Source organism: Acinetobacter sp. BWR-L5 (genome assembly GCF_039655985.1).
GTDB lineage: Bacteria > Pseudomonadota > Gammaproteobacteria > Pseudomonadales > Moraxellaceae > Acinetobacter > Acinetobacter johnsonii.
Map to the genome: position 1 here is coordinate 1 of NZ_JAGFEV010000014.1, position 50,868 is coordinate 50,868.

Below are 50,868 nucleotides of genomic sequence, written 5' to 3' on the forward strand. Positions count from 1 at the left end.
TTTGAGTGCTTGTGGTAGTTGACGCAGTGATTTAAGTTTAGCCTTGTAAGCTGTGAGCTGTGCTGCTGTGGGTAGTTCACCAAAGAAGATCAGGTAAGCGACTTCTTCAAACTGGCAGTTTTCTGCTAAGTCTTGAACATCATAACCGCGATAGGTGAGACCTGCTCCGCTTTTGCCTACGGTTGATAGTGCTGTCTTTCCTGCGACTTGTCCGCGCAATCCTGCGCCTGTGAGGACTTTTCCTTCAGCCATTTTTAATTCTCCTGTTTAAACAGCTTGTCTAATGTGTTTTCAAAGGTGTGATAATCCAGAAATTCGTAGAGTTCTTTGCGCTGTTGCATTTTGTCGAGCACATTAACTTGGGTTCCGTCGTTACGGATGGCATGCATGACTTCAAGTGCTGCCTTTTGCATGGCGCGGGTCGGTGACAGTGGGTACAGCACCATTGAGATGCCTTGTTCTGCCAGTTGTTCTTTGGTGTAGTATGGGGTATCGCCAAACTCGGTGATGTTGGCCAGTACTGGAACACCGACTGCATCACAGACGGTTTTGTACATGGTAATGTCAGTCATTGCTTCAGCAAAGATCGCATCAGCACCGGCTTCTACACAAGCACAGGCACGGTCAATCACCGCTTGTAGGCCTTCTTTTTGTAGAGCATCGGTACGTGCCATCACCACAAAGTTTGCATCGGTTTTAGCATCGACTGCAGCTTTTACGCGGTCAACCATTTCTTGTTGGGTGACGATTTCTTTGTTTGGACGGTGGCCACAACGTTTTTGGGCCACTTGGTCTTCGATGTGAACTGCGGCTGCCCCTGCGGCAATCATTTGTTTCACAGTGCGGGCAATGTTAAATGCCCCACCCCAACCGGTGTCGATATCGACCAGTAACGGGGTGTCTACACGTTCGGTAATGCGGCGTACATCTTCCAAAACATTATCCAGACTGGTCATGCCTAAGTCAGGCAATCCATAAGAGTAGTTGGCTACACCAGCACCCGAAAGGTAGATGGCCTTGTAGCCCACCTGTTTCGCCATCATTGCTGCATAAGCATTGACTGTACCGATAATTTGTAAGGGTTTTTCCACTTCTAGTGCTTGTCTAAATCTTAAGCCTGCAGATTTTTGTTCTGTCATCGTCCTTTCCTTGAAGCGTTATGAATGAATGTGAAGTGTTGTTTATTCCACTGCGAGTAAAATTGAGCCATAGGTCGCTCGTAAATCTTTTTTCAGGACTTTGCCTGTGCCGCCAACGGGAATACTATCCACAAAAACTACGCGATCGGGGATTTGCCATTTTGCAATTTTGCCCGTGTAATAATCCAGAAGTTCAGCTTCTGATACCTGACTGACTGCGGCCTTTTTAGCAATCAGAATAGGCCGTTCATCCCATTTTGGATGGGTCGCGGCAATCACCGCCACCATATCAATTTCAGGATGTGCGATGGCAATATTTTCCAGCTCGACTGAGGAAATCCACTCTCCGCCTGATTTGATCAAATCTTTAGAACGGTCACTGATGACCATATAGCCATCTTGGTTAATAGTTGCCATATCACCCGTATCGAACCAGCCATCTGCGGTGAGTGCATTGCTAAATTGATCGAAATAAGACTCTACGATCCAGTGCCCTTTAATTTGCAAATGTCCGGTAGTTTGTCCATCCGTAGCCAATTCGGTACTACCCTTTTCAGCATCACAAATTCGAATGCTGACCCCAAACGGTGGGCGACCTTGTGCATAACGCAAGCTCGATTGGGACGAGTCATCCAACTGCAAATGTTTGGCCTTGAGTTGATTCACAACACCCAAAGGGCTGGTTTCCGTCATACCCCATGCATGTATAGTTTCACACTGAAAATCATCTTTAAATGTTTTCAGCATTGACGGTGGGCAAGCTGCCCCGCCGACCACGTTGCGTTTTAAGCTGTCGAGTTTGCTGCCAGATTGCTTCGCTGCTGTAAGCAGTCCTTGCCAAATGGTCGGTACACCTAAAGCCGTCGTCACTTTGTATTGATCAATCAACTGAACCAAACTTGCTCCATCTAACATCGGCCCCGGTAGCACCATACTGCAACCGACCATGGCCGCGGCATAAGGCGTACCCCATGCGTTGACATGGAACATAGGAACAACAGGCAAAATGCAATCTTGTGCTGAAAAATTAAATGAATCGGGTAAACAGGTTGCGTAACTATGCAAAATAGTAGAACGATGACTGTATAAAACACCTTTAGGATTCCCGGTCGTACCCGAGGTATAACACAGTGAACTGGCTTTAGTTTCATCCAGTTCAGGCCACTCAAAATGTTCACTTTGTTGTGCGATTAACTCATCATAAAACAGCACTTCAGGTAAGGCTTTTTGAATGTCTTCATCATAAGCATCGAGGCAGATAAAATGCTCTACATAGGGAATGGATGGTTTAATAGACAACACTAGATTTAGAAACGTTTTATCAAAAATCAAAGCCTTATCATTTGCATCATTGATAATATAACTAAGCTGCTCAGGAAAAAGACGTGGGTTAATGGTATGGCAAACCAGCCCACTGCCTGATATGCCATACCACGTTTCTAAGTGACGATGATTATTCCATGCAATGGTGGCTACACGGTCACTGACAGCAAAACCAAATGTCTGCAATACATTGGCAAAGCGCTTTGAGTTTTTAGCAATTTGTCCCCAGTCTGTATGCAGCATCGACCCATCAGTATTTTTGGAGATAATGGCTGTATCTGCATGATAACGAGCAGCATGTTCAATCAGGCTGCTAATCAACAAAGGTTGAAACATCATATTTCCAATCATCAGAAACTTCCTTTTTAAAAATCTTTTTTAGACTTATTGTTTAAGATCCGCATATGATCGGTCTTGGTCATTTGTTTTTTTAAAATACTGTCTTTTTCCATCTTCATTTTGTCATTTGGTTGCGTTATTTAGTCATTTAGTCACTTATGCACAAAAAACTTAAATCTTCTAATTTATTGTTTTAAATCATTATTTATACAAATATTCAATATTATAAAAAGTGATAATTAACTCAAAACAAATCTGAGAGACATGCACCTGATTTCATATAATTTTTTAATAATTGAATAAAAAACACGTTGCGTAAGGTCAAGTTGGAATAGAGCTACACTCTAATGAATTCCAAAAAGACGTCCTATGAGGAATTTAAGGAGATAATGCAAATGTGGACAGATTGAATAATTTTAAGCACTGATCAAATGACAAAGACATGGTTTGAGATATACAGACGGAGTTTTATCTGCACACTTTAAGCATGCAGATTCATACGTCTCCAACGCCCTGGCGTGATGCCATACCAACGCTTAAATGCACGAGTGAAATTGGCTTGGTCGTCATAACCTACTTGATTGGCTACTTCTATAATCATGAGTTTTTTATTTTTAAGTAACTCCGCTGCAATTTTCTTGCGTGTCGCTTCAAGCAAGGCTTCAAAACTGGTCTGATGTTTATTTAAGTAACGGTACAGCGTAAAACGGTGAATCGAAAAATATTCAGCCACACGTTCGACATTACAACTTCGGTGCGGCAATAATTCCTCAATAATTTTACAAATCTGACCAATCATGTCGACACGATCGTGGCTTTGCAGTTCAGACAGATGCTGACGCAAAAATTGATCTAACTGACTGTCATGCCCTGCTCTTTTTTGATCCAGTTGTTCCTGCGGAAATAAAATTTCGTGCTGTGACTGACTAAACCACACAGGACAACCAAATGCTTTTTCGTACAGATGCGCACACTTCGGCTTTGGGTAAGAGATGCGCACTAATGCTGGACGCCAAGATTTCCCCAAAATCAGCTCGATAATAGACACCATCGCAACCAAATAAGCAGTTTGATATTGTTCTTTTCCGGGAATGTCACCATCGATATGCATGCAAATCCGTGCATAGCCATCATCTTCTTTCAAATCTAATTTTTGCCCTCTGTACCACATACTGCCGTACTGAAAGAGGCTCTGCATGGCATCCCGCATGGTCGCGGCATTCAGCACCAGAAAACGTAATGGCCCAATATTTGAAAATTGTGCTTTTTTCCCAATGACTAAACCCAAATGATCACAGCCTGTTAGTGCTTCAACGGCTTGAAAAATACTGCCCTGTGTTTGCAGAGAAATCGGCAATAAATTGTTTTTTAAGTCTTCGCGCTGAATCCCAAAATGTTCAAATACAGTACGTGCATCAAAACTATGTTCTTCTAAATAGTTGGCAATCAGGTTCAAAATACCAATGGGATTGGACTGTGGTTGTCGTGTTAAATCGATACTGTGCATAGTTCCCTCTATATATGTCGATATATTCAGCACATGACTGCCTGATATGCCTATTCATTTTGAATATTTAATACTTCGAATATGCTTTCAAAATTTGGATTGCACTTCAGTCCAGTTCAAATGCAACGAATCATGGTCTGTTTAAACCATGATTCAGATGAGCCGAATCTTCACTTGCAGACAAATATCCTAGCTCTTTTTAAAAATTAACTTTGAAAGCGAGCGAGGCAAAATCTCGGTCATCGATGGTACTGAAGTCATTTGAACCAAAGAAACTGGTATAAGCCATTTCTGCGGTATATCGTTGGCGGTATGTTGCAGATACTGCTGCGGCAACACTCATTTGACCTTCCTGAAAGTTTTGGCTAAAGCCATCGACATCATGGCGGAATAAAACACTCGGGGTAATCACAGTTGCAGGCAGCAAATCTTTATAGACTAAAGCACCGCGTAAACGGTATCCGTATGACCATTCTGTAAAAAAGCCTTCGGTATTACAGAAGCGTTCATTTAAACGGTCAATTTCATCATTGGACAGATGTGCCGTTCCATAAGGCGTACATTGGTTTGCTTTGGTTTCTGGATCATAAGCACCTGATGATAACTCACTACGTCCAAAAGCACCGACACGACCAAAACGGTTGTTGCCAATCTCACCGATATGATTCACCGCCAATTCGGCAGCCCAAGTAAAGGTATTGGCTCCAAGGACATTTGCTAGGCTATTCCCTGCACCGAATGAAAACTGGGTCACGGGTGCACGGGCATAACCTTGTAAATATTGCCCAAACTCTGCCGATGTTCCTGCATCTGTTAGTGGCGTATTTTTGTCTAAGACTTGTGCATAGACAATATCTGTCCCATTAAACTGCAAAGGCTGGTTGGGTTTATGGGTTAACTCACTAAACACAGAGGTCGTACCTACTTTGCCTGCCAAGCTAAGTCCATACATTTTGATGTCTTCAGGATAGATCGAGAAAAACTGTGCAGTACTAAAGTTTGCAGGTCCTGCCGCAGTTACGGCTGTCCCGTCAAAATTCGCAGTTCGATTGTGATAATTTGCAAAATACAGCCCGAGCTCAGCATTGTTCAACTTGGGCAACGTTTGCTTTAAGGAAAAACCATACTGTCCGCTGTCTTTGGCATAACGACTTTCACTACGCGGAATATAAGATTTGGCATCTAAAGCCGTGTCGGTAAGTTTATCGCCCGGCATCACAGTAATAACGATCGGCCCGCAGTTTTCTGGCACAAAGTCTGAAATGGCAAAGAATGTCCCACAGCCATCCACCACAGACGGTCTAAACTTAAACTGATAGAAACCTTCAAATTTCAAATGTTCATTGATTCCTGCTTCAAAGGAAAACATTTCAGTTGGAATCACACGCTCTCGTGCATCACCACCGGGACGATTCATTGCAGCATAATCAAAAGCGCTGACACTATTGAGTCCATTTTGGAAGAATTGTGATTTACCCCACTGCAAGGTATGTTTGCCCAGTTTAATATTGGCACTTTGCCCATTATCTAAAGCAAAATTTTTCCAAACATAGGCATCCCACAAGTCGATGCCCTTAAATTTCGCCAGTCGAGGCCACGCTGAATCATCAAAGGCTTTTAAATCGCCTTCACCTGTTTCATAAGCATGGTCATACCAATATTTCGCACTGACCACTGCACCCTGCTGCTTTCCTTTTAAATTCAGCTCGCTAAAACCTTTCACCACTTGTGAAATCACATCGCCTTCATTAAAGTTCACGCGACCGTCATCACCATTGATATCAATGCTATGGCCTTCTTTTCCAATATGATTTGCATCAGGTTTATAGACCAATGAACTAGACGCCTCTTGGGTACTCCAGTTTGTCCCAAAGCTAAGAACGGTTTTGGTTTCAAGCTTCCATTCCTCATTGAGATCAAAACTCGCTGCTGAAACTTCCGAGATCACTAAAGCAAGGCTTAAACAAAGAACCGTTTTTTTCATCAATGAAATATGATTATTTTGTCTGTTTAAAGACACAATTTGACCGACCATATCATCTCCATATCGATATGATTTATTTTTAAATACTGTGTTTTATTTCCATACAAACGCTAAAAATTACTGGCGATTACACCTAGATATGCCACAAATAACGTTTCACTAAATTCAACATCTTCTCTCCATATCTCTATTTATTCTGTAAAGCCATCCTTTGGCTCGGGATTTAAATTAACTGTTTTAAAATGTTCAAATTTGTCTTTTGGTCATGCAAATTTGTCTTTTGGTCATTTGCATGGATTGATTTTTCGAGATTGAAATTCAAAGGTAAAATCTGTGCCTTGACTAAGAAACTTGCTCTATGGACAAAGCATCCAACTGCAAGATCAATTGTTCCGCCTGCGGCCAATCGCCAAAACCTGCTGCTGGGTTCAAATGCCCTACAGCACCTGCATTGACCAACTGACTGCCCCATGTTTCTGCCATTGCTGCAACGGCTTGATACTGCGCTAAATGGTCATTGGTACTCGCCACCACAATGCTTGGAAATGGCAGTTTTTGAGTCGGTAATGGACTCCATCCTTCAGTTTTAAGAACCTCAGGACTTGGATAATGCTCAGGCCAGCTTTCTGCCAAGTCGGGCGGTGTAACCAGCAACGCCCCTTGGATATCATGCTGATGCAACGCAGCCCAATGCACAGTCATCAACACACCTGCGCTATGCGCCACCAAAATAACCGGCCCTTCAATTTTTTTCAGCTCGGCTTCAATGCGAGCAACGCGGTTTGCACAATTCAATTTATCCGTTTCTGCTGGCGGGACGGCGCGAACTTTTACAAGTTTCGCCTCAAGCAATGTTTGCCAATGTGCAGCAACATGATCACGCAAACCCGGAATAATGAGGACTGTTGTCTGTGTAAATATTTTTTCCATGGATACACCTATTTAAGCCTGATGCTTTTTAATCAATGCGATGCATTGTTGTATCCAACATAGAGGGATGGTCGCCAATTCGATATACATAGGGCGACATTTGCTTTTCATTTGATGACAAATCATCAAATCTATAACATTTTAGAATACACCTCATGAATATTTTAAATATTTGATTTTAATAATATAAGTAAAAATTTTAGTTTAATTTATGCAACACATTTCATGTTTTTCTTCAAATTTTGCCGATTGCTTAAAAAAATAACTGCCTCAATAATACGCTTGCGTTTCAGTAAGGATCCGCTGAAACCATAAAAAAAATAGCAAATGAAAAGGAAATTAAAATGAGTCAAATCTGTAAAATAGTCGTGCCTTTTGCATGCCTATTGTCAGTAAATTTTGCTTATGCGGATTCTACAAACTTTAAACGTTGGGCAGTTAGTGCAGGCTGGATGCATGTCATGCCTCAGGGGAAGGCGAACTCCACCCATGTCACAACGGCTGTTAAAGAAGGTGGCAGTTATGGTGTCGGGTCTTTATATGGTGCGGATCTGGGCAAATATGCATTAAATGGCGACACGCTGGATGACTCCTTGGGCAGATTGATGTTTAAATCTTTTGTCAGAAATAGTCAAAAAGATCCAAACTATAAAGTGCCTGACGGTTTTATGAAAGGTGCTAGAGCCGATATCACGGGCATTTCGGACTATACTGCTGATGGTGGTATGGAAATCGATGATACCGACACACTGGGTCTGACCTTGAGTTATTTTGTCAATGACAATGTCTCTTTAGAACTGGTGGGCGGAATTCCTCCTAAAGTCGATGTAAAAGGCGTAGGTGAAATTCGAGCAACCGCTTTGTCTACCTCGAATTCATCTCACCTGCCTCCGTTCTCGCCACCTACCTATTTTGATGGTTTAGAACTGCTCAAAGACACTTTAATTACAGACCTTGGTGCGCATGGCACGGTTGCTGAAGTGACTGCGTGGACACCAGCAGTCACAGCAAAATACCACTTCGGCACTTCGGGTAAAAATAAGTTCCGCCCATTTGTAGGCGCGGGTGTGGTGTATGGACATTTCAATAAATTAAAGCTCAACGGTGGTGTCGAAGAAGATCTGATCCAAGCGGGCTACATGATTGATAATATTTTGAATGACCGCGCAGGTGAAGCACTACATGGCGGCAAAGGTAGCTCTACGGCTACTCCTGAGGTGAAAGTCAAAACCAGTGATGCCTTCGCACCTGTACTGACCGCAGGCTTTACCTATGACTTTACCGACCGTTGGTTTAGTACAGGTTCACTCAGCTATATGCCTAACTTTAATAATGTCGCAACTGTGACTGTCACCGACACCTCTACAGGTCGACAATTAATTAAGTCCACCACCAAGATTGATCTTGACCCATTAGTGACTTATGTCGGGGTTGGCTATCGCTTCTAAGTGGTAGAAAATACTGAACCTCTCAAATGAAACATCGCATTCAGATTTTGATCATCTCAGGCAGGTCATTTTGCCCACCCAAATCAATCTCTGAAAATGCTCTCGTTTGAGACTCTAGCTATCGCATTTTATTTAAAGGCTAATTCTTATTCGGTATAGGAATTAGTCATTTTTAAATCTGAACAGTTTCTTGATAAAATAAAGCCTATTTTAATCAAAAATCCGCACAACTTAAGTACAGAAACTGATACTTTTATAGTACTGGATATTGCTTAAAAATAAGTTCAGTCAGGACGACTGAAGTAAAAATAGGGAGCTTAAAGTGATTCCACTTGCCCATACGGCTGTACTCAAAAATTATTTGAATGTTAGCCAACAGTTCAACTTCAATCCTTATTATTTGCTTTCTAATGCAGGGCTTAATCCTGCACAGCTCAATGACCCGAAACAACGTATCCCTGTCGACAAAGCCATTGCGCTGTTAGAACAATCTGCTGAAATGAGCGGCTGCGAAGTATTTGGGCTGCTTATGGCGGAACAGCGTCAAATTGCCGACTTTGGTGAATTGAGTCTATTATTAAGTTATCAGCACACTTTGCGAGATGCGCTACAAACCATTGTTATGTATAGAAACTTCATCAATAATGCGCTCGAGATGTATATTGAAGAAGCTGGAAATACGGTGATTATTCATTTGGAGGTGGTTGGCGCATCGACCGAATACAGCCGCCAAGCCATTGAATTGGCTTTGGGTGTCACCCATCGTTTTTGTGCCATGTTACTTTCGCAAAAATGGCGTCCTCTGGGCGTACATTTCACTCATAACGCACCACAAAACTTGGCTATTCACCAACGGGTTTTTGGTTGTGCTTTAGAGTTTGGTAGCGAGTTTAATGGCATTGTTTGTACGGTAGCAGAGCTCGATAAAGCCAACCCACAAGCCAATACCGCCATGGCTGATCATGCGAAGCGCTATCTTGATATTGATCTGCTGCAAAATGAAAATGAATCCTCCATTATTTTCGATATTCGAAAAAGTATTTATCTCCTTTTACCTATGGGACGTGCCACGATAGATCAAGTGGCACATTTACATGGGATCAATGTCCGGACCTTACAGCGCAGATTAGAGGCGTCTCAAACCAGTTTTAGTATTTTAACCAACGATGTGCGCCGGGCTTTAGTTTTCCGCTATCTGCAAAATATGAACTATTCTTTGGGACAAGTCTCAGACATTTTGGGCTATTCCATGCCAAGCTCTTTCACCCGTTGGTTTATTGGTCAGTTTGGCGTTTCACCCCTGGCTTGGAGAAATGACCATAAAAGCTCTACGCATTAATAAGCGCGTGAAAGAGATCCACTTGAAAATAAAGCTGATTCATCCTTTTTGAATGAATCATCTTTAATTATTTAAAAGTCCGTGTAATACATAGCATTTTGCCAGTCAGTGCGCTTCAATCACTGACTGGCAAATAAGTTACTGAGTAGCTCAATGTTGTAAAGTCATTAGAACATCCAATGCATCAGTAAAAGTACCAAGACCACAAGGAAAATACTCTCTCCCACCATCAATAAGATCGGTTTGATACCCACTGTCGCGAGTTCTTTAAACTGTGTTTTCATACCCAATGCACTGATGGAAATAATCAAACACCAACGCGATAGCTCATTCATACCACCTTGAACCACCACAGGCACCCAGCCGGTGCTGTTTACACAGGCCAAAATTAAAAAACCAACAGCAAACCATGGTAATAATGGCGGACGCGGCCCTGTGGACTCTACGCCTTGCATACGTGTAATCATGGCTGCGCAAATAATCACAGGCAATAACATCGCCACGCGCATGAGTTTGACCACCGTTGCGGTATCACCAGTTTCAGTCGACATGCTATAGCCCGCACCGACCACCTGAGCAACATCATGAATGGTTGCGCCCAAGAATACCCCTGCTTCAGTCGGCGATAAGGCCAACCATTCTGCAATCATCGGATACACAATCATGGCTATGGTCGACAGCGCCGAAACGCCAATCACCGTAAATAATGTCGCCTTTTCTTTTTGTGGATGGTTCGGTAAAGCAACCGATAAAGCCAGCGCAGCTGAAGCACCACAGATAGCCGTTGCACCGCCTGTCAGCATACCAAATAGTTTTTGAAAGCCTATTAACTTTGCAACGATAATTGAAACTGAAATCGTGACAATAATTAAGGTGATCACGAGTGCAATAGGCTGCCAACCCAATGCGGTGATTTGCGCTAAAGTAATCCGCATTCCGAGCAGTGCAATACCAATGCGCATTACCGTTCGTGCAGTGAATTCAATGCCTGCTTTACAACGGCCTTCAACCGACAAAAAACTCAGCCCCATACCCAGTAATAAGGCAAACAGCATGACAGGAGCACCATAGTGTTCCGATAAAAAACTTGCTGCTGCGGCTGCCACCAAGCTGATGCTAAAACCAGGTAGCAAAGTTTGGACTTTTTGACGAATATTGTCTGCATAGCTGAGGCTAAATTCGCTTGAACTATTCATACTGTTCTCCGCTATCTAGCATGATCAACACCTGATCACCAACCTTCTGTACAGGATAAGATGCTACACGGAGTTTCGTGGAGTTGAGTAGGTAGCCACTGGCCAAGTCAAAACGCAAACCGTGTGCACAACATTGAATGACTTTTCCTTCTAACTTGCCGCCACATAAGGACGCACCTTGGTGCGGGCAACTATCATCAATGGCATATAGCTGATGCGCAACGTTAAACAAAGCCAATGTCTTATCACCAACTTGCAAGAAGCAGCGCTCACCTAAAGCAGGGACTTTGGTTTGAGGGACTTCAAAATGTGTAGTCATGCTATTTCTCTCCGTTCGACCAGAGCATCGAGCATGGCTTGATAAAGTTCATCCGCAGGACGGGCACCGACCATGGCAAAGCTACGATCAAAAACAAAATACGGCACGCCTTTCCCTCCCGTATCACCATTAAAAAATGGCATATGCGGTTTCTGTAAAAGTGCATCAATCAGCTCGTCAGAAAAACCACAATACGTGGCAATTTTACGTAACACCTCAGTGTCACTAATATTTTCTGAATGGTGAAAATAGGCTGAATACAGCCCTTCGAGGAGTCGATCACTCTGGGCTGCATCACATATTTTGTTTGCGTTTGCATAAAAACTATGTGCTTTGGCTGTATTTGGCATACGTGGAATACGGTCAAAGTCGAGATCAATTGAAACCGCTTTAGCCGCCTCACGAACTTGTGCTTGGCGCATGCGGACAGCAGTCATACTGCCCAGTCTCTGTAAGTAAAATGCATTAAAAGGAATGCCATCCACAGGAATATGTGGCAAAAGCTGCACACCCCTCCACTGAAGTTTCACAATGACGTCGGGATGGCTATATCGTAATTTTTCTATTGCGACCTGTAACTGACGTTTCCCGATCATGCACCACGGGCAAATAAAATCAAAAAAAACTTCAATATTGATTTCACGAGTCATCACTTATCATCCGTATCTAATGCTGGGTTGTGTTGAATATTCAGCGGTATTGCCTGCGCATTAAAACGGGCAACATCGCGTACATAATGTTGTTTTGCGTAGAAAAATACAGTAGCAGCTGCAATGCTCATCAGCGGCATGAGTTGAAACGCACTATGTAGTCCAATCAGGTCTGAAACTTTGCCGACCACTAAAGGCCCCAAAGCTAGACCTAGGAAATTGTTGGCTAAGGTTAATGTCGCAAAAGCGGTACTATGAACCGAGTTATGTGTGAGGTTTGCGACCATGGCGCTCGATGGACCATTGGTACCCAATGCAATGAACATCCCAAGGCAGATCATCAGTAACTGTGCATTACCCGCAGGCATTGCAAATGCAATGGATAACAACACACAGCCAATCAAACAAAAAGCTATGGCTAACGTTACTTTGCGAACGGGACGATCTCGGCCTAAGCGGTCACATAACATGCCGCAAAGAATGGTGCCCACTGCGCTACTGAGTACGATAATGGCTGCAATTAACCCAGCTTTATCGGTGCTCATACCGTAGTAACGGTTGAGATAACTCGGGAACCAAACGATCACCGTACCACCCACAAACAACTGCAAACCACTGCCAATATAAGTTGCAATGACTGAGCGGCTTGAATAAATAGAACGTAATGGGTTGGTCGATTTATCGTGTTTTTGTTCTGCGCGAAGTTGACGGCAAGTCTTGCCAATTTTTGTTTCTTTCACAATGACTGGATATAAAAAGGCCAGAATCAGCCCAAATACAGCCATGCCTGCAAATGCCCAGCGCCAACCAAAATGCTCAGCCATCACACCACCTAGCGCCATGCCTAGAAATGAGCCGAACACGCCACCCGCCATAAAAGCACTGGCTAAAGTGGCACGCATATCGCGAGGGAAAACCGCAACCACGACAGCAATACCAACACTGCCATACGCTGCTTCACCCACGCCGACCATAAAACGAGCGATAAACATGTGTTCATAGTTTTCCGCGACAGAGCAACCTAAAGTGGCCAAACTCCAAAGCACGGCCATGAGTGTTAAGCTTTTCACCTTGCCAAATCGATCTGCCAAAATGGATAAAGGCAACGTCAATAAGCCCACCATTAAAGCCACAATGCCACTGAGTAAACCCAGCTGGCTATCGCTCAGCGTCCACTCACTTTTGATCAAAGGAAAGACCGCATTGAGCACTTGGCGTGACATGTAGTCAGAGATGAGCAAACCAAAAGTTAAAGCAAAAACCAACCACGCATACTTACGTGGTACGTCAATCGATGTATCCAAACCATCTGTAGAACTGGCATATTGATGCGCGCCCATACGACCTCCTTGTGTTTTTTATATGTTCTAATTCTCATTCTTCATAAAAATTGCACTTGATCCGCAGCACAATCATCTTTGTGACCAAGTCCGAGTCAACATTCCATTTGACTCGGCTTATGTTCATTTACTTGTTTTAATCGTAACTTAATTAACCGACTTTACGATTCATTTCATATGAGTTTTGCTCAGATGTCACATCATGAATACGTTGCGGAACACCTTTTTGACCCGCTTTACGGTTCGGTGCCATACCATTGGCCAGCAAGGTTTCTTCAATACTGTTGTACTGCACACCAATACGGTAGATCTCACGCGCTTCTTTGCCAGTCGCCACTTCACGACCAAGCTCATGGGCAATACGAACAGTTTGTTCAATTTGCTGCACTGAACCAAAACGCTGACCGCGGTGATCAATAATCGTATCTTCATTCCCCACACGTGCATGCAAGCCCATCGCCATAGACATGGTGTTGAACGGCAGTACATTTTTCAGTAATGATTCTGAGGTTAAAGTGCAGCCGTCTGGAACACGGTGAATAAAGTTAAAGAAGTTAAATGGATTTGGACCATCAAAACCACCACCAATACCAATCCATGTCAGGTTCAACGGCCCCATGTATAAGCCTTTACGCACCATACGTTCTAAGGTTTCTAAGCCGTGCATACCGGTTAGCTGAAAATGTGGCTGAATACCATTTTGAGTGAGACGCTTTAAGTGTTCCGTCAACCATGCTGGTCCTGCGGGTACTGTCATTTCTGCATAAGCTTCTTGAATAGCAGGATGCTCAAGTGATGTGCCTTTTAAATACTCTGGATACAGCAGCTCCATAATATTCATTTGCGTGGTGTTGACTGCAACCGTCACCTGATCAGGTTTTGGGGTCAGTTCCGCCAACATATGCCGAGTATCATCACTGAGCCAAAGCGCAGCTTCACCTTCGCTTTCAGGTGCAAATGAAATTGAACCACCAACCTGAATAATCATGTCAGGTACAGCTTCACGCACCCCTGCAATTAGCTCATTGAACTTAGACAAACGCTTTGAGCCTTTGCCATCCAGTTCACGTACATGCAAATGCAGTACAGTTGCACCCGCCTCATAGCACTCCACTGCTTTTTGAATTTGCTCGTCCATCGTGACAGGAATGTCTTCTGGAAAATCTTCTGGCATCCACTCTGGGCCATAAGGCGCAACCGTAATAACCACTTTATCCATGTTTTCTGGGTGCAAAGAATCGTCAAAGAATTGCATGTGCATCTTCCTTTATATTGTTCAAATTGTGAATTTCGTTAAATGTTTTACTTTTAAAACTTAATACGTCTGGTCGCCAATAATGCCTGCGCGTTCCATTTTGCGGTGGCATGCAGGATAGTCCATCACGGCATAATGCTGCGTACTACGGTTATCCCAAATGGCAATGCTGTTAGGCTTCCAGCGCCAACGAACTTGATACTCTGGAATAGAAGCTTGTGAAATGAGATAGCGTAGTAAATCAGCTGCGCCTGGATTGGCATCTTGCCCAAAACGAACGCGCTCTTTGGTGTGGTAGTTGGTAAAGTGAGTAGTAAATGCATTCACATACAGGATTTTTTCGCCTGTTTCTGGATGAGTACGTACCACAGGATGTTCGGCATCTGGGAACTGCGCTTTCAATGCTAAACGCTTTTCAATTGGCATTGCTGCACCAAAGCTCGCTTCGATACTATGACGTGCACGCAAACCATCAATTTTAGCTTTGATCTCTTCAGGTAAGTTTTCATAAGCCAAAATCATATTGGTCCACATGGTGTCTCCACCGACCTGTGGCGCTTCGACACAACGTAATACGCAACCCATTGGGGGGATTTCACGCCAGCTGGCATCGCTATGCCACGCATTTTCATAACGATCGATCGGACTATCTGGGCTTTTATAAATTTGTACTAAGCCCGGATGATCGGGATGACTACCGACAGCTGGATGATCTTCCAATTGCCCAAAACGCTCTGCAAATGCCACATGTTCAGCACGAGTTAAATCTTGATCTCGAAAAAACAACACTCGATGCTTAAGAAGGTTCGAGCGAATTTCACTAAATAAATCTTGATCGTGAATCGCATCTGCCAAATTTATACCGCTTAGCTCTGCGCCAATATTGCAGCTTAATTGTTCAATTTGCATAAGAAATCCTTTCTAATAACAAACTTAAATAACGAAAATAGATGAACCCGTTGTTTTACGTGCCTCTAAATCACGGTGTGCTTGTACGGCATCTTTAAGTTCATAACGCTGATTAATTTCAATTTTGATTCGGCCACTTGCGACATGGTCAAACAGCTCATTGGCCAAAGCTTGCTTTTCAGCAGGGTCAGCAATGTAATCTGCCAGTGCAGGGCGCGTGATATAAAGCGAGCCTTTCATTGCAAGAACCACTGGATTGAAATCTGGAATCGGCCCTGATGCTGTGCCCACACATACCATTAAACCGCGACGCTTTAACGAATCTAATGACGACATAAAAGTGTCTTTGCCCACACTATCAAAGACCACATTGACACCGATGCCATGGGTTAACTCGCGCACACGCTCTGCTACATTTTCATGGCTATAGTTAATGACATGGTCACAACCATAAGCTTTTGCAATCGCCGCTTTTTCGTCAGATGACGTTGTACCAATCACGGTTAAACCCAGCAACTTCGCCCACTGTGAAACGATTAAGCCCACACCACCTGCCGCAGCATGTAATAAGATCGTGTCACCTTTTTTAAAATCATAAATACGACGCATGAGATAGGCAGACGTCAAACCGCGCATGGTCATGGCAGCCGCAGTTTCACATGAGATACCTTCAGGAAGTTTGATCAGAACATTTGCGTCAATTAATCGTGATGTGCTGTAAGCACCCAAGGTATTTAAAAAGCCGGTATAAGTGACACGGTCGCCCACTTGAAAGTCGGTAACCCCCTCACCTACGACCTCAATCACACCAGAAGCCTCTACACCCATGCCATTTGGCAGTGGAATTTGGTATGTACCGTCACGGAAATAAGTGTCAGCATAATTTAGCCCTACTGCCACATGGCGAAGAAGAACTTGCCCTGCGGCTGGCTTTCCTACTTCGATATCTTCGTAACGCATTACTTCAGGAACACCCGATCCATAGAATCGTATTGCTTTATTCGACGTCATTTTTCTATCCATGCTATATTTTTATTCAGTGATTAATCACACATCAAAACTACAATACTCAATAGAGCAACACTTTACATAAGGCGACATTCACTTAGCATTTTACGACATCGCTATATAGCTAGGCGATCCAAACTGCTTAAAGTCTGTTACATATAAATTATTTAAAATCAATTACTTTTACTATAAAAATCGCTTATTTAAATACTTATATGGTTACATTTGAAATGAATGCTTTGTAGAAAAAATTTATTAATTCATGCTGCACTTTAAAGTATCCAGCAGTTCACCGAATTTGAGCAACAGTAAGTCACCACTGAACGTCCCGTGACTTTTTATTTTCAAACTATCTTAGAGCTCGATACTAAAAATAGAGATAAGAATTAGATGATTTAGCAGGTATGACTCTCTCGACAAAGCACGAGGTACAGATTCTCCCACGTGCTGTACTAATATTGATTAGACAAAAGCTCATGGGGTACGAAGACCGAATGTCTTAAACAATGAAACATCGAGCTGGAACTTACTGGTATTGAAACAGTTCCATTTTTAGTACCATTTCAACATGGTGCTTAAAGGAATGCTGATCTAAGCCCTTTAAACCGAGTTGATAGATCCCTTCTAAACCACAAACAAAAGCAATCAGCCGCCATGCAATGTCTTGACTAGAACTTGCTGTAGAAACTTTAAATTCTTGCTGAGTAATCCCCTGCTCAATGGTAGCCACTAAAGAGTTATGCCATTGTTCCATTGTTACGTTATAAGCTTTTTTAATTTCCTGATCCTGTTCAATTAAAATCTCAGCCTCATTCCATAAACGTAAATAAGGTTGTGTTTGTTCAATATTTTCAATGCCGAGCAATAAAAATAGGCGTTCAAGACTACTATTGGTTGTGATTTGATCTTCTACTTGATCGAGTTGATTCATCAACTCAATAAATACTTCAGCTTTTAAGTGCGAGCTTGATTCAAAATGATGATGCACTTGTCCAGTCGAAACTTGGGCTTCAGCGGCAATCCTACGCACAGTTAAACCATTAAGCCCTTCTAGTAGTGCTACGCGTTTTGCTGCATCTAAAATCATCGTACGACGCTGTTCACGGTTTAAATAGTTCATTGCATTAGTATTCAACAGAGTTTACAAAACAGATATTAAACAAAGTTGGACACTTGTTCAAGTGTGGATATAATAAGCAAACTTGAACAAGCGTCCAACTTTAATTAGGTGTTTTATGTCCCGCAAATGGGTGATTTTGGCAATCATCGTACTCATTTATTTACCTGTTTCAATTGATGCAACAGTACTCCATGTTGCGATCCCGACATTGAGTTCAACACTCTCTTTGTCAGCCAATGAAATGTTATGGGTCATCGATATTTATTCGCTGATTATGGCTGGGCTAATTCTGCCAATGGGCGCGTTGGGAGATCGTATTGGCTTTAAGCGCCTGATGTTAATTGGCGCAAGTATTTTTGGTGTGGCTTCATTGATGGCCGCATTTGCAAATTCAGCTTATATGTTGATTGCAGCCAGAGCCTTTTTAGGTGTCGGGGCAGCCATGATTTTACCGGCAACTTTGGCTGGTGTTCGAAACACCTTCTTAGATGAAAAACAGCGAAATTATGCTTTAGGAGTTTGGGGAACCGTTGGCGGCGGTGGTGCTGCTTTTGGTCCGCTTTTAGGTGGCTTTATATTGGAACACTTTTCATGGGGTGCGGTATTCCTCATTAATGTTCCCATTATTATTCTTGTACTCATTTTGACTATATGGCTGGTCCCTAAACAAACAGTGCAAACCAAACAGCCTTTGAACCTGTTACAAGCACTGATCTTAGTGATCGCAATTTTAATGCTGATCTATTCGATTAAAACCTCGATCTACGCTTTTAGTTTTTGGATAGTGTTGGTTTTTGCTGTTGGATTATGCTTATTGGTAGGCTTCGTTCGGCATCAACTCCGTGCAGTTCAACCGATGATTGACTTTAGCTTATTTAAGAATCCCGTCATCTCAACCAGTATTGTGATGGCAATGGTTGCCATGATTGCACTGGTAGGTTTTGAATTATTGCTTTCTCAAGAATTACAGTTTGTGTATGGCTATACACCGCTTGAAGCGGGTCTCTTTATTTTACCGTTTATGATTGCTATCAGTATTGGCGGGCCTTTCACCAGTGTTCTGATGAACCATTACGGTTTACGTCCTGTAGCGACAGTGGGCATGTTGATGTGTGCTGTATGTTTCTTTGGTTTAGCCATGACCGATTTTGGTACACATTATATTCAAGCTTGGGTATGGATGGTGTTGATGGGTATCAGTGTTGAAATTGCATTATTGTCTTCTACAGCAGCCATTATGTCTGCCGTTTCCCCTGAAAAAGCAACCGCAGCTGGAGCAATTGAGGGTATGGCTTATGAGCTCGGGGCTGGTTTGGGAGTTGCTATTTTTGGATTGTTACTTTCATTATTCTATGCCCAAGCCATTGTTTTACCAGAGATGCTACCTGCAAATATGCTTACTGAAGCAAGCTCTTCAATAGGTGAAGCGATCTCACTGCTTCGACATTTGGACCCAGCGTTGATGCAAGAGCTTAAACAAGCAGCTTCAGACGCTTTTATTCATTCACATAGTAAAGTGCTCACTATTTCAGGTGTGATTTTTTTAATTCTCTCTATCTTTGTTTGGCGAGCCTTACCAGATAAAGTTCAATCTATTGACTCATAAATTCTATATAATATTCAATCACTTATAATCAACAATAATGGAGCTTTATGCAATAGCTTGCATAAAGCTTTATTTAACTAATCAGCACGGCTTGATAACTTGAAATTTTAAACGATGAATAGTCACTAAAGTTTTAGACATGAGTTATTTATAGATCTTCAATTACATTTAGTATTATGACATTTTCAATATTTTTAGGGTCGTATTTGATTGTTACGCTTTTTCCAACGGCATATTTTGCAGTATCACTTTTTCTCATGATCACTTTAAATTTATCAGTGAGAATTTCATTTCCATCGATGTTGAGACGCAACTGCATAAAAAATAGCGGTTGATATTGAACTTTAATAAGAGAATCTAAGTAATAAACAATTTCAGCCTCTGTCTCTTTGCCTCTTATAGACCTACAGATCTTATAGTAAATATCTTTTAATAATATTTTCCAGAACACTAATATTACAAGCCCGCCAATTATAAACGAGAAAAAAATGAGTAACGGATTCACCAAATAAGCCCTCATAGTGACCAAACTTGCCTTAGCCAATCTCTATTTTAAAAAGACATTTAGGAAATATGAGATTGATTCAGATGGTCATACGTCAGAATTAAAACCTTCAAAATGAAATTCAATGACAAGACAACATTATAAGTATTTAAGCTTTCTGATTTTTTTATTGCTTACATAGTGCTTACAAGAAATTAACTATAAAAAAACCACTTAGGATTAATACACCTAAGTGGTTGATATATATGGTGGGCCCACACAGACTTGAACTGTGGACCAACGGATTATGAGTCCGCTGCTCTAACCAACTGAGCTATAGGCCCTAATATACTGAATTTGTTATATATCAACAAGTTCAGGCGAAATGAATACTAGCGAAGATTTTTTCAAAAGACAAGCTTTTTCATACATGGTTGTACACTATCCAAACAATCAGGAAAATTTAGATCATCAAACTGACACATCAGGTCTTCCACGATCTTTGAGTTACATAATAAGACTCAAAAGCACTTATAAATACTAGAATAATAAAATTTAATTAAATTGGATAAAAACTAAATACCGGCTTTTTCTTTTTTTCGTGACTCAATGAAAAACTCAACAATTGACCAAATAACCACCAAAACAAAGAGAACGATTGCACATAAAAAAGTCGAAAGATAAGCCATTTTAACAATCCTGAGCTTTGTTAAACCAAAGTTAAAGTGTGAAAATGCACACTTTAATCTTAGACCAAAGTCTAATCTGTCATTTAGATTATGAATAGTGGTATTTTCATTTTCAGCATATTTATTTTCTATTTGATTAGATTTAAAACATCTTAGTATTCAATTCTTGCCCTCTCCTTGTTCAACTGATGAGGATTCAAAACGATTCATAAAAGTGGCAAATGCAATCAAGTAGGACTTGACTCAAACCGCAAACAAGCAGACATTAGCCTCTTTAAAAAACACTTGTATTTTTATGCTCATGTTAAAAAAATTCATTGGTGAGTCTGCGTTTAAACTCGCAGGCTGGAAATATCATGTAGAACCAAACGTTTTGGAAGACAAGCAAGTCATTATTGGATTTGAACATACTTCTATGTTGGATGCTGTCTTGTCACTGGCGATTTTTCAAATCTATGATATGAAAATTCATACCCTGATTAAAAAAGAATTATTTAAAGGGCCAATGAAGCCCATACTCGAAGCCATTGGCGGTATCGCGGTCGATCGTAAGTCAAATAAAGACATTGTGTCTCAAATGGTTGAACACTTTACTCAAAATAAAAAATTCAATTTAGTCATTGCACCTGAAGCGACACGTGCCAAAACAAGTGAAGTACGTAAACCTATTCGTACTGGTTTTTGGCATATTGCTAAAGCAGCAAATGTCCCTATTGTGCTGATGTACGCGAACTCAAAAACCAAGCAAGGCGGTATTTTTGGAAAAATCTACCCAACAGATCTAGATCATGACTTAGCGCTTATTAAAGCACTTTATAAAGAGCATGTTGGTTTAGATATTGAGATTCCTGAAACTAAGACTGCTGCACAATAAGGTCGTTTAATTATCCTAAATGAATGAGAAGACGCTACTCTTTTAGGTCTCTGTGAGTGTTTCCCAACAGTTAATTTTTAAAGTGAACTGCCTCACAGGGTAAATTTTAAATAACTGGCTTTATTTCAAACAATTTTAATTCTTTTTTTGTTTGTTCAGGCACTTTTCAGAAAAACACCTACTTTCGCATAAAAAAGTGCTTATGGTAGAATTTGCACAATTTGATAGGCACAAAGCCAATCTACAAGGAGCATATTTCGCATGGCGGGTCATTCCAAGTGGGCCAATATTAAGCATCGTAAAGCAAAACAAGATGCTAGCCGTGGTAAACTTTTTACCAAATTTATTCGTGAATTAACAACTGCTGCAAAGCTTGGCGGTGGTGATGCTGCAAGCAACCCACGTCTTCGTGCGGTTGTAGAAAAAGCACTTTCTGTAAATATGACACGTGACGTCATCAACCGTGCAATCCAACGTGGTGCTGGTGGTGAAGATAACGATGATTTAAAAGAAATTACCTACGAAGGTTATGGTGTTGGTGGAGTTGCAGTTATTGTAGAAACTATGACTGACAACTTAAACCGTACTGTACCAGATGTCCGTCACTGTTTCTCAAAAACAGATGGTAACTTAGGCACAAATGGTTCAGTTGCTTTCTTGTTCACAAAACGTGGTGAGATCACTTTTGAAGATGTATCTTTAGAAGATCAAATCATGGACGTGGCACTTGAAGCAGGTGCTGAAGATATCGAAGTCGATGAAGATGAAATCTTAGTCATTACTACACCTGAATCTTTTGGTGATGTACAAGATGCTTTAACTGCTGCAGGTTTAAAATCGGACAATGCTGAAGTGGTCATGAGCCCTTCAACTAAAGCCGAAATCACCGATATCGACCAAGCGAAAAAGATTATGAAAATGATTGATATGCTTGAAGATTTAGATGATGTACAAAACGTATATACCAACGTTGAATTCTCTGACGCGGTATTGGCAGAATTAGACGCCTAATCTACTGCTTTATAAAAATGCGTTCTCAAACATAACTTTGAGAGCGCATTTTTTATGGCTGATTGAATACACTTTCAATAAATTTTGCTTTTTTAGATCGATATTCATCCATCGTTAAATGTTGGCTGTCTTGTTTTAATTGGTTATACGCCATCACTATTTTTTGATTTTCCAACAAGCGATCACGAAAGATCAGAAAACTTTACCACCGAGCGTTTTTCACGACCAATTGAATAGTAACATCATCCTGCTGTAGCGACTCTAGCATACACAGTTCATGCGTTCTTAAAGTATCAAGCTTTTCAACAAAACCTAAACTGGAAATACTAACGATGGCTGAGTCAAAATCTACAGCATCAACAGCCACATAAATATCCAAATCACCTTTAGAAACTGCATAAGGAATGGCAGATGAACCAATATGTTCAATCTGTGCTTTGGGTATGAGAGCTAAAAGTTGTCGCTGGTAGTATACAAATTTTTGATGTCAAGATGCTTGATATTCAGTAGCTGCATAGAACCTCAGCATACGCTAAACCTTACTCAACAAACCGCTACAGTTAAATACATTATATTCTTTAATCACAAAGCTTGAGTGCAGTGCCACCACATGTTCGATTTTACCAATGCGTTTGAGTAAAATATCACTATAGTTTTCCATATCTCTTGCCACAACTTCAACAATAAAGTCTGCCGACTGCCCCGTTACTAAAAAGGCATTGGTCACTTCAGGAATATTTTCTAGCTCTTCTAAAAACTTGGAAAAAGTGTCGGTATCGTGCTTGCTCAAAGATACTTGTAGCAAAACATGTAGACTAAAACCGAGCTTTTGATAGTTAATATCACGCTTAACTTTGGTCATAATGTCGTTATCAATGAGGTGCTTAATACGACGATGTACTGAACTGACCGATAGATTAATACGCTCTGATAATTCGTTTAGATTGATATCTTCATTACTTAAAATTTCTAAAATTTGCTTATCAAAACGATCTAATTCCATTATTTAACTCTCATGACAACTTATGTTTATAGGTGTTTATTTTATATTAAGCATTTCAAATGAAAGATAAAGCTTATTTGCATTTTTTTTCATATATTTTGAGATTGATAAAAAGATATCAGCTTTTTCAAACAAAGAGTGCCATGATCTTTTACAAAGTTGCAAATCAACTGAGAAAATTTCTATTCAGCTTCTATAAATCGTGATATTGAAAATACAAGAAAGGCAAAGGCTGTCTGTATCACACATCACCCTTGCCTTGTTTGGCTTAAGCTTATTTTAAACGCCGCGCCAGTCGACTCGAGCATTGCGCTCGGTTTGATAGACTCTTAAAACATACTGCCCCAAGGGTAAATTGGTTAAATAGGTTTTATAAGCACTAAATTCTTCAGATAGACTTTCCTCATGGTCTTTTTCCCAAGGTGTCCCTTTAATTTCCAGCACAGGCGCCAACATCGAACACACAGCAATATCGGCCAAACCTAAACGATCCCCGATAAAGTAACGTCCATGATTAGCAATTAACTTCTCATTCAATACTTCAATTAAACGCTGCATTTCAGCTTTGGAATGCTCTATTTTCTCTGCATTCAACTCATAGCCTTTCGACATCAAAGTTTTCATTAAAGGTTTGGTGTATTTTTCAAATTTACGTAAATAGCCCTTTTCGCCCAACATAATCTGTAACGATTGATCGTTATCGGACAATGCATGGGCCAACCCCCAACGACGCACATGCAATCCCAAATCATTGGCTAATGCATTAACATCTAAAGCCTCTTTACGAAGCTGTGCTTCATTACGTAACAGTCGATGTTCTGGATAACGCTCATCAAGATATAACGCAATCTCGGTGGTATCAGCGACCCATTTGTCCTGATCACGCAAAATAGGCAGTTTATTTTGACCGGTCTTTAACTGTGCAAATGCCCGGTGAACCCCAGGCACCACATTTTGTGCGACAAAATCTAGCTCTTTATGATCGAGCAACCAGCGAGCTTTCTCACAAAAATGAGATAAAGGAAACTGGTATAAAGTTCTCATAAATGCTCCACATTTATTTTTCTATTTTGGCTTTTCAGAAAAGCCATCTATTTCAGTTGGATACTTTAGTCACTGTATTTAGGATTTACAATGTACTTTTTACTCAAAACTGCCTAGCAAATGTTCAATAGCCTTTATCAAATTTATACGTTTTTTTCTCTACAATATCTCAAATCTTGATAAGTAAGACTTTGATCATCCCACTCAGTCCTCAGTTAAATTAGTTATTCCTTATTTTTCAAATGCTTAACATATCATCTAAATGTTTAAACTTAGCATATTTTATTTTTAACTTTTTAGCTGCTAAGTAATTCAAAATCCTTCATTTAATCATTCAAGCAATCCCAAGTAGCGTATAGGCATTAAGTAAAGGTGCTTTTATGTCTCATACACTCTCTAAAAATATTCACGTGATACAAAATGATCAGGATGCGATTAATGCAGCCTATCATGTCGCTGACTTTGCCTTAGAAGGTCGGGATCAACGTGATCAGAACCGTCAGCTTCCTTTTGCTGAAGTCGAGTTATTTAGCCAAAAAGGATTAGGCGGGATTCGTATTCCTCAAGCTTTTGGAGGCGCATTTGTTTCCAACAAAACCTTAGCTCAGGTTTTTCGCATTATTAATAAAGCCGACTCAAGTGTTGGCCAAATTCCACAAAACCAAATTGCGCTGCTCAACATGATTGATATCTTGGGCAGCGAACAACAAAAACAGTTTATTTTTAATGAAATATTAAACGGCAAACGCCTTGCCAATGGCGGCCCCGAACGAAATACCAAAGACACTAAAACTCTGAGTACGACATTAAGTATTGAAAATGGTCATTACTATGTCGATGGTGAAAAGTTCTACTCTACAGGCAGTAGCTTTGCCCATTGGTTAGCTATTAAAGCCATTCACCCTGAAGGATATGTGGTACTGACGCTTGTTGATGCCACAGCACAAGGCGTTGAAGTCATCGATAACTGGAACGGTTTTGGTCAGCGTACAACTTCAAGCGGCACAGTAAAATTACAACGGGTTGAAGTCGATCCACTACTTATCTTTGATGAGCGGAAACTGGCTGAAGACGTTAATTATCGCGGTGCTTTCTCGCAGTTAATGCAAGTTGCAATTGATGTCGGTATTGCAGAAGCCGCATTTGAAGACACTTTGTCAGCAGTGAAAAAAGCCCGACCAATTGTCGATGCGCAAGTTGAGAAAGCCAGTTTTGAACATTACACCTTACAAGAAGTCGGCAAATCCGCAGTCCTGTTAGATGCCGCGATCCTACTGCTCGATGAAGCTGCTGAATATTTAGATGAGCTCGACCAACTGAGCGTTGTCAGTGCCGAACAAGCAGCTAAAGCCTCTATCTTAGTCGCCGAAGCAAAGGTCTATGCTAATGATGCTGCACTACAAATTTCTGAAAAACTCCTAGAGCTTGGCGGCAGTCGTTCGAGCCTAAGCCAACATAATTTAGATCAACATTGGCGCAATGCACGTGTGCATACCTTACACGACCCGATCCGCTGGAAGCTGCATGCACTGGGTAACTACTATTTGAACAACACTTTCCCTGCTCGCCACGCCTGGATTTAAGGAGAACATTATGACTTCATTTCAACCTATTCTTCCACTTCAATCCAAAAATGCAGCGTATGCACATATTATTCAAAGCGATGCCGAAGCCTTAGAGATTGCCAAAAATTTGGCTGAGCAGTTTAAACATCAGGCCATCCAACGTGATGCTGAACGAATTTTGCCTTTTGAGGAAATCGAAGCCTATAGCCAATCTGGGCTTTGGGCTATTACTGTTCCGAAGGAATTCGGGGGCGCAGATGTTTCAAGCTATACGGTCGCGCAAATTATCGCACTGATGAGTGGTGTAGATGGTTCGATTGGACAAATTCCCCAGAACCATTTCTATGCCTTAGAGGTTTTACGTAACAACGGTACTGAACAACAAAAGCGTAAACTCTATGCAGAAGTGCTCAAAGGGGCACGCTTTGGTAATGCCTTGGCAGAGTTTAAAACTAAAAATGCAACACAAAAACAAACTGCACTCAGCCAAACTGAACAAGGCTATGTGGTCAATGGTGAAAAGTTTTATTGCACAGGCAGTCTGTTTGCAGACCGTATCCCCACCTTAGTCAAAGATGCCGATGACAAAGATTTTCTGGTCTTTATCCCACGGAGTAGCCAAGGACTCGAACTGATTGATGATTGGTCTGGTTTTGGTCAACGCACCACAGGCAGCGGTACAGTCAAATTCAATCATGTCGCTGTAGATGCCGAAGATATTGTTCCTTTCGATACCGCTTTTTCTAGGCCGACTCTGGTTGGGCCTTTTGCGCAAATTATGCATGCTGCCATTGAAACAGGCATTGCACGTGCTGCTTTTGAGGAAACACTGGTTCGTGTGCGTCAGGCTCGGCCGTGGATTGACTCTGCTGTTGATCAGGCAACTGATGACCCTTTAACACAGTTTGAACTAGGACGCGTGGTTGCCGATGTGCGTGCCAGTGAAGTCCTACTCAAACAAGCGGCTCGTTCAATCGATGCAGCACGTCCCCAACCAACCATAGAGAACATTGCAAAAGCTTCTCTCGATGTAGCGAAAGTTCGTGCACATAGCACAGAAACCGCATTAAAAGCCGCTTCGAAATTGATTGAACTGGCAGGCAGTCGTGGTAGTCAGCGTGAAGATGGCCTAGACCGTTTTTGGCGTAATGCCCGTGTTCACACGCTACATGATGCGTCACGTTGGAAATATTACTTCATTGCCAATTATCTTCTTAACGGTGTACTTCCGCCACGCAGAGGGACATTGTAATGACACTATCATCTCAAAATAAAACCGCGAAACAAATCATCCTGAATGCCTTTGATATGAATAGCGTAGGTCACATCAATCACGGTTTGTGGACACACCCACGAGATGAGTCACATCGTTTTAATGAGCTCAACTATTGGACAGATTTGGCGCAAACTTTAGAGCAAGGTTTATTTGATGGTTTATTTATCGCCGACATTACGGGTGTCTACGACGTTTATCAAAATGGTCTGGATTTAACCCTAAAAGAGTCGATTCAGCTTCCAAGCCACGACCCAAGTACCCTCGTTTCTGCCATGGCGGCCATTACACAGCACTTAGGTTTTGGTGTCACTGTAAATTTGAGCTATGAGTCGCCTTACCAATTTGCACGGCGCTTTGCGAGCCTCGATCATTTAACCCATGGTCGTATTGGGTGGAACATTGTCACGGGTTACTTAGACAGCGCAGAACGGTTAATTGGTCAAAAAGGTTTAAAAGATCACGACTTGCGTTATGAACAAGCTGAAGAGTTTCTCGAACTTTGCTATAAATTTTGGGAGGGTTCTTGGGAAGACGATGCCGTCCAAAAAGATAAGTTAAACCGTGTCTTTACCGACCCTTCAAAAGTTCATGCCATACAGCATCAAGGCAAATTTTTCCAAAGTCAGGGCGTTTTTCAGGTTTCCCCATCTATACAGCGCACGCCTGTACTTTATCAAGCGGGCGCTTCAAGCAAAGGCTTAGCCTTTGCAACTCAACATGCTGAAGCCATGTTTATTGGTGCTGACACACCTGAAAAACTGAAACAGCAAGTCGATAAGATTCGTGCACTTGCCTTAAGCCATGGCCGTGATGAGCAAGCCATTAAACTCTTTGTTGGCATTAGTGTAGTGACGGCAGAAACGGACGAACTCGCACAAGAAAAACTGGCCGAATATATTCGCTATGCCAGTCCAGAAGCAGGTTTGGCGCATTTTTCCAGTTCAGTCGGAATTGATTTAGCGCAGTTCACAGATGATGAAGCGATTCCTTATAAACAAACCAATAGCATTGCCTCGGTCAATAACAAATTTAAAGAGCAAAAAGTTACGCGAACGGATTTGAAAGCCCAACATGTACTCGGTGGACGCTATCCACTGATTGTCGGGAGTGGAAAAACTGTAGCAAAAAAACTCATTCAGCTCATAGATGAAACTGGCGTAGATGGCTTTAATCTCACACGAACCGTTGCCCCAGAGTCACATCAAGACTTTATTCGTTGGGTCATCCCAGAATTACAAGAGCGTGGCCGTTATAAAACTGCCTATGAAACAGGTAGTTTACGCCACAAATTATTCGCTCAAGGTGACCGACTGGCCGCAGACCACCCAGTACAGCAGTATCGATGTCAAAGCTCATCCCCTGATTCTAAAACACAGCAAAAACAAACCGCATAAATTTTAAAATAAGAGAAATATCATGGCTCAAACTGCAAAAACAAAATTTACCATTATTGGGGTAATTGTCGCTGCCATCGTCATTGCACTGGTGGCGTGGTCTTATCATAAAAAATCGAGTAGCACTGAACTGGTGATTGGGATCAGCCCACCCTTTGCCAATCCGTTAAAGGTGGCTGTGGAAGAAGCGAAACAGCAAGGTATCAAGGTCAAACTGGTCGAGTTTTCGGATTGGAATACCCCCAATATCACGCTCAACCATGGTGATATTGATGCCAACTATTTTCAGCATCAGCCCTTCTTAGATAACGCCATTAAAGAAACCCAATTTAAACTCAAAGCACTGGATAAAGGCGTCACCACACACGTCGGTTTATATTCAAAAAAATATGACTCGATTGCCGCGATTCCTGAAAATGCACGTACAGTTATTCCAAATGATCCAGTGAATCAAGGTCGTGCGCTTTTACTGTTACAACAGGCTAAATTGATTAGCTTAAAAGACCCAAACAATCATCTATCTAACCTGCAAGATATTGTGAGCAATCCTAAAAAGCTCCAGTTTATTGAAGTTGAAGGTCCACAAACTGCACGTGCCGTTGATGATGCTGACTTGGTCTTTAGCTATCCACATTATTTACGTCTTGCAAAAACCATTGACCCAAATGATGCACTGATCTTAGATGACAACACCAATACTCTGTATTCGATTTTATTTGTGGTGCGTGACGACTACCAACAGCAACATCCAGAGAAAGCCGCGCAACTTGAAAAGTTCATCAAAATTTATCAAACATCTGACAAAGTTAAACAGACTTTGAATAGTGAAATTGGTGAAAAACTTTGGTTCCCAGGTTGGAAGTGAGTATAAGCCATGACGCAATCTTTCACTCAAAATCGAAAAAAATGGCTGATTGGCTTAAGCATCATCATGACAATTTTTGCTCTAGCGGGTTACCGCTATAGCAAAAGCCATGTGCAAGATGATGTCTTAACGATTGGCATTAGCCCACCTTATGCCGAACTGCTGCAAAGCGTGGCAGATGAGGTAAAGAAACAAGGCATTCAGGTCAAACTGGTTGAATTCTCGGACTGGCATGCGCCAAATGTTGCTGTGCAAAATGGTGACATTGATGCCAATTTTTTTCAGCAAAGTGTCTTTCTGAGCAATGCGATTCGCGAAACAAATTATGATTTGCATGCATTCGCCACAGGAACAGGAAGTCATGTCGGACTGTATTCAAAAAAATATAAGTCCTTAGATGCACTACCAGCTCAAGCACGTGTGGTCATCCCCAATGACCCTGTAAACTCGGCACGTGCTCTAATTTTACTGCATCGTGCGGGATTGATTCAGCTCAAAGACATTAACAATGAACTGTCTACCGTAAAAGATATTGTGAGCAATCCTAAACAGCTTCAGTTTATTGAAGTAGAAGGCCCACAAACTGCCCATGCGTTTAATGATGCCGATTTAATTTTTGGCTTCCCGCATTATTTAAAAATGGCCAAGGTCACAGATCCGCATCATGCCCTTTTTCTTGACCCGATAGACAAGAAATACGCCATCTTATTTGTGACACGTAAAGACTATCCAGATCAAAACCAAAAACTTGCGACTTTTGTGCAAGCATTTCAAAACTCAAAACACGTTCAAGAAATTTTAGACCGTGATTTTGGCCAAGGTCTGTGGTTTGAAGGCTGGAAATAAGGAGAAAAAGAATGGTCAGCTTTGGTTCTCATGTGGATTTTTCAATTCCACATATCAAAATTCGTAACTTAAACAAACACTATGCAGTACAAGGGCATACTGTACATGCACTCAAAAATATTGACCTCGATATCCCGACAGGTAAAGTGTTTGGCATTATTGGCAAAAGTGGTGCAGGTAAATCCTCCCTGATCCGCACCTTAAATGGTTTAGAACGTATCAGTGAAGGTCATATTCATATTCATCAGCAAGACTTGGCAACATTAAGCCATACTGAACTGATTCAGCTCCGCCAACGCATTGGCATGATTTTCCAGCATTTTAATCTAATGTCTGCCAAAACAGTCTATGAAAATGTCGCACTGCCCCTCAAAGTGGCCAATTATCCCAAACAAGACATCGAACAACGTGTCAACGAAGTTTTACAATTGGTCGGGCTGAGCGATAAGACTCAGCACTACCCATCACAACTGTCTGGCGGTCAAAAGCAGCGTGTCGGCATTGCCCGTGCATTGGTTCACCATCCTGAAATTTTACTCTGTGATGAAGCAACATCTGCACTCGATCCAGAAAGCACCTCTGTGGTGTTGTCCCTGCTCAAAGAGATTAATCAAAAGTTAGGTATCACCATTGTATTGATTACCCATGAAATGCAAGTGATTCGGGAAATCTGCGATCAGGTCGTGGTCATCGATGCTGGTGAAATTGTGGAATCAGGCGAAGTATGGTCGGTGTTCTCTCAACCCCAACAAAGCATTACCCAAGAACTACTGAATCTAGAACAACTCGATTTGCCTTTTCGCTTAAATGCTGTACCTACGCAGCTCGATACACATGCCATTTTCAAAATTCGCTCGACTTCAGATGCGCATCATCCCCTTGACTTAAAACATATTTTGGATCATTTCCCACAAACTGTGCATTTGTATCAAAGTCAGGTCGACACCATCCAAAACCATTTAATTGGAACATTGGTTATTGCTGTTCCTACACAGAATTTAGAAATTCAATCGTTACTACAAAAACTAAAAGCACATGTGACACATGTAGAGGTACTGGGCTATGCACGACCAACTCATTGATTTATTACTGACAGGCACCATCGACACCTTAATCATGGTCGGCGCATCTGCGTTTTTTGCCTTACTCATTGGTCTGCCAATGGCAGTGGTTCTGGTCAGTACCTCTGAGCATGGCATTTATCCCTCTAAAAGTATTAACCATAGCTTAGGCTGGTTGGTGAATATCACCCGTTCCGTTCCCTTCCTTATTTTGATGGTGGCCCTGATTCCACTCACACGTTGGATTGTAGGCACCAGTTATGGTGTTTGGGCAGCAGTTGTCCCTTTAACCTTAGCAGCAACCCCCTTTTTTGCTCGAATTGCAGAAGTCAGTTTACGCGAAGTGGATCAAGGGTTAATTGAGGCTGCGCAAGCTATCGGCTGTAACCGTACTCAAATCATTTGGCATGTGTTGTTACCTGAGGCACTACCAGGAATTGTCGCAGGTTTTACCGTGACCATTGTGACCATGATTAACTCCTCTGCCATTGCAGGTGCAATTGGTGCTGGCGGTTTAGGCGATATTGCCTATCGATATGGTTATCAGCGTTTTGATATGCAGATCATGTTGGCCGTGATGGTCGTGCTTGTAATTTTGGTGATGTGTGTGCAAGCAATTGGAGACAATCTGGCAAATCAACTCGATAAAAGGAAGGTTTAATCCCATTTCCCAAATAAAGCAGAGACTATACTGTCCACTTAAGTTTTTTAGCCCCTCCTTTTCCGAGGAGGGCGTTTCAATATGAACTTCACACCATTTTCATGAAAGACTCCATTCCTTACATAGACAATGATCTACATGCAATTGACCTCTTAAATCTAGTTTCTTTATTAAAGGAAAAGACCTAAAAGACTCGTACACAGGGCTTAAATGAGGAAGTTCTGCCCACAACACGATTTACAACTTTGATTCTTCTCCCCTGAGACCTGACTTTGTCATGGCTTTCATGTAAAATCACTGGCAATTTTTATATAACACGTTGTGAGTTATTTCATGGGTTTTAATTGCGGTATTGTCGGCTTGCCGAACGTTGGTAAATCTACACTTTTCAATGCATTGACTAAAGCTGCTATTGCTGCTGAAAACTTCCCATTCTGTACCATTGAACCAAACACAGGCATCGTTCCTGTGCCAGATCCACGTTTAGACAAATTAACAGCGATTGTAAAACCTCAACGTGTGATTCCAACGACAATGGAATTTGTAGACATTGCAGGTTTAGTTGCGGGTGCATCTAAAGGTGAAGGCTTGGGGAACCAATTTCTTGCAAACATCCGTGAAACAGATGCAATTGCTCACGTTGTACGTTGTTTTGAAGATGAAAACGTCATTCACGTTAACGGTAAAATTGACCCGCTTGATGACATCGCAACCATCAATACGGAACTTGCACTTGCTGACTTAGAAACTGTGACAAAAGCAGTGACTCGTTTAGCAAAATCTGCAAAAGGTGGCGACAAAGAAGCGCTTGCAACCAAAGCGGTTTTAGACAAAATTTTACCTTTACTTGATGAAGGCAAACCTGCTCGTGCAGCTGACCTAGATGATGACGAACGTAAATTGGTTCGCGGTTTTGGCTTAATGACTTTAAAACCAACCATGTATATTGCGAACGTTGCAGAAGATGGTTTTGAAAATAACCCGCATTTAGATGCTGTGAAAAAACTTGCAGCTGAAGAAAATGCAATCGTCGTTCCGCTTTGCAACCAAATCGAAGCTGAAATTTCACTGCTTGAAGATGAAGACCGTGCTGAGTTCCTTGAAGCTTTAGGCATGGAAGAACCAGGTCTAAACGTGGTAATTCGCGCAGGCTACGGTCTTTTAGGTTTACAGACTTACTTCACGGCGGGTGTACAAGAAGTTCGTGCTTGGACCGTTAAAGTAGGTGCAACTGCACCACAAGCGGCGGGTGTAATCCACACTGACTTCGAAAAAGGCTTTATCCGTGCTGAATGTGTTGCTTATAACGACTTCGTTCAATACAACGGTGAAGCAGGCGCGAAAGAAGCAGGTAAATGGCGTTTAGAAGGTAAAACATACATCGTTCAAGACGGTGATGTTCTACACTTCCGCTTTAACGTATAAGTCGTTCCGAATATAAAAAAACCCGATACCAATCGGGTTTTTTTATAAGCTTAAAAACAGCATTAAATAACATATGAACACCTGATCCGTTTGGATCTCACACAATATTATAACTTCTATTCTTTCGCATTATCGCTAATTTAATCACAGGCACTAATGCCTTCATTGAACAAACGAAAATGAAAAAGATCAGCACATTTATTGCAGCAGGTTTATTCACAACGCTTAGCGCTACAGCATTTGCATGCCCACAAGGAACAACACTGTCGGGTGGTACAGGTGCAAATCATAAAGGTGGTAAGTGCGTCACAACCATGAACGTGGCGAAACATGATCAGGCAATGAAACAAGACAAAACAGCCAAACACGATCCAGCCATGAAGCAAGATAAAATATCCAAACATGATCCAGCCATGAAGCAAGATAAAATGCTGAAACATGATTCAATGAAAGCCAATGATATGACTAATAAGTCCCATAAAGATGCTCATGCTCCAAGCCCGAATACACCCAAAGCTCAACCAGATATACATAAAGTCGTGAAGACATCTTAAAACAGCATAAAAAAGCCAGTGAAATTCACTGGCTTTTTTTATCGATAAAATAATTCAGTTAATGTGATGTCACAGAGACATGTTTATTATCCATTGCAGCACGCTGTTTACGTGCTTCATCCAACATACGTTGTTCTATATCTTTTCTAAAACCAAGCATAAATATCATTTCCGCCAAAACAAATAATGGACCTATGGCTAAGCCAATCACATCATCCATAAAGGCCGGTTTTTTCTTCTCATAGAAATGCCCGACAAACTGAAATGCCCAGCCGACAACAAAAATACCAACACTGAGACCTAACCAAAGACCCAAATCAAACTGTGCAATTTTATACGCCAATGGATAAGCCATGGCATAGATCACTAGCATGATCACACCAAAAATTCGATCTAGGCTTAAGTAGTAAACAATACTCGCTAAAATCAAAACCATCGCCAAGGTAATTTCAAAACTGCCAATAGTCATGCCAGCTCTCGCGGTTAAGCACATAATTGAAAACACAATCAGCGGAATACCCACAAAGTGGGTCACGATATTTTTATGATCAAGATGATAAGCTGCATACTGACTTAATAATTTTTCTAATTTACTCATACTGTATTTCCTTATTGCATGATATTGATCACGATATAGAATAACTTTAAAGGAAAACAGCCCATAAAGTTGTCGTCGACCTGACAAGTTGCTCGATCAATCACGAAAGGACGCGGAATGCTGGAAATTCAACACCAACAACAATTACTCAATAACAATTGGTTCACCAAATTACCACAAGCCTATCAACAGTATATTGTGCAACATGCCAAATATATTGAGGTTGCAAAAGACCAAGCTGTTTTTCACTCTGGAGATTTATTTAATGGCATCTATGCAGTCTTGAACGGCGCAATTCGCTTAGGTCATGTCGACATTGAAGGTAAAGAAGCAGTTGCAGCAATCGCAGAACCGATTATGTGGTTTGGAGAAATTTCATTAATAGATCAGCAACCGCGTTCGCACGATGCGATTGCTATTCAAAAAAGCACCCTACTCCATCTGCCTAAACGCGATGTTGAGGAATTTATCCAGGCCACCCCAGAATTTTGGTTTCATATTGCACAGCTTGCTTCGCAGAAGTTACGTCTCGCCTTTTTAGAACTAATCGCAATCCAAAGTCAAAATATCAGTCAACGACTGGCTCAACGCTTACTGTTTATTTTAAGCGGTTATGGCAACCATCTGTCGATTACCAATGATGAAATCCATTTATCACAGGAGCAACTGGCTCAAATGCTGATGTGTTCGCGCCAAACGATCAACCAAGAACTTCAAAACTTAGAAAAACAAGGAATACTGGCAATTGCGTTTAAAAAGATTAAGATTTTAGATCCTGCAAAGCTGCATAGAATTGCACATAGCTCAGAATAGACAATCAAGTGTGCGCCTTAAGAGCGCAATTCATATAGTAGGGATGTATAAAAATATTGCTACACGGCCTAACGTCTTGGCTATTTGTCTCAACGACTTTGGACTGCTGTGGCAGCATTTGACCAATAATTAATGTAAACATCACAACAACTAATTTTTTTAAATTAACCCTTAAAATTCGACTCAATCCTTATATTTTAGTGCATAGGAATATTTTTATTATATTATTTATTAAAGCTGCAACCATAAAAAAGCGAGTTTTTAAAAACTCGCTTTTGCTTATGCTATACAGGTATTAGACACCTACTTTTTTAGGGTCTGTATTACCTAAACTGGGGTTATCAATTGCGCCCCGACATTGTGCTTTATCACGCTCATAATCGCTCTGTTTCTGTGCAACACTTGACGAACCGTCTAAGGTCTCACGTGCCCACACTTCTAAGCTGGTCAAGGCTTTACGACACAGGGCGTATTTTCCTTCGGTCACTGAGTCTGTCATTTTGACATTGATACGCCAGTCCGTACTGAGTTTACGTGCAGGATGACGGACTTTAGCTTCAATCTGATCCACTTGCTTATTATATACCAAGCCATCTACTTCATTGATAAACACCCAAGCACGCTGGGCATATTGCGTCGCGTCATTGGTAATTTTTGGCGCAGCCTTAATTTCTACTTTTTGTTCAGGAGCTTGCTCTGACTGCCCACAAGCTTGCAAAAGTAAACTGCTTACAATGATTGCAGTCAGCCCTAAAGTACGTAATTCGAGCTTCAACATGGTTAAACGCCTCAACAAACAATTGGGCACTATGCTAGTGAATTCAGTTACAATACACAATCAATTTTGACCTATTGATAAAGTCTTCTTCAAGGTGTGTTGTGTCCGAACTTAATCCCACTCCTGCACAAGCTGCTGGCTTTTGGCAAGGGGCTAAGGATAGCCAAGCGATTATCTTTACCTATCTGCCTGTTTCTTTTGCCTTTGGTGTATCTGCAACCCAGTTTGGCTTTAGTGCATGGGAGGCTTTATTTTTATCCTGCTCAATGTATGCAGGGGCCAGTCAGTTTTTAGTGGTTGCCCTATTGGGTAGTGGCACATCTATTTGGATGACTGCCCTTACTGTGATTGCCCTAGATATTCGTCACTTACTCTATGGCCCTGCGCTACAAAACTTAATTCAAGATAAACTGAACCTAAAGAAAACTGCTATATGGTCATGGGGGCTAACCGACGAAGTCTTTGCCTCAGGTATGATTAAACTGTCACAACGTCGTCAAGAGTGGTCTGAGTCTTGGATGCTCGGTTTAAGTCTGTTTAGTTGGCTCGCATGGGCTACCGGTTCTTTTCTAGGTGGAATGTTTGCAGACCAAGTCAGTCATTTACCCCAGTTTTTACAAGCCGCTCTAGACTTTTTATTACCTGCACTGTTCTTAAGTTTCTTATTGGCAGCTTTTGAAAAGAAACACACTTTTGTGGTGGCCGTGACCATTCTTGTATCTGCCATTGCCTGCTATTTTATTGACTTATCTGCTGCGATTTTTATTGGTATCAGTTCAGGTATATTTGCTGGTTTGTTTAAGCACTATGTACTGAAAAAACCAGACCCTGAACATATGGGAGATCAAGCATGAATATCGAAATTATTTTGGTCGGCATTGTAGTGGGTATTGCAAATTTTGCTTCACGCTTTGGCCCATTCTTCGTCATTCAAAAGTTCCAGCAAGGTTCACAAAAGCGCGGTGCTCTATGGTTGAAGATTGCATTGGGTTCGATTGGTATTGCGGCGATTAGTTCAATGCTTGTGGTTGCAACTTTGCCACCACTGTTAGATACACCCAATAAAAGCTTTGCCATGTTAGTCGGCTTCATCGTATTAGCTGGACTTTATTTCAAGTTTAAGCAAATTGTCCCCGCTACACTCACCGCAGCGCTTAGCTATGGCTTGGTTTATACCTATATTCCTCTGCCTTTTTAACCCATATCTTGCATCCATCAAAACCTGATGTGCTATTTGAAGCGCTCAGCTATGCAAGTCATTTCCAACTTGATTGGAAAAGTTTATTGAGCATCCTTTTGCATGAAAATCTGGACTTTGGAATACACCGCTTTATAAAAAAAATTGTTGGACAATATCATTAATTTATGTGAATGAACCCTGAACACTTTTAAGAGTTCTGCTATGCTAAAAGCCCATAAAATCAAGCATGGATGATTTACATGAGCGTTACTATTGGTACTCCACTTCAGCCTTCAGCATTTAAAGTCCTGCTATTGGGTTCTGGAGAGCTTGGGAAAGAAGTTGTGATTTCTTTACAACGTTTAGGTGTAGAAGTTCATGCTGCTGACCGTTACGATCATGCTCCTGCAATGCAAGTGGCACACTATGCCTATACTTTAAATATGGCAGATGCGACAGCGCTTAAACAACTCATTCAGGACATTAAGCCGAATTTAATTGTTCCTGAAATTGAAGCCATTGCAACGCAAGTGTTGGTTGAAATCGAACAAGATAATATTGCGACAGTCATTCCCTCTGCAAAAGCGGTCAATTTAACCATGAACCGTGAAGGCATCCGTCGTTTAGCTGCGGAAGAACTGGGCTTACCGACATCGGCTTACCGTTTTGCAGATACTTTAGAATCTTTCCGTGCTGCATGTGATGACATTGGTTATCCAAACTTTGTTAAACCAGTCATGTCCTCTTCTGGTAAAGGCCAATCCCGCGTAAAAGAATTTTCAGAAGTAGATGCTGCTTGGGAATATGCACAAACAGGTGGTCGTGTAAATCAAGGAACAGTAATTGTAGAATCACAAATTGATTTTGATTTTGAAATTACGCTATTAACAGTACGTTCAAAAAACCCTGAAACAGGTGAAATTGAAACTTCGTACTGCGACCCAATTGGTCACCGCCAAGACGCAGGCGACTATGTTGAAAGCTGGCAGCCTCAAGCCATGTCGCCAGTGGCCCTCGACGAAGCAAAGCGTATTGCCAATAAAGTCACCATCGCATTGGGTGGCTGTGGTATTTTCGGTGTAGAACTCTTTGTCAAAGGCGATAAAGTGTGGTTTAGTGAAGTATCACCACGCCCACATGACACAGGTCTTGTGACGCTTGCCTCTCAGTTCCAAAGTGAATTTGAACTACATGCACGTGCGATTTTGGGTCTGCCTGTCAATACAGCACGTCATAGCGTTGCTGCGAGTGCCGTGATCTATGCAGGTGTGGATGCAAATAACTTATCTTTTTCTGGCTTAAATCTTGCTTTGGCAAACCCAAATACTGATTTACGCATTTTTGGAAAACCAGAAGGCTTTACACGTCGCCGTATGGGCGTTGCGACAGCACGGGCTGAAACAACCGACCAAGCGCGTGAACTAGCGGCCGATGCTGCTGGACTGGTGAGCGTTCATCAAAATTAAGCGTTGTTAAAATATACGGATACGGTTCATGATCAATACTTCTCCACTGCTTAACTATGTCAGCAGTAATCACGACATCAAAGCGATTAATCAATGGCGTAGTGATGTCGAAAATCAATTACAAGAAAGTTTTGATCATGGCCAATCCATTCGTGATGTCATTTTAACGCGTTCAAATATGACCGATGAAGCACTTATTTTCCTATGGAAATATGCAAAACTCGATCAGACAGACTTAAGTTTATTTGCTGTCGGTGGTTACGGTCGCCGAGAGATGCTGCCTTACTCAGATGTAGACATTATGATCTTGTCTGAGGATGAGTTTAGCGAAGAACAAGAGAAGCTCATTTCTGTCTTTATTTCCTCACTTTGGGATGTCGGCAATTTCAAGCCCGGCATTAGTGTACGTACCATTGCCAACTGTGTTGAACAAGCAACCTCTGACTTAACAGTTGCCACAGCTCTCATCGAATCTCGTTTAATTACGGGCAATGAACACTTAGCCAAATGGCCACGTCGCATTGTTTCACAAACATGGACAGACAAAACCTTCTATGATGCAAAAATGGAAGAACAGGCTAAACGCTATGCACAGCATAACTTTACGGAAAGTAATCTAGAGCCCGATATTAAAAATGCGCCGGGTGGCATTCGGGACATTAACCAAATTGGTTGGATTGCTAAACGGCATTTCCGCGTCAACCGTATTTATGACTTGGTGCATTTAGGCTTTATTTCTGAGTTTGAGTTGGGCGTATTAGAAGAAGCCGAAAGTTTCCTCTGGGAAATTCGTCATCACCTACACCGCCTAACGAAACGTGATGAAAACCGTTTACTGTTCGACTATCAACGTGACATTGCCGCAAAGTTTGGCTATGTGCGTGAAGAAGGCAAATCACCGAATTATCCAATTGAACAATTCATGAAGCGTTATTATCGAAGCGCACAACAAGTCACCACGCTGAATGAAATGCTGTTGGCTTATTTCAATGAATCTGTGATTACCCCACGCCTGCCGAACTATGAGCGTAACATTGAAGAAATCAATGAAAATTTTAAACTGGTCGACGGCAAACTAGCGGTTCAACACCATAAAATTTTCTCTGAAAATCCAAGCGCTATTTTAGAAATTTTCTATATATTGGCCAATCGACCTGAAATTACAGGCATTCGCGCGCGTACGCTACGTTTGTTAGTTTTGGCGGCTAAACGCATTGACCAAAAATATAGAGATAATCCAGCGCATCAAGCCCTGTTTATGGCCATCATTCGCTCACCCCATCGTTTATATGAAACCATGGTGGCAATGAAACGTTATGGCGTTTTAGGTAACTATATTCCTGCGTTTGGGCAAATTATGGGGTTGATGCAGTATGACTTGTTCCATATCTATACCGTAGATGCACATACTTTATTATTACTGCGCAACTTAAACCGTTTCAAAGAACCTGAGTTTGCTAAAGACTTCCCTGTCGTCAGTTCAGTGTTCCAACGTCTGGCACGTCGTGACATTGTCTATTTGGCTGCCATTTTTCATGATATTGCTAAAGGCCGTGGTGGTGACCACAGTGAGCTAGGTGCAAGCGATGCGATCGAATTCTGTCGTAGTCATGGTTTTACCGAACGTGAATGCAACCTTGTCGCATGGCTCATCCAAAACCATTTGCTCATGTCTGTCACTTCTCAAAAGAAAGATATTTCTGACCCCGATGTAGTTAAAGCGTTTGCTGAGAAAATGGGCGATATGGAACATCTCGACTATCTATATACGTTGACTGTTTCAGATATCAATGCAACCAATCCTTCACTTTGGAATACGTGGCGTGCTTCTCTCATGCGTCAGCTCTATACCCATGCACGTGACGTGATTCGCTCAGGTTTAGGCCGTCCTGTTGACTATCAAATGCTCATCGAGGACACCAAGTTTTCTGCCAGTGAACAACTGGTCGAAGAGTTTGCACTAGATGATGTCGAAAAAGTCTGGCAAGAACTAGGAGATGAATATTTCCTCAAAGAATCTGCTGATGAAATTGCTTGGCACACACGTGCTATTTTACAGCACGGTGACAACCCTGAACCGCTTGTTTTGATGCGTGCACAGCGTAAATTTGCTCAAGATGCAGTACAAATCTTTATTTATACCCAAGATCAGCCCAACCTGTTTGCAACAACGGTTGCTATTCTCGATCGTATGAATTTGGACGTACAAGATGCACGTATTATTACCGCGACCAAAGCATTTAGCTTAGACACTTATGTCGTGCTTGACCGTTTTGGTACGCTGCTAACCGACCCTGAACGTGAAGCAAAAGTACTATCTGCATTAAAAGATGCATTAGCCAATTCAGATAAATACCCAGGGCTCATGCAACGCCGCATCCCACGTCAGCTACGCCATTTCGACATTGAAAACACCGTTGATATTACGCTGAATGAAGCACTGCAACAAAACATGGTCGAAATTGCAACACTTGACCATCCCGGCTTACTTGCCAAAGTAGGCGGGTTGTTTATGATGCAAGGTCTAGATATTCACTCTGCTAAAATTGCCACCCTAGGTGAGCGTGCCGAAGATATTTTCTTTGTCACCAAAAAAGATGGTCAACCCATGACCGAAACTGAAGCTGAAACTTTTGCTGCACAACTAAAATCAGCCTTAGATGAAGCCTCTAGTCAGGTCTGTGGTCAACATTAACAATACACACTGGTATTTTGTTTCATGAACTCGAGTTTATCCCTTTTACACCCTTATCCTTTTGAAAAGTTGAATAAACTATTTCAGGATATTACTCCCGCAGACTTACCCCTCATTCCACTCTCGATTGGTGAGCCTAAGCATCCTGCACCCGAGTTTGTGAAACAAGCCCTTATCGATAATTTTCAGCATTTATCGACCTACCCAAACAGTAAAGGTATACCCGAGTTACGCACCGGTATTGCAAACTGGCTAACCCGTCGTTTTCAACTCAATCAGATTAGTGCAGAAAACAATATATTACCTGTTTCGGGCACACGTGAAGCAATTTTCTCTTTTGTGCAGGCATTGGTAAATCGTGAAGATGCGCCTTATGTGGTGATGCCTAACCCGTTCTACCAAATTTATGAAGGTGCCGCTTTACTTGCTGGGGCAAAACCGTATTTTGTAAATTGCACCGAAGAAAATGGTTATCTCGGTGACTTTGATGCTGTGCCTGCTGAAGTCTGGGAGAAAACAGCCCTGTTATTTGTCTGTACACCGGGTAACCCAACAGGTGCGGTGTTATCAAAAGAACAATTCAAAAAATTAATCGAACTTTCAGACCAATATGGTTTTGTGATTGCATCGGATGAATGCTATTCAGAGCTTTGGTTTGATACTGCACCTGTGGGCTTACTCGAAGTTTGTGCTGAAATTGGCCGAGACGACTACAAAAACTGTGTCGTATTCCACTCACTGTCTAAGCGCTCAAACTTACCAGGTATGCGTTCTGGCTTTGTCGCGGGTGATGCAGCATTGCTCAAGCCTTATTTGCAATACCGCACGTATCATGGTGCGGCGATGCCTGTACAGCACCAATTGGCTTCGATTGCAGCATGGGATGACGAAGCGCATGTTGAAGAAAACCGCGTGCAATATCGTGCAAAATTTGATTTATTTCAAAAGGAATTGGGCCATATACTGCCCCTACAAAAACCAGATGCAGGCTTTTACTACTGGTTAAAAGTAGATAATGACGAAACTTTTGCAAAAATGCTCATGGAAAAGGCACATGTCAAAGTGCTTCCTGGACGTTATTTGTCACGCGATACTGAGCAAGGTAACCCAGGCGAAAACCATGTGCGTCTTGCGCTAGTTGCAGATCTTGCACAGTGTGAGCAGGTGATTAAACGCTTAAAAGCGATTTTGTAAACAAGCTCATCTAAAAAAAGAAAACCTCCTATAACGGAGGTTTTCTTGTCTTTATTCGATTAAAAATCAAATGATGCACTTAAAGTAAATGTACGAGGTTGTGCCAGTGTTAAGTAAGTATAATCATTGGTACTTGCTGAAGCCCAATACTCTTTATCAAATAAGTTGGTAATACCAAAATTAATCACTGTTGGAACTTGATTGATCTGGGTTTTATAATTCGCCCCCACATCTACACGCGTCCAATCGTTTAATTTTAATGTATTCGCATTATTTGCGTACTGACTACCTGTATAAACGACACGACCATTAATTGAAACATCTTGTGGTACAGGTAATTTCCAATCTGCTTCAACATTCGCCTGAAACTCCGGCACACCAATCACTTGGTTGCCATCAAACAAACCTTGATACGTCTCTTTTTGCTCAGTATCAATCCATGTTGCACCACCTAAGATGCGAACTGCATCGGTTAATTGACCATAGGCATTAAATTCAATACCCTGATGAATATTTTTCGCATCAGTGAGTTGGGCTGAACCTGCCGTATTTACAGCAGCTTTACGACGCTCAGTGTTGAAGTAATTTAAACCACCACCAATTACACCATTTTCATATTTCAAGCCAATTTCTTTTTGTTTTGACACAAAAGGATCAGCCACATAATAGTTACCAGTACTATCTAAAATGCCATCACCTTGAACCAAAGCTTCGACATAGTTGGTATAGACTGCTAGTTCAGGTGTAATTTTATAACTTACACCTAAAGCAGGTGTAACTTTATCTTTATTAATGTTGTGCTTGTAGACCCCATATGAATAAACATCTTGATCTATTTCTTGATAACGTGCCCCAAGCATAATCGTTAATCGATCATCTAGAGCGGAAATATTGTCGCCTAAAGCCACACTTCTTAAAGTCGCCACATTCGCTTTCGGATAAGTTCCTTTAGAACCTAGCCATTTATCAATATTAGACTCATTACTATAAATAGGATTATAGAAGTTATCAGCCACTCCTGTAGCATAACCATAACTATAGCGCTTATCTGCTCGGTACATCGAACCAGACAGAACGACATTATGGCTTAATGTACCAGTATTAAATTTGGTTTTAACACCCACTTCACCCGTATGGTTTTTATCTTTTCGTAAAATTGTTGAGGCAGATAAAGAGGCAGCGCCCGTTTCAGTATTGCTGAGTTGCTGACTAGAATATACGCCCGCTTCTTCACTAACACGGAAACCATAAGCAGCATATGCAGTCACTGCATCATTAAAGTCATATTCAGCTCGATAACTACCAAAGACATCTTCCTCATTAGAATATGTCCATGATTGCCCATGATAATCCGCATATTGTGATGCACTTGGAACCGAAGTTACTGCATTGGTCAAACGCAAACTTGGACGGTTTTCTTTAAGACGGTTGTTGTTGTACCCTAAATCGCCTGATAAGCGCAGTTGATCACCACGATAATCAAGCGCAATCGAAGCCAACCCAAGCGAATTATCTTCTTTTTCAACTTCTGTACCACCGCCATGGTATGCCGTATTTACACGTACACCATATTGATCATTTTCACCAAAACGTTCGGATACATCACTCGATAAGTAACCACCATTAAAATCTGTACCTGCTGTTACACGTTTAAGCGGTTCATTGGCTGCGCGTTTAGGCACCAAGTTAACAGAACCACCAATACCAGAACCTCCCGGCATTGCACCATTTAAAAATGCTGAAGCACCTTTGAAAACTTCAACTCGCTCAAATAATTCTGTAGGAATGTATTGACGCGGCAAAATCCCATACAAGCCATTATAACTTGTATCATCAGAGGCCAAAACGAAACCACGAATAAAATAAGTTTCCTGAAAGTTACCAAATCCTTTCGCTAAACGAACGGATGGATCAGCTTGTAAAACATCCCCAACACTCTTTGCCTGACGTTCTTGAATGTATTGGTTGGTATAGCTGGTTAAGCTAAATGGGTTATCTAAATTTTTCTGGTTACCAAAGACACCTACTCGCCCGCCAGTCGCGACCTGCCCACCAGCGAAAGCCTCCATTAAACCATTTGCAGAAGCATCAGCACTCGCAACAATACGAATTGTTTCTAAAGCAGTGACATCATTTGCTTGAGTTGATGAACTTGACTCTGCTAATTCTGAAACTTCAGCCGCATGTGAAATACTGTACCCAGATACACATGCCATCATTAACACCAATGGTTTCAGCTTAACCATTTCCTACCCTTTTTCATCAATCTAAAATTCGAGCCTGATAGTAAATGAGAATTGGTCTTAATCAAACTGATTTAATTCTCATTTAAATTGTAAATTCAAATGAGAATTAATTATTCCATTGTTATAACTTATGACATCAGACAACTGATTGACTTTTACTTTAAGATTTTCATATTACAAGTCCATCTAATAGCAAAACGAGTGCAAAAAATCCAAAGCAGCACCCTGACATCTTATAAAGCCAATTGAGTCGCTGAGTTAAAAAATGATTCCAGCGCTTCCAACTCAATAACTTAAGCAACAATAGATTCCACATCAGAACCACAACCACCATCCAGAGACTCATTAAAAGCAAAGTATAAAAATCAAATTTTGAATAAACCAGCAATATCAAACTACTATAGAACATCATATTTTTAGGGTTCAGCAAACTTGACTGTAAACCTTGAGTAAAACATAGAATTTTAGTTTGATGAGGTGCAGGATCACGCGCTTGAACTTCAACATTTTCATGATGCTTATAGCGAAAACACTGCATAGACAAATACAACAAATACGCAACACCTAATCCGCGTAGCAACATCAGAACATAAGCATGAATATGCCCAAGCCACCCCAGTAATGTAAAAATAAGCGCTAAAATAAAAGCATTCCCAGCTACAATACCGAAAACTGTATATCGTGCTCTTCTTTGACCACTGTTTAATGCCGTCATCAGAATCAGGAAAAAATCGGGGCCAGGAGAAAGCAAAGCCACAAAATGCGTCACAGCAATAACAATAAAAAGCTCCATTACTTATCTCTCTTTAAAAGTGAGACAAGCCTAACGACGGATGAAGTTCAACTCTTGGATAAAATTGCGCGATGTTGCTTTTGATAGAGCTTAGGTGTGGTGCCCGTTAAACTTTTAAAAACACGATGAAAATGACTTTGGTCACTAAAGCCCAGCATATAACTGAGTTGCGCTATATCCATGCCTTGTTTTAAAAAGGTACGTGCATCATTAATTTTATGATTCAATTGATAAGCGTGCGGTGTCATGCCTAAAGATGATTTAAATAGCCGAATAATGGCATATCGACTCAACTGGACTTCTTGCGACATTTGCTCTAATGATAAAAACACGTCAGCATCCTGAATCATCGATAAAAGCTGCTTAAACTCTTGCTGTGCATAGTGTTGAGGAGCAAGAAATTCTAATTGAATATATGGAAATAAAAGCTCAGTAAGTGTTGTGATTAAGCTATGTTCTTTTTCCCAATAAGACAGTGCAGTATCAAATAATTGACTGTTAAGACAACTAAAGTCATGATACATCTTAGGCTGTTTATACAGCACGGGTTTGAACTGCGGTATGTCTTGATAAGTATCTTTATGTGCTGTTTCTTGTAATAACTGATTCAACCAATGTGCATCTAAATGCATCATTTGGTAGCTCCAAGCCTGATCTGGAACAGGATTACACGCATGTTCTACATGTGCAGGAAGCAATACCAAGGTACTCGCGTCTATTTGTTGCGTTCCAGCGAAGCGGCTAGTGAAAATACTGTTGCCTTGATCCACCGCTCCAATTGAAAATGTCGGATGACTATGGGCTTTATAACAAGCACGACTTGCACATGCCCGACGTGTTTCCACATAAGGCATGCGCGGATCACTCCAAAATTCAACTGAGGTGCCTTGCTCTTTCATCACTGACGACACATCAACCGATTATTGTTGTAATGCTTTTTCAATATCTGCCTGAATCGCTTCAGGCTTGGTGGTTGGCGCATAACGATTAATTACTTTGCCATCTTTACCAATCAAGAATTTTGTAAAGTTCCACTTAATGCCGCTGCCGAGAATCCCTTTGCTGTTATTGGTTAAATAACGGAATATGGCGTGGGCTTCAGGGCCTTTGACATCGACTTTGGAAAACATGGGAAAAGTCACCCCATAGTTTTTCTGACAATACGTTCCTATTTGCTCATTGCTACCCGGATCTTGCCCCCCAAACTGATTACAAGGGAAGCCTAACACCTCAAACCCTTGTGCATGATATTGCTCATAAATTTTTTCTAATCCCGCAAATTGTGGTGTAAAACCACATTTACTGGCCGTATTGACGATGAGCAGCACTTCGCCCTCATAGTCAGCAAAGGATTTATTTTTTCCATCTAACAATTCCGCTTCAAACTGATAAATGTTGGTCATGGATAAGTATCCTCATCACTTTTTTCTTGTGTTTCTAGTTCTAATGAAGCCGAGTTTACACAGTAACGTAAACCTGTAGGCTCAGGTCCATCTGTAAAAACATGGCCTAAATGAGCATCACAGTGATGACATACAATTTCGGTACGCACCATGCCATGTGTTGTATCCTGATGCTCTTCTATCACAGTCGTATTGAGTGGCTTATAAAAACTTGGCCAGCCGCAACCACTGTCATATTTGTTTTCAGAATTAAATAATGGCGTACCACAGCAACGACATACGTAAGTGCCTGCTTGTTTAGTATTCCAATATTTCCCCGTAAAGGCTGGCTCCGTCCCCTTTTGTCGCGTAATGCGAAATTCGTCAGGTGATAACTCTCTTTGCCATTCTCGGTCTGTTTTATTGAGTTTTCCCATGATTACGTCCCTTTCTATCTTGCTATTTAAAATAGGATAATCCTATATTTACGTGATTCATCTTAAAATTTCTAGTGTTTAGTTCACAATTTACAAAAGACCTATAATTCCAATAAAAGCAAAAAGAAAGCAATTCATAAAAATGGTAAGCAATTTATTTTCTTAAATGCTTTTTTGTGAGCAAATTTAGTGTTAGTCTTATTGACATTCTTGCTCAGGATTAAAAAATGTCGCAAAAAAAGAGCGTTATTTTTAAACATCTACTGCCTGTGATTAAACAATATCAACAGGTGGGTTTTACGCATGAAAAAATTGTTGCTTTACTCAGAGATGAACATGATCTCGATCTGGTGACAACTGAAACATTTAAAAGCTATTTATACCGTTATGCAAAAGTGACCTCCACTCTTTCCGAGAACATCAAAATGCCGAACACTCTCCACACCCCACGCGAAATAAAAAAATCGTCTAAGCTCGAGCATGTTTGCTACGACATCCGTGGACCAGTGTTACGAGCGGCCAATGAAATGGAAGAAGCCGGTCATAAGATTATCAAACTCAACATTGGTAACCCTGCACCCTTTGGTTTTGAAGCTCCTCAAGAGATTATTAATGATGTAGCTTTAAACCTGCCAAATGCAGTGGGCTATACCGACTCAAAAGGGATTTTCCCTGCGCGTAAAGCGATCTGTCAGTACTATCAGCAAAAAGGCATTTTAGATATGCATGTCAATGACGTGTATATCGGAAATGGTGTCTCTGAATTGATTGTGATGGCGATGCAAGGCTTGTTAGATGATGGTGACGAAATGCTCGTGCCAATGCCTGACTATCCCCTTTGGACAGCTGCGGTGAACCTTTCAGGCGGGACAGCCATTCACTATAAATGTGATGAAGAAAACTTTTGGTATCCCGACATTGCAGATATGGAAAGTAAAATCACACCACGTACCCGCGGTATCGTGATTATCAATCCAAACAATCCAACAGGTGCAGTTTATCCACGCCATGTACTCGAGCAAATCGTCGCATTGGCTAAAAAGCATGATTTGATTTTGTTTGCAGATGAAATTTACGACAAAATCGTTTATGACGGTATTGAACATGTTTCTGTAGCAGCATTAGCAGGTGACCAACTCTGTATCTCTTTCAACGGCTTATCTAAAGCATACCGTATTGCGGGTTACCGTTCAGGCTGGATGGCAATCACAGGCGATAAGTCTCGTGCAGTCGACTATATTGAAGGTTTAGACATGCTCGCTTCTATGCGTTTATGTGCTAACCACCAAGCACAGTATGCCATTCAAACTGCTTTAGGCGGCTACCAGTCAATCAATGATTTAATTCGTCCGGGTGGTCGTTTATACGAGCAGCGTAATATTGCTTGGCAAATGTTGAATGATATTCCGGGTGTATCTTGTGTTAAGCCTGAAGGTGCAATGTATTGCTTCCCGAAATTGGACCCAGAAATCTATCCAGTTCAAGATGACGAAAAACTGATGCTTGATCTACTTCGTGCGGAAAAAGTACTTCTGGTTCAAGGCACAGGCTTTAACTGGCCAACACCAGATCATTTCCGTGTAGTGTTCTTACCTGCTGAAAATGAACTACGTGAAGCCATTACCCGAGTAGGTCGTTTCCTTGCGAAAATGCGCTAATTGATCACTTAAAAAAACCGTACTTTATGTATGGTTTTTTTATTTACAAAACTGTAATACTTCACTTTTTAAGTTTGGCATAAGTTTAAATTAAGCAGCCACATTGCTGTGATTCCATGTAAATGATGGGGAGTCGCTTATGGGGACAATTGCGGTAACATCTTGGAAATACAATGCTTCCACACGCTATTTAAAAATTTTCTATGCAGATGGTTCAGGCGAGCTGTACCACCCTGTGCCTGAATTTATTTATAACAACTTAGTTCGATGTAATAATAAAACAGCCTTTGTTCATAAATATTTAGAATATGATTTGCACTTTACGCGCTTAAGTATTCATTAATTTTTGAATCTCAAACAATCAGGATTTATCCTGATTGTTTTTCATGATCCCACGTCACCACCAACAAGCCGGCACCAATCGCTAATGTAGACAGGTTAAACTGCTCGTCCTGCTGAATAAGCGCGATGAAGTCCGTGACTTGATCTGCATGCGATAGAACATTATCAACCACCAAAACTCCGCGTGAAACACACATTAGTCGTTTCAAGTCTGACCAATAGTCGACATAAGCATCACGCTCAGCATCTAGCAATATAAAATCAAAGATGGCTTGCGACTGCTTCAAATATGCAGCTGCGTCACCCACCCAAAACTCAACGCCATTGGATAAATTGAAATCCGTAAGATGGCTAGCGGCTTGTTGACTTCTGTCAGCATCAATTTCTAAAGTGGTTAATCGAGCATTCACTTGTTGCGCTGCATATGCCAACCATAAGGTTGAGTAACCTGTTGATGTTCCTATTTCTAATATCTGCTGAGGCTGCTGAATATGAACCAGTTGCGCCAAAAATTGTGCAGACTCAGGCTCAATATTGCGAAAGCGCGCAATTCGATCTGCTTGCGTACTGTCATGTTCTTGAAAGCGTTGATATAAGGCCGATACTTTACTCAAAAATTCTGCACGCATAATCAAATCCCCTCTACTTTACTAGCGTTGTTTATACTTCTTGAATCAGTTTAAAGCGCTCAACTTCACGGTCATCTTCTAGCATTACCGTTTCAGTAAACATGGCAAATGGACGTACCCAAATCGAGTAATCACCATATAAACACTGATAAACCACCAGTTTTTCTTCGGTTTCACTATGCGTCGCTACATGTAAAACTTGATACAGTTGCCCTTTATAATGCTGATAGATACCACGCTGTAATTGCATCACTTGCTTCCCTATTTTTTAACTGTCTCGATCATACCTAATTTATACGGCTTAAACTGCAAATCACTTGAAGAATCATTTAAATCCCCCATATAGCTTTATGAAATGATTGAAGAAAACATCTTTAAATCTATAAAACCGATTATTAAAATAAAAACAAACTGTTTTATCTATTTTTAGATTTACTCTATGATTCTTCTATCAAATAAATTTATAGACTGCTTTGGAGAGCTTAACAATGTT

Annotated in this window: 48 protein-coding genes, 1 tRNA gene and 1 pseudogene; 22 read left to right on the forward strand and 28 right to left on the reverse strand. The window is 41.3% G+C overall.

Annotated features, from left to right (window positions below):
* The 6 genes from JZ787_RS16995 to JZ787_RS17020 form a co-directional block, all read right to left on the reverse strand.
* A partial coding sequence (locus tag JZ787_RS16995) for a citrate/2-methylcitrate synthase (RefSeq protein WP_346312217.1) occupies window positions 1–252 on the reverse strand: 252 nt, incomplete at its 3' end.
* 2 nt (window positions 253–254) lie between these two features.
* A complete protein-coding gene (gene prpB, locus JZ787_RS17000; RefSeq protein WP_062033198.1) occupies window positions 255–1,139 on the reverse strand; it encodes a methylisocitrate lyase in 885 nt (294 codons plus the stop codon).
* Window positions 1,140–1,181: 42 nt separating this feature from the next.
* Entirely contained in the window at window positions 1,182–2,813 is a 1,632-nt protein-coding gene (locus JZ787_RS17005; RefSeq protein ID WP_346312930.1) for a long-chain-fatty-acid--CoA ligase, read from the reverse strand.
* A gap of 469 nt (window positions 2,814–3,282) precedes the next feature.
* Window positions 3,283–4,308 carry an AraC family transcriptional regulator gene (locus JZ787_RS17010; protein WP_346312931.1) on the reverse strand — a complete coding sequence of 342 codons (1,026 nt, stop codon included), beginning with the start codon at window positions 4,306–4,308 and terminating at the stop codon, window positions 3,283–3,285.
* Window positions 4,309–4,507: 199 nt separating this feature from the next.
* Window positions 4,508–6,343, reverse strand: coding sequence for a DUF1302 domain-containing protein (locus tag JZ787_RS17015; protein WP_346312932.1), 1,836 nt, complete (start codon window positions 6,341–6,343; stop codon window positions 4,508–4,510).
* 291 nt (window positions 6,344–6,634) lie between these two features.
* Window positions 6,635–7,222 carry an alpha/beta hydrolase gene (locus tag JZ787_RS17020; RefSeq protein ID WP_346312933.1) on the reverse strand — a complete coding sequence of 196 codons (588 nt, stop codon included), beginning with the start codon at window positions 7,220–7,222 and terminating at the stop codon, window positions 6,635–6,637.
* Window positions 7,223–7,566: 344 nt separating this feature from the next.
* Between JZ787_RS17020 and JZ787_RS17025 the strand changes: the two genes are divergently transcribed.
* Together JZ787_RS17025 and JZ787_RS17030 are read left to right on the forward strand one after the other, a co-directional pair.
* Window positions 7,567–8,670 (forward strand): OmpW family outer membrane protein, encoded by a 1,104-nt coding sequence (locus JZ787_RS17025; RefSeq protein ID WP_339401550.1) that lies wholly within the window; start codon window positions 7,567–7,569, stop codon window positions 8,668–8,670.
* A 322-nt stretch (window positions 8,671–8,992) separates the two neighbouring features.
* On the forward strand, window positions 8,993–10,009 hold the full coding sequence (locus JZ787_RS17030; protein WP_346312934.1) for an AraC family transcriptional regulator: 1,017 nt from the start codon (window positions 8,993–8,995) through the stop codon (window positions 10,007–10,009).
* Window positions 10,010–10,176: 167 nt separating this feature from the next.
* On the opposite strand, the gene JZ787_RS17035 is transcribed toward JZ787_RS17030, so the two are convergent.
* The 8 genes from JZ787_RS17035 to JZ787_RS17070 all read right to left on the reverse strand — a co-directional run bounded on the left by JZ787_RS17035 (window position 10,177) and on the right by JZ787_RS17070 (window position 17,806).
* Complete coding sequence (locus JZ787_RS17035; protein WP_346312935.1) at window positions 10,177–11,205, reverse strand: putative sulfate exporter family transporter; 1,029 nt, start codon at window positions 11,203–11,205, stop codon at window positions 10,177–10,179.
* Window positions 11,198–11,524: a Rieske 2Fe-2S domain-containing protein gene (locus JZ787_RS17040; protein ID WP_087014957.1), complete on the reverse strand. Its 327-nt coding sequence runs from the start codon at window positions 11,522–11,524 to the stop codon at window positions 11,198–11,200. The genes JZ787_RS17035 and JZ787_RS17040 overlap by 8 nt, the downstream gene beginning before the upstream one ends.
* Window positions 11,521–12,177, reverse strand: a complete 657-nt coding sequence (locus JZ787_RS17045) for a DsbA family oxidoreductase (protein ID WP_346312936.1) — start codon at window positions 12,175–12,177, stop codon at window positions 11,521–11,523. Before JZ787_RS17045 ends, JZ787_RS17040 begins: the two co-directional genes overlap by 4 nt.
* The gene (locus tag JZ787_RS17050) at window positions 12,174–13,514 is read right to left on the reverse strand and encodes an MFS transporter (protein ID WP_346312937.1); all 1,341 of its coding nucleotides are present in this window, start codon (window positions 13,512–13,514) and stop codon (window positions 12,174–12,176) included. Before JZ787_RS17050 ends, JZ787_RS17045 begins: the two co-directional genes overlap by 4 nt.
* 151 nt (window positions 13,515–13,665) lie before the next feature.
* Window positions 13,666–14,769: a 3-keto-5-aminohexanoate cleavage protein gene (locus tag JZ787_RS17055; protein ID WP_346312938.1), complete on the reverse strand. Its 1,104-nt coding sequence runs from the start codon at window positions 14,767–14,769 to the stop codon at window positions 13,666–13,668.
* Between the two features lie 60 nt (window positions 14,770–14,829).
* Entirely contained in the window at window positions 14,830–15,678 is an 849-nt protein-coding gene (locus JZ787_RS17060) for a TauD/TfdA family dioxygenase (protein ID WP_087014966.1), read from the reverse strand.
* A gap of 24 nt (window positions 15,679–15,702) precedes the next feature.
* Complete coding sequence (locus JZ787_RS17065; protein ID WP_346312939.1) at window positions 15,703–16,689, reverse strand: quinone oxidoreductase; 987 nt, start codon at window positions 16,687–16,689, stop codon at window positions 15,703–15,705.
* Window positions 16,690–17,212: 523 nt separating this feature from the next.
* A complete protein-coding gene (locus tag JZ787_RS17070) occupies window positions 17,213–17,806 on the reverse strand; it encodes a TetR family transcriptional regulator (protein WP_346312940.1) in 594 nt (197 codons plus the stop codon).
* 115 nt (window positions 17,807–17,921) lie between these two features.
* Here JZ787_RS17070 and JZ787_RS17075 point away from each other — a divergent pair, with 115 nt between their 5' ends.
* Window positions 17,922–19,412: a SmvA family efflux MFS transporter gene (locus JZ787_RS17075; RefSeq protein ID WP_346312941.1), complete on the forward strand. Its 1,491-nt coding sequence runs from the start codon at window positions 17,922–17,924 to the stop codon at window positions 19,410–19,412.
* 148 nt (window positions 19,413–19,560) lie between these two features.
* Here JZ787_RS17075 and JZ787_RS17080 read toward each other — a convergent pair whose 3' ends face one another.
* Window positions 19,561–19,917, reverse strand: coding sequence for a hypothetical protein (locus JZ787_RS17080; RefSeq protein WP_346312942.1), 357 nt, complete (start codon window positions 19,915–19,917; stop codon window positions 19,561–19,563).
* A 246-nt stretch (window positions 19,918–20,163) separates the two neighbouring features.
* Window positions 20,164–20,240, reverse strand: a tRNA-Ile gene (locus JZ787_RS17085).
* Window positions 20,241–20,886: 646 nt separating this feature from the next.
* Here JZ787_RS17085 and JZ787_RS17090 point away from each other — a divergent pair.
* On the forward strand, window positions 20,887–21,459 hold the full coding sequence (locus tag JZ787_RS17090) for a 1-acyl-sn-glycerol-3-phosphate acyltransferase (RefSeq protein WP_346312943.1): 573 nt from the start codon (window positions 20,887–20,889) through the stop codon (window positions 21,457–21,459).
* A gap of 261 nt (window positions 21,460–21,720) precedes the next feature.
* Window positions 21,721–22,470 carry a YebC/PmpR family DNA-binding transcriptional regulator gene (locus JZ787_RS17095; protein WP_004693421.1) on the forward strand — a complete coding sequence of 250 codons (750 nt, stop codon included), beginning with the start codon at window positions 21,721–21,723 and terminating at the stop codon, window positions 22,468–22,470.
* A gap of 52 nt (window positions 22,471–22,522) precedes the next feature.
* Here the strand turns inward: JZ787_RS17095 and JZ787_RS17100 are convergent.
* The 3 genes and pseudogenes from JZ787_RS17100 to JZ787_RS17110 form a co-directional block, all read right to left on the reverse strand.
* Window positions 22,523–22,939 (reverse strand): annotated as a pseudogene (locus JZ787_RS17100) (GrpB family protein); the annotation flags it as partial.
* Between the two features lie 63 nt (window positions 22,940–23,002).
* On the reverse strand, window positions 23,003–23,473 hold the full coding sequence (locus tag JZ787_RS17105) for an Lrp/AsnC family transcriptional regulator (RefSeq protein ID WP_004693423.1): 471 nt from the start codon (window positions 23,471–23,473) through the stop codon (window positions 23,003–23,005).
* Between the two features lie 279 nt (window positions 23,474–23,752).
* Window positions 23,753–24,517 carry a glutathione S-transferase family protein gene (locus JZ787_RS17110; protein WP_346312944.1) on the reverse strand — a complete coding sequence of 255 codons (765 nt, stop codon included), beginning with the start codon at window positions 24,515–24,517 and terminating at the stop codon, window positions 23,753–23,755.
* A gap of 380 nt (window positions 24,518–24,897) precedes the next feature.
* On the opposite strand from JZ787_RS17110, the gene JZ787_RS17115 reads away from it, so the two are divergent.
* The 9 genes from JZ787_RS17115 to JZ787_RS17155 all read left to right on the forward strand — a co-directional run bounded on the left by JZ787_RS17115 (window position 24,898) and on the right by JZ787_RS17155 (window position 34,164).
* On the forward strand, window positions 24,898–26,100 hold the full coding sequence (locus tag JZ787_RS17115) for an SfnB family sulfur acquisition oxidoreductase (protein ID WP_346312945.1): 1,203 nt from the start codon (window positions 24,898–24,900) through the stop codon (window positions 26,098–26,100).
* Between the two features lie 10 nt (window positions 26,101–26,110).
* Window positions 26,111–27,334, forward strand: coding sequence for an SfnB family sulfur acquisition oxidoreductase (locus tag JZ787_RS17120; protein WP_346312946.1), 1,224 nt, complete (start codon window positions 26,111–26,113; stop codon window positions 27,332–27,334).
* Window positions 27,334–28,752 (forward strand): LLM class flavin-dependent oxidoreductase, encoded by a 1,419-nt coding sequence (locus tag JZ787_RS17125; protein ID WP_346312947.1) that lies wholly within the window; start codon window positions 27,334–27,336, stop codon window positions 28,750–28,752. Before JZ787_RS17120 ends, JZ787_RS17125 begins: the two co-directional genes overlap by 1 nt.
* 22 nt (window positions 28,753–28,774) lie before the next feature.
* A complete protein-coding gene (locus JZ787_RS17130) occupies window positions 28,775–29,617 on the forward strand; it encodes a MetQ/NlpA family ABC transporter substrate-binding protein (protein ID WP_346312948.1) in 843 nt (280 codons plus the stop codon).
* A gap of 9 nt (window positions 29,618–29,626) precedes the next feature.
* Entirely contained in the window at window positions 29,627–30,463 is an 837-nt protein-coding gene (locus tag JZ787_RS17135) for a MetQ/NlpA family ABC transporter substrate-binding protein (protein ID WP_346312949.1), read from the forward strand.
* 11 nt (window positions 30,464–30,474) lie between these two features.
* Window positions 30,475–31,545: an ATP-binding cassette domain-containing protein gene (locus JZ787_RS17140; RefSeq protein WP_346312950.1), complete on the forward strand. Its 1,071-nt coding sequence runs from the start codon at window positions 30,475–30,477 to the stop codon at window positions 31,543–31,545.
* A complete protein-coding gene (locus JZ787_RS17145; RefSeq protein ID WP_346312951.1) occupies window positions 31,526–32,185 on the forward strand; it encodes a methionine ABC transporter permease in 660 nt (219 codons plus the stop codon). Before JZ787_RS17140 ends, JZ787_RS17145 begins: the two co-directional genes overlap by 20 nt.
* A gap of 333 nt (window positions 32,186–32,518) precedes the next feature.
* Window positions 32,519–33,610, forward strand: a complete 1,092-nt coding sequence (ychF, locus tag JZ787_RS17150) for a redox-regulated ATPase YchF (protein ID WP_004693442.1) — start codon at window positions 32,519–32,521, stop codon at window positions 33,608–33,610.
* Between the two features lie 179 nt (window positions 33,611–33,789).
* Complete coding sequence (locus tag JZ787_RS17155) at window positions 33,790–34,164, forward strand: hypothetical protein (protein WP_346312952.1); 375 nt, start codon at window positions 33,790–33,792, stop codon at window positions 34,162–34,164.
* Between the two features lie 58 nt (window positions 34,165–34,222).
* On the opposite strand, the gene JZ787_RS17160 is transcribed toward JZ787_RS17155, so the two are convergent.
* Complete coding sequence (locus JZ787_RS17160; RefSeq protein ID WP_286407933.1) at window positions 34,223–34,762, reverse strand: Mpo1-like protein; 540 nt, start codon at window positions 34,760–34,762, stop codon at window positions 34,223–34,225.
* Window positions 34,763–34,879: 117 nt separating this feature from the next.
* On the opposite strand from JZ787_RS17160, the gene JZ787_RS17165 reads away from it, so the two are divergent.
* Window positions 34,880–35,575 carry a Crp/Fnr family transcriptional regulator gene (locus JZ787_RS17165; RefSeq protein WP_346312953.1) on the forward strand — a complete coding sequence of 232 codons (696 nt, stop codon included), beginning with the start codon at window positions 34,880–34,882 and terminating at the stop codon, window positions 35,573–35,575.
* A 295-nt stretch (window positions 35,576–35,870) separates the two neighbouring features.
* Here JZ787_RS17165 and JZ787_RS17170 read toward each other — a convergent pair whose 3' ends face one another.
* Window positions 35,871–36,353 (reverse strand): hypothetical protein, encoded by a 483-nt coding sequence (locus JZ787_RS17170; RefSeq protein WP_346312954.1) that lies wholly within the window; start codon window positions 36,351–36,353, stop codon window positions 35,871–35,873.
* Between the two features lie 101 nt (window positions 36,354–36,454).
* Between JZ787_RS17170 and JZ787_RS17175 the strand changes: the two genes are divergently transcribed.
* The 5 genes from JZ787_RS17175 (at window position 36,455) to dapC (ending at window position 42,888) form a co-directional block, all read left to right on the forward strand.
* Entirely contained in the window at window positions 36,455–37,207 is a 753-nt protein-coding gene (locus tag JZ787_RS17175) for an AzlC family ABC transporter permease (RefSeq protein ID WP_004693451.1), read from the forward strand.
* Window positions 37,204–37,551: an L-valine transporter subunit YgaH gene (gene ygaH / locus JZ787_RS17180; RefSeq protein ID WP_234966187.1), complete on the forward strand. Its 348-nt coding sequence runs from the start codon at window positions 37,204–37,206 to the stop codon at window positions 37,549–37,551. Before JZ787_RS17175 ends, ygaH begins: the two co-directional genes overlap by 4 nt.
* 233 nt (window positions 37,552–37,784) lie before the next feature.
* Window positions 37,785–38,999: a formate-dependent phosphoribosylglycinamide formyltransferase gene (gene purT, locus JZ787_RS17185; RefSeq protein ID WP_346312955.1), complete on the forward strand. Its 1,215-nt coding sequence runs from the start codon at window positions 37,785–37,787 to the stop codon at window positions 38,997–38,999.
* 28 nt (window positions 39,000–39,027) lie between these two features.
* Window positions 39,028–41,694, forward strand: a complete 2,667-nt coding sequence (gene glnD, locus JZ787_RS17190; RefSeq protein ID WP_087528414.1) for a [protein-PII] uridylyltransferase — start codon at window positions 39,028–39,030, stop codon at window positions 41,692–41,694.
* Window positions 41,695–41,718: 24 nt separating this feature from the next.
* Window positions 41,719–42,888, forward strand: coding sequence for a succinyldiaminopimelate transaminase (dapC, locus tag JZ787_RS17195; protein WP_346312956.1), 1,170 nt, complete (start codon window positions 41,719–41,721; stop codon window positions 42,886–42,888).
* 59 nt (window positions 42,889–42,947) lie between these two features.
* Here dapC and JZ787_RS17200 read toward each other — a convergent pair whose 3' ends face one another.
* The 5 genes from JZ787_RS17200 to msrB all read right to left on the reverse strand — a co-directional run bounded on the left by JZ787_RS17200 (window position 42,948) and on the right by msrB (window position 47,746).
* A complete protein-coding gene (locus JZ787_RS17200) occupies window positions 42,948–45,134 on the reverse strand; it encodes a TonB-dependent receptor (RefSeq protein WP_346312957.1) in 2,187 nt (728 codons plus the stop codon).
* A 169-nt stretch (window positions 45,135–45,303) separates the two neighbouring features.
* Entirely contained in the window at window positions 45,304–45,927 is a 624-nt protein-coding gene (locus tag JZ787_RS17205) for a LysE family translocator (protein ID WP_346312958.1), read from the reverse strand.
* Window positions 45,928–45,974: 47 nt separating this feature from the next.
* Window positions 45,975–46,826 (reverse strand): AraC family transcriptional regulator, encoded by an 852-nt coding sequence (locus JZ787_RS17210; protein WP_346312960.1) that lies wholly within the window; start codon window positions 46,824–46,826, stop codon window positions 45,975–45,977.
* A 21-nt stretch (window positions 46,827–46,847) separates the two neighbouring features.
* Window positions 46,848–47,330, reverse strand: a complete 483-nt coding sequence (locus tag JZ787_RS17215; protein WP_004980122.1) for a glutathione peroxidase — start codon at window positions 47,328–47,330, stop codon at window positions 46,848–46,850.
* Window positions 47,327–47,746, reverse strand: coding sequence for a peptide-methionine (R)-S-oxide reductase MsrB (gene msrB, locus JZ787_RS17220; RefSeq protein WP_005399615.1), 420 nt, complete (start codon window positions 47,744–47,746; stop codon window positions 47,327–47,329). Before msrB ends, JZ787_RS17215 begins: the two co-directional genes overlap by 4 nt.
* A gap of 227 nt (window positions 47,747–47,973) precedes the next feature.
* On the opposite strand from msrB, the gene JZ787_RS17225 reads away from it, so the two are divergent.
* Window positions 47,974–49,404 carry a pyridoxal phosphate-dependent aminotransferase gene (locus JZ787_RS17225; RefSeq protein WP_005399616.1) on the forward strand — a complete coding sequence of 477 codons (1,431 nt, stop codon included), beginning with the start codon at window positions 47,974–47,976 and terminating at the stop codon, window positions 49,402–49,404.
* 139 nt (window positions 49,405–49,543) lie between these two features.
* Window positions 49,544–49,747 carry a KTSC domain-containing protein gene (locus tag JZ787_RS17230; RefSeq protein ID WP_004980128.1) on the forward strand — a complete coding sequence of 68 codons (204 nt, stop codon included), beginning with the start codon at window positions 49,544–49,546 and terminating at the stop codon, window positions 49,745–49,747.
* Window positions 49,748–49,772: 25 nt separating this feature from the next.
* On the opposite strand, the gene JZ787_RS17235 is transcribed toward JZ787_RS17230, so the two are convergent.
* Together JZ787_RS17235 and JZ787_RS17240 are read right to left on the reverse strand one after the other, a co-directional pair.
* Window positions 49,773–50,375 (reverse strand): class I SAM-dependent methyltransferase, encoded by a 603-nt coding sequence (locus JZ787_RS17235; protein ID WP_346312959.1) that lies wholly within the window; start codon window positions 50,373–50,375, stop codon window positions 49,773–49,775.
* A gap of 31 nt (window positions 50,376–50,406) precedes the next feature.
* The gene (locus tag JZ787_RS17240; protein ID WP_086209344.1) at window positions 50,407–50,625 is read right to left on the reverse strand and encodes a DUF1653 domain-containing protein; all 219 of its coding nucleotides are present in this window, start codon (window positions 50,623–50,625) and stop codon (window positions 50,407–50,409) included.
* Window positions 50,626–50,868 lie beyond the last annotated feature (243 nt).

Coding starts and splice junctions, on each gene's coding strand:
- JZ787_RS17035 (WP_346312935.1), bottom strand. CDS start 11,205: ATGAATAGTTCAAGCGAATTTAGCCTCAGCTATGCAGACAATATTCGT.
- JZ787_RS17110 (WP_346312944.1), bottom strand. CDS start 24,517: ATGAGAACTTTATACCAGTTTCCTTTATCTCATTTTTGTGAGAAAGCT.
- JZ787_RS17140 (WP_346312950.1), top strand. CDS start 30,475: ATGGTCAGCTTTGGTTCTCATGTGGATTTTTCAATTCCACATATCAAA.
- JZ787_RS17105 (WP_004693423.1), bottom strand. CDS start 23,473: ATGGAATTAGATCGTTTTGATAAGCAAATTTTAGAAATTTTAAGTAAT.
- JZ787_RS17015 (WP_346312932.1), bottom strand. CDS start 6,343: ATGGTCGGTCAAATTGTGTCTTTAAACAGACAAAATAATCATATTTCA.
- JZ787_RS17125 (WP_346312947.1), top strand. CDS start 27,334: ATGACACTATCATCTCAAAATAAAACCGCGAAACAAATCATCCTGAAT.
- prpB (WP_062033198.1), bottom strand. CDS start 1,139: ATGACAGAACAAAAATCTGCAGGCTTAAGATTTAGACAAGCACTAGAA.
- JZ787_RS17215 (WP_004980122.1), bottom strand. CDS start 47,330: ATGACCAACATTTATCAGTTTGAAGCGGAATTGTTAGATGGAAAAAAT.
- JZ787_RS17240 (WP_086209344.1), bottom strand. CDS start 50,625: ATGCAATTACAGCGTGGTATCTATCAGCATTATAAAGGGCAACTGTAT.
- JZ787_RS17155 (WP_346312952.1), top strand. CDS start 33,790: ATGAAAAAGATCAGCACATTTATTGCAGCAGGTTTATTCACAACGCTT.
- JZ787_RS17160 (WP_286407933.1), bottom strand. CDS start 34,762: ATGAGTAAATTAGAAAAATTATTAAGTCAGTATGCAGCTTATCATCTT.
- dapC (WP_346312956.1), top strand. CDS start 41,719: ATGAACTCGAGTTTATCCCTTTTACACCCTTATCCTTTTGAAAAGTTG.
- ychF (WP_004693442.1), top strand. CDS start 32,519: ATGGGTTTTAATTGCGGTATTGTCGGCTTGCCGAACGTTGGTAAATCT.
- JZ787_RS17070 (WP_346312940.1), bottom strand. CDS start 17,806: ATGAACTATTTAAACCGTGAACAGCGTCGTACGATGATTTTAGATGCA.
- JZ787_RS17095 (WP_004693421.1), top strand. CDS start 21,721: ATGGCGGGTCATTCCAAGTGGGCCAATATTAAGCATCGTAAAGCAAAA.
- JZ787_RS17020 (WP_346312933.1), bottom strand. CDS start 7,222: ATGGAAAAAATATTTACACAGACAACAGTCCTCATTATTCCGGGTTTG.
- JZ787_RS17090 (WP_346312943.1), top strand. CDS start 20,887: ATGTTAAAAAAATTCATTGGTGAGTCTGCGTTTAAACTCGCAGGCTGG.
- JZ787_RS17130 (WP_346312948.1), top strand. CDS start 28,775: ATGGCTCAAACTGCAAAAACAAAATTTACCATTATTGGGGTAATTGTC.
- JZ787_RS17210 (WP_346312960.1), bottom strand. CDS start 46,826: ATGAAAGAGCAAGGCACCTCAGTTGAATTTTGGAGTGATCCGCGCATG.
- JZ787_RS17025 (WP_339401550.1), top strand. CDS start 7,567: ATGAGTCAAATCTGTAAAATAGTCGTGCCTTTTGCATGCCTATTGTCA.
- JZ787_RS17225 (WP_005399616.1), top strand. CDS start 47,974: ATGTCGCAAAAAAAGAGCGTTATTTTTAAACATCTACTGCCTGTGATT.
- JZ787_RS17040 (WP_087014957.1), bottom strand. CDS start 11,524: ATGACTACACATTTTGAAGTCCCTCAAACCAAAGTCCCTGCTTTAGGT.
- JZ787_RS17165 (WP_346312953.1), top strand. CDS start 34,880: ATGCTGGAAATTCAACACCAACAACAATTACTCAATAACAATTGGTTC.
- JZ787_RS17075 (WP_346312941.1), top strand. CDS start 17,922: ATGTCCCGCAAATGGGTGATTTTGGCAATCATCGTACTCATTTATTTA.
- ygaH (WP_234966187.1), top strand. CDS start 37,204: ATGAATATCGAAATTATTTTGGTCGGCATTGTAGTGGGTATTGCAAAT.
- JZ787_RS17010 (WP_346312931.1), bottom strand. CDS start 4,308: ATGCACAGTATCGATTTAACACGACAACCACAGTCCAATCCCATTGGT.
- JZ787_RS17065 (WP_346312939.1), bottom strand. CDS start 16,689: ATGACGTCGAATAAAGCAATACGATTCTATGGATCGGGTGTTCCTGAA.
- purT (WP_346312955.1), top strand. CDS start 37,785: ATGATTTACATGAGCGTTACTATTGGTACTCCACTTCAGCCTTCAGCA.
- JZ787_RS17060 (WP_087014966.1), bottom strand. CDS start 15,678: ATGCAAATTGAACAATTAAGCTGCAATATTGGCGCAGAGCTAAGCGGT.
- JZ787_RS17235 (WP_346312959.1), bottom strand. CDS start 50,375: ATGCGTGCAGAATTTTTGAGTAAAGTATCGGCCTTATATCAACGCTTT.
- JZ787_RS17005 (WP_346312930.1), bottom strand. CDS start 2,813: ATGATTGGAAATATGATGTTTCAACCTTTGTTGATTAGCAGCCTGATT.
- JZ787_RS17145 (WP_346312951.1), top strand. CDS start 31,526: ATGCACGACCAACTCATTGATTTATTACTGACAGGCACCATCGACACC.
- JZ787_RS17170 (WP_346312954.1), bottom strand. CDS start 36,353: ATGTTGAAGCTCGAATTACGTACTTTAGGGCTGACTGCAATCATTGTA.
- JZ787_RS17055 (WP_346312938.1), bottom strand. CDS start 14,769: ATGCAATTCTTTGACGATTCTTTGCACCCAGAAAACATGGATAAAGTG.
- JZ787_RS17050 (WP_346312937.1), bottom strand. CDS start 13,514: ATGGGCGCGCATCAATATGCCAGTTCTACAGATGGTTTGGATACATCG.
- JZ787_RS17115 (WP_346312945.1), top strand. CDS start 24,898: ATGTCTCATACACTCTCTAAAAATATTCACGTGATACAAAATGATCAG.
- JZ787_RS17200 (WP_346312957.1), bottom strand. CDS start 45,134: ATGGTTAAGCTGAAACCATTGGTGTTAATGATGGCATGTGTATCTGGG.
- JZ787_RS17205 (WP_346312958.1), bottom strand. CDS start 45,927: ATGGAGCTTTTTATTGTTATTGCTGTGACGCATTTTGTGGCTTTGCTT.
- JZ787_RS17135 (WP_346312949.1), top strand. CDS start 29,627: ATGACGCAATCTTTCACTCAAAATCGAAAAAAATGGCTGATTGGCTTA.
- JZ787_RS17230 (WP_004980128.1), top strand. CDS start 49,544: ATGGGGACAATTGCGGTAACATCTTGGAAATACAATGCTTCCACACGC.
- glnD (WP_087528414.1), top strand. CDS start 39,028: ATGATCAATACTTCTCCACTGCTTAACTATGTCAGCAGTAATCACGAC.
- JZ787_RS17120 (WP_346312946.1), top strand. CDS start 26,111: ATGACTTCATTTCAACCTATTCTTCCACTTCAATCCAAAAATGCAGCG.
- msrB (WP_005399615.1), bottom strand. CDS start 47,746: ATGGGAAAACTCAATAAAACAGACCGAGAATGGCAAAGAGAGTTATCA.